Raw genomic sequence first — 55,199 nt, 5'->3', positions numbered from 1 at the left:
GACCCAGGACTTCGAGGCCCACGCCATCACCCCCGGCGCCCGGGCGGCCAGCCTGCTCATGCGGCCAATGTCGGGCATCATCGCCCGGCAGTGCCGGGAGGACCTGCTGGCGATCAAGGCCTCCTTCGAGGACTGAGCACCCGACGGGGACACCCCCCGCACGCGACGAGGGCGGCCCCTGACGGGGCCGCCCTGGTGCTGACTGGCGGTGACGGTGGGATTTGAACCCACGAATGGCGTTGACCATTACTCGCTTTCGAGGCGAGCTCCTTCGGCCGCTCGGACACGTCACCGCGCGGAAGCGTACTAGACCCGACGCTTCACGAAAAACTCACCCAGCGTTCGCCTGCAGTCCTCCTCCCGGACACCTGCCCGGATCTCGGCCCGGTGGAGCGCCGCCGGGTCCCGCAGAACGTCCCACACCGACCCGCAGGCTCCGGCCTTGTCGTCCCACGCCCCGAAGACCACGAGCGGGATCCGTGCCTGGCCGATCGCACCGGCACACATCAGGCAGGGCTCCAGCGTCACCGCCAGCGCGCAGTCCTCCAGGCGCCAGCCACCCCGCACCGCGGCCGCCTCCCGCATCGCCACCACCTCGGCGTGCGCCAGCGGGTCACCGAGCTCCTCCCGCCGGTTCCACCCCCGCCCCAGGAGCTGCCCGTCCGGACCGACGACCACCGCCCCCACCGGCACGTCCCCCGCCGCCAGGGCACGCTCCCCCGCGGCCAGGGCCAGACCGACCCAGGCCTCCTCCTCGTGCCGGTCCGGGTTCAGGGTGGGCGCCATTCGGTAAGTTTCCCCCATGCGCGTCCACGTCGCCGACCACCCGCTCATCGCCCACAAGCTCACCCGGCTGCGCGACGAGTCCACCGACTCCCCCACCTTCCGCCGCCTGGCCGACGAGCTGGTCACCCTGCTCGCCTACGAGGCCACCCGTGAAATCCGCACCGAGCAGTGCGAGGTGCGCACCCCCGTGGCCACCACCACCGGCACCGCCCTGACCACCCCGAAGCCCCTCGTGGTGCCGATCCTCCGTGCCGGTCTGGGCATGCTGGAGGGGATGGTGCGCCTCATGCCCACCGTCGAGGTCGGCTTCCTCGGGATGGTCCGCAACGAGGAGACCCTCGAGGCCCACACCTACGCCAACCGCCTGCCGGACGATCTCGACCGCCGCCAGTGCTACATCGTCGACCCGATGCTGGCCACCGGGGGGACCCTGGTGGACGCCATCCGCTATCTCGTGGACCTGGGCGCCGACGACATCACCGCGATCGTCCTCATCGCCGCCCCGGAGGGCATCGAGCACCTGGAGCGCGAGCTGGGCCACCTGGACATCCCGATCACCCTCGTGACCGGCGCGATCGACGAGCACCTCGACGAGCACGGCTTCATCGTCCCCGGCCTCGGCGACGCAGGGGACCGACTCTACGGCCTGGCCTGAGCGGGCGGGCGTCCTCGATGGCTGCTGAGCCGGAGGTCGACCTCGACCTCATCGGGCGCTATCTCGTCCCCGGTGAGCGCGTGGTCATCGCGGTCCGCCACCACTGGGTGGTCGTCGCCGAGCCGGTGCTCACCGCGATCGTCTCCCTGGCCCTGGTGCTCTGGGTCGGGGCCGTGGTGCCCGGTCACCTCGTCGTGGTGGCCGATGCCCTGTGGTGGGTGTGGTTCGCCGTGCTGGCCCGCACCCTCTTCCACCTCTGGGAGTGGCGGCGGACCTGGTTCATCAGCACCGACCGGCGCGTCCTGCTCAACTACGGCGTGATCATCCGCCGCGTCGCGATGATGCCGCTGGGCAAGGTGACCGACCTCAACTACGGCCGCAGCGTGTGGGGGCGCCTGCTCGGCTACGGCACCTTCACGATGGAGTCCGCCGGGCAGAACCAGGCCCTCAGCCAGGTCGACCACATCCCGAACCCGGACGAGAACTACCGGCGGATGGTCTCGGAGATCTTCCGGGACATGGGTGACGGCGACCCGCAGACCCCCGACCGCGAGGACGAGGGCCCACGCTTCGACGGCGACGAGATCGAGTGGCCGGAGGAGGACGAGGAGCTCGACCCCACCGACCCGCGGGACCCCTTCGGCATCGCCGACCCCGACGAGGAGGGGTGGGGCCACCCTGCCCCGCAGGACGGGCCCCACGAGGACGGCAGCTGGCGCGCCTTCGACGACACCGAGCTCACCGCCCGCGAGCAGGCCGAGCTCGACCGCCGCCAGCGGGACGCCGAGGCCGAACGGGTGCGGCGGGAGGAGGAGCGGGCCGAGCAGCAGCGCCGCCAGCGGGCCCGTCGCCGCCGCCGCTCCGACGACTAGAATCCCGGCAGTCCTCCGCCCCGTGCCGACCGGCGCGCCGCACGCGGAGCCCGCCGACCCGCACCCCGAGGGAGACCCATGGCCGTCCGCCCCATCACCGTCATCGGACACAAGGCGCTGCACCAGCCCACCAGGAAGGTACGGGAGGTGAACGACGAGGTGCGCACCCTCGTGGCCGACATGTTCGAGACCATGGAGGCCGCCGAGGGCGTGGGCCTGGCCGCCAACCAGGTGGGCGTGCGCCTGCGGATCTTCGTCTACGACTGCACCCACGACCCCGAGGCCGGCCCCGACGCCCGCGGCGTCGTCATCAACCCGGTCCTGGAGAAGGAGCACGTCTCCCCGCTGTCCGCCGACCCCGAGGAGGACGGCGAGGGCTGTCTCTCCGTCCCCGGGGAGGCCTTCCCGACCGCCCGCTCCGACTGGGCCCGCGTCACCGGCACCGACCTGGAGGGCCACGAGGTCGTCGTGGAGGGAACCGGCCTGCTCGGCCGGTGCCTGCAGCACGAGACCGACCACCTCGACGGTCACCTCTACGTGGAGCGCCTCTCCCCGGAGGACAAGCGCCGCGCCCGGGACGCCGTCCGCGACCGGGGCTGGGAGGCCCGCCGCGTCACGAAGTGGGACCCGGCCACGCAGAAGGCCGAAGAGGTCTGAGCACCCGACGCGGGTGACGGAGCCCGACCTCAGCGATCCCGGAAGGCCGCCAGCTCCTCGTCGGCGCGCACCATGCTCTGCTGCGCCGCCGGCAGGTCCCCGCTGGCCTGCTGGGAGGCCGCGAGCATTCGCCAGGCCGTGAAGACGTGCGGGTTGCGCTGCACGTGCTCCGTGGCGGCCGCCACGGCGAGATCCGGGCGCCCCGCCGCGAGGAGCACCTGGTGCTGGGCCACCCGGGCCCGGTGACTCTCCGGCCCGAGGTCCACCGCACGGTTCGCGAGGCGCACTGCCTCGACCGGACGCCCGGCCTGCGACAGCGCGATCGCCTGTGACGCCAGGCAGTCCTGGTCACCCCCCAGCCGCGGACAGCTGGCGGAGAGCAGGGTGGCCTGGGGCACCGGGGCCGGGCCGTAGGAGGGATTCCACGGGGTGCGCCCGGCCGCCAGGTCGGTCAGCGCGGTCCCCGTGCGAGCGCCCACGTTGGGATCCCAGGGCGCGAGATCGGCCGCCCGCTGCGCGTGCTGGGCACCGACCACCGGGCTCTGGCTGGCCACCGCGAGGCGAGCCTGCCGGTAGGCCGCCCAGTCCAGCAGCGTGCCGACCACCATCACGGCCACCACGCCGGTCACCACGAGGTGCGCGAGCGGCCGCCACCGGCGGGAGCGCCAGGGCACGGCGGCGTCGCGGGGCGTGGTCCCGCCGGCGGAGGCCGCGTGGGCCGCGGAGAGCCCCCCACCCACGATGAACGCGCCGGGGACGACGAACACCGGCTCGGTGTAGGCGAACATGAGCGCCGCGGCCATGCCCACCCCCACGCAGAGCGCCGCCGGGGACCACGACGACTGGGGACCCAGGCGGGCCCGCCCCTCCCGGTGATCCCCGACCGGCCGCAGGGCGGTGCGCAGGAGGACGTGGGCCACGACGGCCGCCAGCAGGGTCACCGCCGCCAGACCGACCAGGCCGATCGCCACCGCCGTCTGCAGCACGACGTTGTGCACGCCGTCGAGACGGACGCCGGGGGCGGCCACGGCCTCCCACTCCGGCCCGTACCCGCCCGCGGACTCGGCCACCCACCGGGACGGCCCGACGCCCAGGAGCGGGCTCTCGGCGATCATCCGCGCGGTGTGGCGCCACATCATGAGGCGCACCGTGATGTTCGTCCCGGCACCCTCCTGCTCCATGAAGATGCGGTCGCGGGTGATCGGCAGCAGGAGGACCAGGACGGCGCTGCCGAGCACCACCGCCGCCGGGACGCGCGCCCGGCGCACCCCCTCGGTCCGGGCCACGACCACCAGGGCCAGCGCGCCGGCGCAGAAGAGCCCCAACATGGCACCCCGGGAGGCCCCGAGGATCACGAGGAGACCTCCGGCCACCGCACCGGCCAGGGCCACCCAGGAGCGCTCCCGCCAGGCGATCCACCCCAGCCAGGTGGCGAGCATGAGCCCCCAGATGCCCACCGTCGAGGCGTTGCCCAGGGCGGTCACCACCCGGTACGCACCGCCCAGCGCGTCGCGCAGGCCCATCGACACCAGCACCCAGCCGGAGAGGGTCGCGGACCAAACCGCCACCCGGCGCACCATCGGCCGGCGCAGCAGCAGCGCCCCCGCCGGCAGCATGGCCAGGTAGGCGAGGATCATGAGCAGCCCCTCGTCTCGGGGGAAGCGGCCCACGACGGAGAGCCAGGTGGCGTCCGAGGCGGCGGTGGCCGCCACCACGGTCAGGGCCACCACCCCCATCGCCCACCAGACGGCCCGGGGGAGGTGCGGGTCCTCCCGGTCCGCCCACCAGGTGACCACCCCGGCGGCCAGGGCCAGGGCGATGACCACCCGCCGCACGGGTTCCCGGACGTCGAGGGTCTCCGGGGTGGAGACGAGCGGCAGCACGCCGAGGAGGAGCACCACTCCGGCGACGGCCGCCAGGGCCCCGAGCCCGCTGCGCTCCGAGGAGGCGTCGCGGCCGGCGCGGGGCGGGGCGGCGCTGCGACGCGCGGGGGCAGGGTCGAGGGTGTCCACGGTCGTGGACCCTAGCCACCCACGGACCCGGAGCCCGAACCGTCACCCGGGCCGTGAGCGACCTGACAGACTGCCGCCGTGTGGTGGCTGCTGCTGGGAACCCTGGGCTTCGGCGCCCTCTCCGCCCTCGTCCCCGGGGTGCCGATCGAGGCCTGGCTGGGCGGGGTCGGTGCCCTGGTGGACCAGATCGGCATCTGGCCGGTCGCCTTCGCCGCCGCCCTCGGGCACGGGCTGGGCAAGCTCCCCTGGTACGCGCTGGGTCGGTGGAGCCTGGGCTGGCCGTGGATGCGCCGCCAGATGGAGAAGCCCGCGGTCGCCACGCGCTACGAGTCCCTCGTGGACTGGACGGAGCGCCATCCCGGCTGGGGCCAGGCCACGATGCTCGCCTCGAGCGTCGTCGGGCTGCCACCGCTGGCCGTCTTCATCGTGGTGGCCGGCCAGCTGCGGATGTCCCCGCTGGCCTGCCTGGTCTCCATGACGGTGGGCCGAACCCTGCGCTTCGCGGGGATCCTCGGGGCCTTCGTCTGGGCGATCGATCTGTTCCGCAGTTGACCTGTGCACGCCCCCGAAACCGCCAGCACCCGCACGACTTCCACCCGCCGACCCCTGGGATTTGGACCTGCCCCCGGAATGGGTCTATAGTTGCCCCTCGTTCACGGCAAGCCGTGGATGGGCGCCCGTAGCTCAACGGATAGAGCATCTGACTACGGATCAGAAGGTTTGGGGTTCGAATCCCTACGGGCGCGCTCTGTGTTGAGACAGAGGCAAGGGGCCCCGGCCGGCGGAGACGCTGACCGGGGCCCCTTGCGTCGCCCCGGTGGTCCCTGCCCCACGCTGCGCCGGGCAGGGACCACCGGGCGCCGGGCAGGGACCACCGGGCCCACGGCGCGTCAGCCCTCGGCGGCCTGCTGCTTCTCCCAGAAGGCCTCCCACTCCGGCCCCCACTCCGACCAGGAGCCGGCCAGCGCATCGGCGAGCGACCCTGCGAGGGGCCCGGCCTCACGGCCCCCCTCGGGCATGTCCTCCGGGTCGTGAAGGAGGACCTCCACACCGAGCTCGGCCTTCCCCTCCTCGTCACAGAGGTAGGCGTCCGCGGACTCGAAGCTGTCGCCGAGATCCGGGGTCTCGACCACCACACCCTGGTCACCGAAGGGCTCCATGTCCTCGGCGCGCTGCTCGGCCTGGCACTCCGTGAACTCGTGCTCGCCGTCCCAGGCGTGCGAGATCGTCACCTCCGCCGTCCACTCGGAGGTGAGCTCGGCCTCGAACTCGCAGCTGACCTGAGACGCGTTCACGACCCAGGCCGCGGTGGCGTCACGCGGCTCCGGCACCATGTGGGCGACGTGGTCCAGCGCCTCCGGAGGCAGGTCGAGGCAGAACTGGCCCCCCTCGGGGGTCTGGTCCCGCGCAGCCTTCGCCCGCTCCACCCACTCGTCGTCAGCGGCGCCCGCCACCACGGACTCAACGCCACCACTCCCCTCACCCGACCCACCGTCGGTCTTCTCGGGCCCCTCACCCTCCGGTGCGGGGGAGTCGCCCTGAGCGGACTCCCCGGACGAGGCCTGCCCCCCGCCGTCCGCGTCGCCATCCCCGCAGGCGGACAGGGCCAGGGGCGCGGCGAGCGCCAGCACGGCCAGCCGGGAGAGACGGTGGGCCAGGTGACGGGGCATGCGGGCTCCTCCCCGCGCGGGAACGCGGATGTCGTGGGCAGGTCGCACAGGAACCTAACAAGCCGCGGACGCATCGTCCGTCCCCCGACACGCCCAGGGCCCCTCCGGGCGACCTGGGGGCAGGTCGCCCGGAGGGGCCCTGGGCGGAACACGGCGGAGACGGAGGGATTTGAACCCTCGATGGGGCTATAAACCCCAAACCCGCTTAGCAGGCGGGCGCCATAAACCAGACTAGGCGACGTCTCCCCGCACCGATTCGCACCGGATGCGAGGGGACAGGCTACCTCCTCGGCGCACGGGAGTCGAGCCGCACCCTCCGGCCGTGGCTAGACTGCACGCTACGCATCATCCCGGCGAGACGCCTCAGGCCGCCGCCCCACCGGCCCCAGCAGAACAGTCCAGGAGCACCGTGAGCACCTCCATCGAGACCACACCGCACGGCGCGAGCCGCGGCTGGTCGAACGGGCAGCGCCCGCCCAAGACCCTGGGCCGGGCCGTCGGCCTCACCGTGCTCTCCGGCCTCGTGCCCGGTGCCGGGCTGCTCCTCACCCGGGCGTGGCGCCTCGGCGCCCTCGCCCTGGGAGCCCTCCTGCTGGGCGGCCTCGTTCTGCTCTGGCGCCTCCAGGGGTCCGGCCTGCTCAACACGGCCGTGGGCGTGGCCACCAGCCGCACCCAGCTCTGGACCATCGCCATCGGCCTGGTGCTTCTCACCCTGCTGTGGCTGGCACTCATCGCCTTCACGGCCCGCCTCGCGCGCCCCGCGGGCCTCTCCACCCGGGGCTCGGCCGCCCTCACCCTCGTCGCCCTCCTCATGAGCGGGCTGGTCCTCGCCCCGGCAGCCCAGGCGCTCAACCTCGTGGCGGCGCACCGCAAGGCCGTCAGCACCGTCTTCAGCGAGGCGGACACCGACGGGGACGAGGGCGGCCCGGCGGTCGGCCAGGAGGACCCGTGGGCGGACTTCGACCGGGTCAACCTCCTCATGCTGGGCTCGGACGCCGCCGACGACCGCTTCGGGGTCCGCCCCGACGCGCTCATGGTCATGAGCATCGACCCGCGCACCGGTCACTCGGTGCTCATCGGCATCCCCCGCAACCTCATGAATGCCCCCGTCCCGGCCGGGAACCCCCTGCACCAGCTGTGGCCGAGCGGCTACGACTGCGGGAACGAGTGCCTCATCAACGCCCTGTGGACCGAGGCCGCCGCCCACCAGGAGCTCTTCGGCACCCAGGACAACCCCGGCCTGGTGACCACCCGCGACTCCATCGAAGGGGTCGTCGGGCTGCCCATCCACCACGTCGTGACGGTCGACCTCGAGGGCTTCGAGCAGCTGGTCGACGCCATGGGCGGCGTCGAGATCAACGTGCCCGAGCGGCTCCCCATCGGCGGCAAGGTGGAGAACGGCCAGATCGTCCCGGGCTCGATCAAGGGGTGGATCGAGCCCGGCACCCAGCACATGGACGGGTACACGGCCCTCTGGTACTCACGCTCCCGGGCCACCACCTCGGACTACGACCGGATGGACCGCCAGCGCTGCATGGTGGGGGCGCTCGTGGACCAGTCCAGCCCGCTGGACCTGCTCCGTCGCTACCCCGCCATCGCCGGTGCCCTGGAGTCGAACGTGTGGAGCGACATCCCCGAGTCGGACCTCCGGGCCTGGGCCGACCTCTTCCTGCGGATCCAGGACGGCCGCATGAAGAGCCTCTCCCTGACCAACGAGCGCATCGACACCTCCGACCCGGACTTCGCGGCGATCCACCGCATGGTGGACAGGGCGATCAACCCGCCCAAGCCGAAGAAGAAGCCGTCGACCTCGACCTCGAGCTCCGAGAGCCCCTCCGACGAGCCCACCGAGCAGGACGTGACCGAGGCCGAGGACATGGCCACCACCTGCTGAGCGGGATCACCACCGGCCCCGTGCGAGGACGCCGCCCGGCCCCACCGGAGGCGGGGCCGGGCGGCGCACCGGCGGAGGGCGTGGGATTCGAACCCACGATGGGTGTGCACCCATAGCGGTTTTCAAGACCGCCGCACTAGGCCACTATGCGAGCCCTCCCGAGGCCACCCCGCACGGACGATGCGTTGGCCCCGAGGGCTTTCGCGCGGCGCGCGCAGAGGTGGTCCACCAGTCTACGGCGGGAGCTGCCGAGGCGAGTTCCGGACGTGTAATCCGCCTCGTATCGCGCGTTCTGGCTTGCATCCACACCGTGATGGGCCATGATGGATGCAGTGTCGGCACGCGTCGACCGTCAGTCAGGGAGGAGCTCGGCACCGCCGGGTACCGCCCCCGTTGCATGAGAATGCAGGACGAAGGAGTTCCCATGAACCGCACCGAGCTCGCCAGCGCCATCGCCCAGCAGGCCGACGTGTCCGCCAAGGATGCTGCCGCTGTCCTGTCCGCGATGGGCGACGTCATCTGCGAGACCATCGGCAAGGGCGAGAAGGTCTCGCTGCCGGGCCTCATGACCATCGAGCGCGTCGAGCGTTCGGCTCGCACCGGCCGCAACCCGCGCACCGGTGAGACCATGGAGATCCCGGCCTCCTTCGGCGCCAAGCTCTCCGCCGGCTCGGCCCTCAAGGCCGCTGCCAAGGGCTGATCGCCCCTTCGAGACCACCGGGCCAGCTCCCGCTGGCCCCTCCGCAGGAAACGAAGCAGCACCACACTGAGAGGCAGAACCATGAAGAACAAGATGCTCCTCCTCGTCGGTACCGGTATCGGCTACCTGCTGGGCACCCGCGCCGGCCGCGAGAAGTACGACCAGATCGTCGACCAGGCCCAGAAGCTGTGGGGCGACCCCCGCGTCCAGGACGCCGTGACGACCGCTCGCTCCTCCGCGGACTCGGCCTTCGTCCAGGCCCAGGACCAGGTCAAGGGCAAGGTCTCCGAGGCCAAGGCCAAGAACGCCGACGCCGACACCACCGGCACCTCGTCCTTCGGCCAGACCACCGCGCCGTCCACCACCACGGGCACCGCGACCGCGACCGGCAACGCCTCGACCACCGGCCTCAAGGGTGGCTCGACCTCCGGCTTCCAGCCGACCACCAACACCTCCAGCTTCGGCGACAAGTGAGCCCCGCCCGGTGAGCGGGGCGGTCTCCTGACCGGCCCGCCCCGGGGAGCTCACCCAGAGGTGCAGAAGGGCCCCACCCTGTCGGGTGGGGCCCTTCTGCTGCACCCTCCACGCCGCAGCGGCCCGGCAAGGGCGGGGGGTGGCTCGCTCAGATCATCCAGTGGTCGGCCGCCAGCTCCCGGGGCAGCTCGGGCAGCTCGTAGGTGGAGTTGAGCGGCTTCGCGGGGATCCCACCGACCACCTGACCGCTCGGCACCGGCTTGAGCACGACCGCCCCGGCCCCGACGGCGGTCCCGGAGGCCAGCTCGATGTTCCCGAGCACCGTGGAGCCGGCCCCGAGCAGCACGCGGTCCCCCACCGTGGGGTGCCGCTTCACGGTCTGCGAGATCGTCCCGCCGAGGGTGACGCCGTGGTACATCATCACGTCGTCCCCCACCTCCGCGGTCTCCCCGATGACGACGCCCATCCCGTGGTCGATGACGAGCCGGCGCCCGATCGTGGCACCCGGGTGGATCTCCACACCGGTCACCGCACGGGAGAGCGTCCCGAGCACCCGCGCCGGCAGACGCCCCCCGGGCCGGCTCCACAGGGAGTGGGCCACCCGGTGGGCCGCGATGGCGTGGAGCCCGGGGCTGGTGAGGAGCGCCTCGGCGCGACTGGAGGTGGCCGGGTCGCGCTGCACCACGGCGTCGGCGTCCTCGAGGACCTGGCCGACGAGGCGGCGGAACCCGGCGAGCCGCCTCCCCGCCCCGGCCCTCCGGTCACGGTGACCTGCCCCGCTCACGCGCCGAGCCCCTCGAAGAGGACCGTGGAGAGGTAGCGCTCCCCGAAGTCCGGGACGATGACGACGATGGTCCGGCCGGCCATCTCGGGGCGGGCGGCGAGCTCCAGGGCGGCGTGGACGTTCGCCCCGGCCGAGATCCCGGTGAGGATGCCCTCCTGCTTCGCGAGCTCACGCGAGACGCGCAGGGCGTCGTCCAGCTCGACGTCGACGACCTCGTCGTACACCTTGGTGTCGAGGACCTCGGGCACGAAGTTGGCACCCAGCCCCTGGATCTTGTGCGGCCCGGCCTCACCGCCGGTGAGGATCGGCGAGTCGGCGGGCTCCACGGCCACCACGTGCACCTCGGGGTTGCGCTCCTTGAGCACCTGCCCCACGCCGGTCACGGTGCCACCGGTGCCGACGCCGGCCACGAAGGCGTCGACCTTCCCCTCGGTGTCGGCCCAGATCTCCTCGGCCGTGGTGCGGCGGTGCACCTCGGAGTTGGCCTCGTTGGCGAACTGGCTGGCCAGCACCCCGCCGCGCTCGGCGGCGATCTCCTCGGCCCTCGCGACCGCCCCCTTCATGCCCTCCGGGCCGGGGGTGAGCACCAGCTCGGCACCGTAGGCACGCAGCACGGCGCGGCGCTCGGTGCTCATCGTCTCGGGCATGGTGAGGACGCAGCGGTAGCCCCGGGCCGCCGCGACCATGGCCAGCGCGATCCCGGTGTTCCCGGAGGTCCCCTCGACGATCGTCCCGCCGGGCTGCAGCTGGCCGGAGGCGACGGCGGCGTCGATGATGGCCGCGCCGATGCGGTCCTTGACCGAGCTGGCCGGGTTGGCGGCCTCGATCTTGGCGAGGACGGTGGCCCCGAGGCCCTCGGTGACGCGGTTGAGGCGGACCAGCGGGGTGCCGCCGATGGTGGAGGTGATGTCCTGGTGAATCGTCATACCCAGAGCAACATCACGGCATGTTTCCGCATTCCAAATCCCGCCTGATTCGAAGGTGAGGTGTGCCACACCCGGCCCCCGCGCGCGACGGTTCGTAGACTCCCCCCATGCACCCCCTCCAGCTGCTCACCATCCTCGTGTGCCTGGCCATCACGACCGCCGGCATCGCGCTGCTCACGCGCGCCGTGATGCGCATCCTGGCGGTCGTCCGCCAGGGCCAGGCCGCCGTCGGGCGCTTCGACGACCCGGTCCAGCGCACCACCACCATGTTCCGGGAGGTCCTGCTCCACCCGCGCATGCTGCGCAAGAAGTGGGTGGCCATCGCCCACTGGTTCACGATGCTCAGCTTCGGGGTGCTCTTCCTGACCCTGGTCACGGCCTACGGCCAGCTGTTCGACCCGCGCTTCGCACTGCCGCTCCTCGGGCACTTCCCGCCCTTCGAGTGGCTCACCGAGTTCTTCGCCTGGACGGGTCTGGTGGGCATCGTCTTCCTCATCGTCCTGCGGCAGCTCAAGAAGCCCGCCGCGGCCGAGAAGGAGACCGGCAACGCACGCCGCAGCCGGTTCTGGGGGTCCACCTTCTGGCAGGCCTACTACGTCGAGTTCACGATCCTCGGCGTCGTGCTGTGCATCCTGGCCCTGCGTGCCCTGGAGTACGCCCTCGGTCGCGTGGAGGGGGCCGAGCACGCCAGCGCCCTGCACTTCCCGCTGACCGCCTGGATGGGCTCGGCGCTGACCGGGCTCTCCGCCGGCACGCTGGGCGCGCTGATCATCGCCGTGGCGCTGGTCAAGATCCTCATCTCGATGGCGTGGATGATCACCATCGGCCTGCAGCCCACGATGGGTGTGGCCTGGCACCGCTTCCTGGCCTTCTTCAACATCTGGTTCAAGCGTCACGCCGACGGCCGCACCTCGCTGGGTGAGCTGCAGCCGATGATGGTGGGCGGCAAGCCGCTCACGAGCATGGACCAGCTCGAGGAGATCGCCGAGGCCGACGAGGGCGACGACGAGCTGCGCATGGGTGTCGGCTCCATCGAGGACTTCACCTGGAAGGGCCTGCTGGACTTCACCACCTGCACCGAGTGCGGCCGCTGCCAGGAGCAGTGCCCGGCCTGGAACACCGAGAAGCCGCTCTCGCCGAAGATGCTGGTGATGAACCTGCGCGACGCCGCCTACGCCCAGGCGCCGTGGCAGAGCGCGACCCTCACCGCATCGGACCCCGACTCGCAGGTGGCGGCGGGCTCCCCGGAGGACTTCGACATCCGCCAGCTGGTCGGCGCGACCGAGGGTGACCCGACCATCCCGTCCGGCGGCGCCGTCATCGACCCCGACGTGCTGTGGAGCTGCACCAGCTGTGGTGCGTGCGTGGAGCAGTGCCCGGTGGACATCGAGCACGTCGACGCCATCGTGGACATGCGCCGTAACCAGGTGCTCATCGAGTCGGCCTTCCCGAGCGAGCTGGGTGGCCTGTTCAAGAACCTCGAGAGCAAGCAGAACCCCTGGGGCATGGCCAACTCCACCCGCATGGACTGGGCCAAGGGCCTGGACTTCCCCATCAAGCAGGTGGGCTCGGACGTGGAGTCGCTCGACGAGGTCGAGTACCTCTTCTGGGTGGGTTGCGCCGGCGCCTTCGAGGACCGCGCGAAGAAGACCACGCAGGCCGTCGCCGAGCTGCTGGACATCGCCGGGGTCGACTTCGCCGTCCTGGGTGACGGCGAGGCCTGCACCGGTGACTCCGCCCGCCGTGCCGGCAACGAGGTGCTGTACCAAATGCTGGCGCAGCAGAACGTGGAGATGTTGAACGAGGTGGGGGCCACGAAGATCGTGGTGACCTGTGCGCACTGCTTCAACACCATCAAGAACGAGTACCCGCAGAACGGCGGGAAGTACGAGGTCGTGCACCACACGCAGCTGCTGAACCGCCTGGTGCGCGAGAAGAAGCTGCAGCCGGTCGCGGCCTCCGAGGTGGCCACGCCGTCGCCGTTCGCCTCCACCGCCCCGTCGGTGACCTACCACGACCCCTGCTACCTGGGCCGTCACAACAAGGTGTACGAGGCGCCGCGCGAGCTGATCGCCACGCTGCCGGGTGTGGAGTACCGGGAGATGGAGCGCTCCAAGGAGAAGTCCTTCTGCTGTGGCGCCGGTGGTGCCCGCATGTGGATGGAGGAGAAGCTCGGCTCGCGGATCAACGTGAACCGCACCGAGGAGGCCATCGACACGGGTGCCGAGCGCATCGCCATCGGTTGCCCCTTCTGCCGCGTGATGATGAGCGACGGCCTGACCGCAGCCCAGGAAGAGGGCCGCGGCAAGGACGTCGAGGTCGTCGACGTGGCGCAGATGCTGCTCGCCGGCGTGCGCCGCGGCCAGGAGGAGGACGCCGCGGCCGGTGTGGTCACCGACGAGCTCGTGGACGGCACCACCACTGACGGTGCGGCCAGCGACGCCGAGACGCAGCGGATCCAGATCCCCGACGACATCTCCGAGCTCACCAAGGCGGGCTCCAGTGCCGCCGCCGGGGCAGCCCTTGCATCGGGCTCGGGCTCGGATGACGGTTCCGAGGGTGACGAGGCTGCCTCCCGTGTCTCGGCCGAGGAGCCGCGCGAGTCCGATGGTGACGACGCGGAGGGCCCCGTGGGTTCCCGCGTCGACGAGGACGACCGCTCCCCCGAGGGCGAGACCACCGTGGACGAGCAGGGCGCCGTCGGGCAGGTCGAGGAGGACCGGGCTGCGGGTGAGGAGCCTGCGGACGCCGTGGACGAGCCGGCAGCGGCCGGCGCGCCCTCGGACGACACGACGAATGCCACCGGTACCGCCGGTACGACGACTGGTGACGCTGCTGGTGCTGCCACCGCCGCCGGTGGCACGGCCCCACAGGCCTTCACCGGAGACCGAATCGGCGCCGACACGCCCACCCGCTTCGGCTGGGCCTCGCAGGACGGCGCCCCCGCGGGCGGCACCGCCGCGTCCGCGTCCCAGACCGCCCCCGCGGCGGCCGCTGCCTCGGATGCCGACTCCGACAACACCGCCGCCGCCGAGACCGCGACCGCTGCAGCCACCGTAGATACCGCCGACGGCACCACCCCGGAGGCCGAGGCACCTGCACCGGCGGGACCGAGCGCTGGCACCGCCCCCGCGGCCTTCACCGGTCAGCGCATCGGGGCCGACACCCCCACCCGCTTCGGGTGGGCCACCGATCAGGCCACTGGCGCGCCGTCGACGGGCCAGGCAGGAGCACCTGCCACCGAGGCCACCGACGCCGCCCCCGCGGCCGAGGCAGCTTCCAGTGCCGAGCCCCCCCAGCGGGAGGCGGCCAGCACCCAGGGAGCCGGATCGGTGGATGCTGAGGCGTCCGCAACCGAGGCCACCGTTTCCCCGGGTGCCGCAGGCGTCACGGGCACGGGCAGCGCACCGGCGGGGCACGGCGGCGACCGGATCGGCGGGGAGTCGCCGCGCCGCTTCGGCTGGGCCACCGGTACCGGCGGAGAGCAGGCCGAGGGCGCGGCGCCCGCCGCTGCGGCCCAGCCCGAGCCCACGGTCACGGCGGCCACACAGGCCTCCCCGGAACCCGCGACGGAGCAGCACTCCGAGAGCGCGGTGACGGAACAGACCTCGACGACCGTGACGACGAGCCAGGCCACCCCGGCCGGCCCCGCCACCCCGGACGATGACGCCGCCCCGGCGGCGAGCGGGCCCATCGGCACGGCCCCGGCCGGCCACTCCGGTGACCGGATCGGCCTCGACTCCCCGCAGCGGTTCGGCTGGGCGACCGGCCGCGGCAGCGACCAGGACGCGACCGAGGGCGAAGCGTCGACGTCCCAGGCGGCCGTGACCGAGGCGACGGGACCGAGCACCTCGACCGAGGAGCCCACCCCCACCGTCTCCGTGCCGGCCGACAGCTCCGATCAGCGGACTGCGGCCACCGCACCGCAGGGCCACACCAGCACGACGATCGGAGCTGACTCCGCATCGCGATTCGGGTGGGCCCAGGGTGGCGCGCAGGCCGCAGAGGCAGAGGTCGAGAGGGCTGACACGCCGCCGATCGATGAGTCCCACGCCCCGGTCACGTCCACGGGCGTGATGCAGGGCGATCGGATGGATGACATCGGCCAGGAGCAGCAGCCGCAGGAGGCCGCCGACCGCCAGCCGCAGGAGGTCGTGGACCCAGGGACCACGAGCACCCCGGCTGTGGTCTCGGGCACTCAGATCGTGGAGGACGACGCCTCGGTCAACCAGGGTTCGACCGAGCCGACGGCCACGGGGTCCGCCGCTCCTGAGGCCGACGCTTCTGAGGCCCCGCCGACGGGCGGCGCTCCGGTCGAGGTGCCGAACGTGGGCGAGCGAGCATCCCGCATCGGGGCTCACTCGCCAGCGCTGCGCCTGGGTGCCTGGAAGGGCTGAGCCGGGTCGGTCCGGTACGGGAGTCCGCTGCAGGGTGATCCTGCGGCGGGCTCCCGTCGTTGTGGGGGCAGGGGTGCCCGCGTGCGTGGCGGAGCCGGTGATGGGATGGCTCCCTTCGGCGTCGGTGGCCGACGCCACCGCCGTGCTGGACACCTTTCACGTGGTCAAGCTCGGCACCCAGGCCGTCGATGAGGTCCTTCGCCGCGTCCAGCAAGAGACCCCACCGACGTTCGAAGAGAGGGACGACCTACCATACGTATGGTAGGTTAGCCGAGTGGCAACGAAACCTGACATCCTCGATGCGGCTCTCGACGTCCTTCGCGCCGGTGACCCGCTGACGATCGACGCCGTCGCACGTGTCGCCGGCCTCACCAAACCGGGTGTGGTCCATCACTTCTCCACGAAGGAGGGCCTCGCGCTGGCGGTGTTGGACCACCTGCTCGAGCAGTGGGAGGCCGAGCTGACCGCACGCGCTGGTGCCGACGCGGATTCGACGGCTCGCCTTCGGGCCTACGTTGAGTACGCACTCCTGGGGGACATGGATCCAGCCGACCTCGCACTGCTGGCAGACCCACGTCTTCGCGACAAGCTGTCGGCCCGGTGGGCCGATCGGATGGCCGTCTGGTTCGGCGAGTCCACCGAGCCTCACGTCGCAGCCGTCCGACTCATCGCGGACGGCGCCTGGATCGATCGCTGTCTCGGCATGCTTCGCCTTGACGAACCGCAGCGCACTGCCGTCGTCGACGTGGCCCTCTCCCTCGTCGCAAAGGACTCATAGTCATGAAGAAATGGGTGTTTCTCGCTCTCGCGATCGGCCTCGAAGTCACCGGTTCCCTTTCGCTGAAAGCCGCCCTCGACGCACCCGGCTTCTACGCCCTCGTCATCGCCGGCTACGTCGGATCCTTCCTCGCCCTGTTCATCGCGCTGCGCAACGGGATGAGCCTCGGCGCCGGGTACGGGATCTGGGGGGCCAGCGGCGTTGCCCTGACGGCGATCATGTCTTTCGTTCTCTTCAGCGAGCCCATCACCTTCGTCATGGCCATTGGGATCGCCCTCATCATGGCCGGCGTACTGCTGGTCGAACTCGGCTCGCAAGCCGCCCACAAGAAGACGGAGGCAACGTCATGACTGTCCTCGCCCTCATCTGCCTCACGGCCGCGATCATCGCCGAGGTCACCGCGACAGTCTCGCTGCGCATGGCGAGCACCGGAAAGAAGCTGTGGTGGATCGGCGTCGGCGCCGGCTACGTCTTCGCCTTCACGATGCTCTCCGTCGTGCTCGCAGAAGGTGTCGCAATCGGCGTGGCCTACGGGATCTGGGCCGCCGCGGGCGTGGCGATCACCGCGATCCTCAGCCGCATCTTCTTCAAAGAACCTCTCACCTGGGTGATGAGCCTCGGACTGATCCTGATCGTCGGAGGAGTCCTCCTCATCGAACTCGGCGCCGCACACTGACGCGCTGAACAGCCTGAGTAAACACCTGAGCTGGCAAGTGCCACGGCGGCTGGCGGCTCGCTGGACATTCGGTGGGGATCAGGTCTGGAGGCCGGCACCGACCCGCCGCGCCCACCCCACACGCTCGAACCCCGCCCCGCACCCCCCGGGCGGAGCAGCCACGCCCTCAGCCCGTCAAGACCTCCCACGGGAACACCGGCGGCGTCTCGCCCCTGGTTCGTCCTCGATGCGTCAGGGTGCGAGCGCGGGTGCGCTCCTCGATGCGGGGTGCGTCAGTCGTCGGACAAGGCGCCCCGGAGGCGCCGGGCGACCTCCGCCGGCGTCGGCTGGTTGTCGCCGTAGGCGGCGTCCACCACCCCGGTCGTCCGGATCTGCGTCGCCAGGTCCGGCAGCCCGGGCTGCAGCTTCTCCAGCTCGGGCGAGAGGAGCTCGAACAGCCCGGTCATCCCGCGCGCCCCGCCCATCGACGAGGCCCGCAACGGCCCCAGCGCCGCCCACCGTGGCCCGAGGGAGGTGCGCACGACCTCGTCGATCTCCTCCGGCGTGGCCACCCCCTGCTCCACCAGGTGCAGCGCCTCGGCCAGCAGGACGAACTGCAACCGGTTGCCGATGAAGCCCTGCACCTCCGCGCCGACCACCACCGGGTGCTTGCCCACGGCACGGTAGGTCTCCACGGCCGCCTCCACCGTCTCCGGGCGCGTGTCCTGCCCGCTGACGACCTCCACCAACGGGAGCACCAGCACCGGGTTGAAGGGGTGGCCCACCAGCATCCGCCCCTGCTGGAGGTTGTCGCGGGAGATCTCGCTGGAGGTGATGAAAGAGCTAGAGGTCGCCAGCACCGTTCCCGGCCCCGTGGCCGCCTCGAGCTGCGCGAAGGTGCGCCGCTTCCACTCCAACTCCTCCGGCCCGGACTCCTGCACGTGCTCCGCACCCTCGGCCGCCTCCTCCAACGATCCCGCCACCGCGAGCCGCTCACGCACCTGCTGGATGCTCACCTCACGCCCCGCAGCCGTCAGCGCCCCGGCCGCGTCGGCCGCCGCGTCGTCGAGCGCCGCGTCCAGGCCGTCGCGCGGGTCGAACACGGCCACGTCCCAGCCGTGGCCGGCGAAGATCCCGGCCCAGCCCAGACCGATCGTCCCGGCCCCGATGACGGCCGCCCGCCGCGCGCTCACAGGTTCTCCTCCACCCACGCGCTGGCGACCTCCTCCGGCGTCTTGCCGTCGGTGACGTCGATCTGCATCTGCGCGAGGTCCTCCGCGGTCAGTTCCGAGGAGACCTTGTTCAGCGACTCACTGACCGTGTCGTCCGCCACCTCCGAGGAGAGCAGCGGCACCACGTTCTGCGCGCTGAACAGGTCCTTGTCGTCCTCGAGGATCACGAAGTCCTTCTGCACGATCGACGGATCGGTGGTGAAGATGTTCGCAGCGTCGATCTGGCCGTTCTCCAGCGCCTGGGCCGTCACGTTGCCGCCAGCGCTCAGCTCGCGGAACTTCGCGAACTCCAGCCCGTAGACCTTCTTCAACCCGGGCACCCCCTGCGCGCGCTCCTTCCACTCCGGGGGGCCGCCGAGGGTCATGTCCCCGGCCTTGCCCTCCAGGTCGGAGATCTTCTCCAGTCCCTGATCGTCGGCCGTGGCGCGGGTGACGACGACGTTGTCGGCGTTCTCGGCCTCGGAGTACTCGAGCACCTCCAGCCCCTCGGGCAGGCTCTTCTCGAGGGCCGCGTAGACCTCGTCGGCGTCGGTGACCGCCAGCTCCTTGTCGAAATAGGTCGCCAAGGTGCCGATGTACTCCGGGATGAGGTCGATCGAGCCGTCCTGCAGGGCCGGCAGGTAGGTCTCGCGGCTGCCGATCTCCAGCTTCTTCTCCACCTCGACGCCGTCGTCCTGCAGTGCCTTGGCGTAGACCTCGGCCAGGATCGTGCTCTCGGTGAAGTTCCCGCTGCCGATGGTCACCTTGCTCGCGTCACCCTCCTCGGTGGCGCTGGGGTCCTGCGTGGGGTCGCCACCGCAGGCGGCGAGCGTGAGGGCGCTGACCGTCGCGAGCGCGGCGAGGGAACGGGTGGGACGCATGGTCACTCCTGGGAGATCGAGGGGGTGGATGGGGGTCGGTAGGTAGTCGTGCGGGATCAGCAGGTGCAGCGGTCGGGAGCGCGGTCGTCATCGTGCCTCCTGGTCGGCCAGGCCGGGGCTCACGACGAGCTTCTGCACCAGGGTGAAGACCAGCTCCATCAGCAACGCCAGGCCCGCCACGAGCAGCGCCCCGCCGGCCATCTGCGTGTAGTCGCGCGCCGCGAGCCCGTCGATGAGGTAGCGCCCCAGCCCGCCGAGGGAGACGTAGGCGGCGATGGTGGCCGTCGCGATGATCTGCAGCAGCCCCGACCGCACGCCGGAGAGGATCAACGGCAGCGCCACGGGGATCTCCACCCGCCGCAGCACTTGCATGCCGGTCATCCCCATGCCCTTCGCCGCGTCCCGCGCGGCCGGGTCCACCTCCGCGATGCCGGAGTACACCCCCGAGAGCACCGGGGGGATCGCCAGCACGGCCAGCACGATGAGGCTCGGTACCACGAACGCAGCATCACCGGGCAGGTGCGGCGCGAGGAGCACCCACCCCAGCAGCAGCAGACCCAGCGAGGGCAGCGCACGCAGCGCCCCGGCCAGGTTCACCACCACCACCGAGCCCTTACCCGTGTGCCCGATCCACAGGCCCAGCGGGACCGCCACCAGGCAGGCCAGGGCGAGCGCCGCGAACGAGTACGCCAGGTGCCGCAGCACCTGCATCCAGATGCCGTCCTCCCCCTGCCAGCTGGCGGGGTCGGTCAGCCAGGCCACGATCTCGCCGACGATCATGCGCGCACCTCACGCAGCCACGGGGTGAGCAGCCGGCGGAGCAGCAGGATCACCGCATCGAAGAGCAGGGCGAGCAGCACGCACCCGGCCATGCCCACGGCGATCATGCCCAGGTCATCCCGGTTGAAGCCGCGTGTGAAGAGGATCCCGAGCTGCGGGATGCCCACCAGCGCGGCCACGCTCACGATGCTGACATTGCTCACGGCCGCCACCCGCAGGCCCGCGGCGATGACGGGGACCGCCAGCGGCAGCTCGACGCGCGTCAGCCGCCGCCAGCGCCCGAGGCCCATCGCGGTGGCGGCCTGCCGCACGTGCTCCGGCACCGCCCCCAAGCCGTCGGCCACGTTCCGCACCAACAACGCCACGGTGTACAACGACATCGCGATCAGCACGTTCACCGGGTCGAGGATCTGCGTGCCGATGATGCCCGGCAGCAAGATGAACAGCGCCAGCGAGGGGATCGTGTAGAGCAGCGCACTGCCGGAGACCAGGGCCGTCCGGAGTCGCGGAACCCGCGCGGCCACCCACCCCAGCGGCAGGGCGAGCGCCAGCCCGATCAGCAGGGGCAGGCCCGCCAGGTAGACGTGCGCGAGTCCGAGCTCCCAGAGCTCGGACCATTCGACATTGCCGATCTCGCTCACGGCGCACTCCCCACGGCGGCGTCAGCATCCTCCCGCCCCGGGCGCTCGGGACGGGGCTCGTCCTCGTGGCGCGAGGCCGGGTCGGCGCGGTCGGTCTCCGTGATGACGTCGAGCACGTCGTGCGGACGCACCGTCCCCAGCAGCCGCCCGTCATCGTCCACCACCACGCCGCGCTGGCTCGGGGAGGACAGCGCCGCGTCGAGCAGGGCCCGCAACGACCCGTCGCGGCGGGCGAGCGTGCCCCCCAGGCGCAGCTCACCCTCCCGGGCCGTGCCGCCCGCATCGGCCCGCAGCCACCCCAGCGGATGGGACTCGTCGTCCACCGCGAGCACCCAGTCGGCCCCGCGCGGCAGCGGCTCGCCGATGCGGACCGCGTCCTCCCGCTGCAGCGTCACCTCCCCGGTGTGGAAGGCCAGGGAGCGGTACCCGCGGTCGCGCCCCACGAAGTCGGCCACGAAGTCGTCAGCGGGACGGGCCATCACGCGCGCCGGGGAGTCGACCTGCGCCAGGTGGCCGCCCTCCCGCAGGATCGCGACCTGGTCCCCCAGCCGCATGGCCTCGTCGATGTCGTGGGTGACCAGCACGATGGTGGTGCCGATCTCGTCCTGGAGGCGCAGGAACTCCTCCTGCAGCCGCTCGCGCACGATGGGGTCGACCGCGCTGAACGGCTCGTCCATGAGCATCACCGGCGGGTCGGCGGCCAGGGCCCGGGCCACCCCGACGCGCTGCTGCTGCCCACCGGAGAGCTGGGCGGGGTAGCGCTGGGCGAGGTCCGGGTCGAGCCCCACCCGCTCAAGCAGCTCCCGCGCCCGGGTGCGGGCCTTCTGCTTGCTCCAGCCGACCAGTAGGGGCACCGTCATGACGTTGCGCAGCACCGTCTGGTGCGGGAAGAGCCCGCCGTGCTGGATGACGTAGCCGATGGTGCGGCGCAGCTCGTTCGCGTCGAGGTCCGTGTTCGGGCGCCCATCGATGAGGATCAGACCCTCCGAGGGCTCGACCATGCGGTTGATCATCCGCAGGCTCGTCGTCTTGCCGCAGCCCGACGGCCCGACCAGCACTGTGATCTGCCCTGTGGGGCACTCCAGGGTCAGGTCGTCCACGGCCACGGTCCCGTTGCCGAAACGCTTGCTCACGCCCTCGAAGCGGATCATGCGCACGACCCTACGCGGGGCCACCGACAACCGCATCGGGACCAGCACCGGGCACCCGGGCGACGCTCACCCCGTCGGGGAGGGCCGCCTCAGAGCTCGGTGCGGTGGAAGTTCGCCCAGCTGCGGGAGGCGGTGGGGCCGCGCTGCCCCTGGTAGTGCGAGCCGTACTTCGCCGAGCCGTAGGGGTGCTCCGCGGGCGAGGAGAGCTGGAAGAAGCAGAGCTGGCCGATCTTCATGCCCGGGTGGAGCACGATCGGCAGGGTGGCCACGTTGCTCAGCTCGAGGGTGACGTGGCCGGAGAAGCCGGGGTCGACGAAACCGGCGGTGGCGTGGGTGAGCAGGCCGAGGCGCCCCAGCGAGCTCTTGCCCTCCACGCGGGCGGCGACGTCGACCGGGAGGGTGATCTGCTCGTAGGTGCTGGCCAGCGCGAACTCACCGGGGTGCAGGACGAAGGGCTCCTCCGGGTCGACCTCCACGAGACGCGTCAGGTCGGGCTGCTCCTGCGCCGGGTCGATGACCGGGTACTTGTGGTTGTCGAAGAGCCGGAAGTAGCGGTCGAGACGCACGTCGACGCTGCTCGGCTGGAGCATCACGGGGTCCCACGGGTCGAGGCGGACGTCACCGGCATCGATACGAGCGCGGATGTCGCGATCCGAGAGCAGCATGTGGTGAGGCTATCGCTCCCGCCAGCAGCCGAGTCACCGAGCCGCTCGCCTCCCCGGCCGAGTCGTCCACAGCCCACCGAGCACCCCACCCCCGGGAGCGTGTACACTCTGACGTCACACCCGCGGGTGTAGTTCAATGGTAGAACATCAGCTTCCCAAGCTGAATACGCGAGTTCGATTCTCGTCACCCGCTCCACCGGCCCCACTCGGCAGCCCCGAGTGGGGCCTTCTCGTTCACGGGCCCGCCCCGCAGGCGCTGGCACGCCTCCGGGGGAGCCCGCCGGCCCCCTCCGGCGATGCCCGTTTGCGGCTGACTGGGCCGATCCCGCCCCGACAGGAGGGCGAGTGGTCGCCAAGCACCCCCGACCCGTGTAGTGTTGGGCTCGTTGTTGAAGTTGGTAGAGCGAAGCACGACAGCGACCTCCAGTCGTTGGCAAGTCTGAATCTCTGGCATCACGCAATGGCACCCCCCGGGGTGACCGACAAGCGGTCCCCCACCTGTGAAAGAAGAGAGACAGACATGGCTACTGGCACCGTGAAGTGGTTCAACGCTGAGAAGGGCTTCGGCTTCATCGCTCCCGACGACGGCACCGCCGACGTGTTCGCGCACTTCTCCGCGATCAACTCCTCCGGCTACCGCACCCTCGAGGAGGGCGCCAAGGTCGAGTTCGAGACCCAGCAGGGCCCGAAGGGCCTGCAGGCCGCCAACATCACGCCGATCGGCTGATCGAAGCACCTGCTTCAGAAGCGCCCCGCACCTTCTTGGTGCGGGGCGCTTCTGCGTGTCCGTGCGGCGCCCTGGCCGTCCCGAACCCACCCTGTGCGACAAACCGGCCACCCGGGGCCCGCCTGTGCGACGAATTGGTCGCCCTAGCAGCCAAACCGCCACACGGGAACCGGGCCGAGCGGCCGAAGCGTCACACGGCCAGGCGCGGAACGGACTCGACGAGACGTCGCGTGTAGTCGCTCCCCGGGGCGGCCCACAGCTGCTCGGTCGGCGCCACCTCGACCAGCTCGCCGTGGCGCAGCACGGCCACCCGGTCGCACACGTGCCGCACCACCGAGAGGTCGTGGCTCACGAACACCAGGGTGAGCCCCATCTCGTCCACCAGCTCGCCGAGCAGATCGAGCACCTGGCCCCGCACCGACACATCGAGCGCGGAGACCGGCTCGTCGGCCAGCAGGATCCGCGGGGAGGGCGCCAGCGCACGGGCGATGCTGATGCGCTGCCGCTGCCCGCCGCTGAACTGGTGCGGGTGGCGCCGCATCATCGCGGCCTCCAGCCCGACCCGCTCCAGCAGCTCGGCCACGCGCTCGTCCACCTCCACGCGGGGCGCTCCCTGCACCAGCAGTGGCTCACCGACCACGTCGCGGACGGTCATGCGGGGGTCGAGGGAGTCGCGGGGGTCCTGGAAGACCATCTGCACCGTCTGCCGCAGCCAGCCGAGCTGCCGCTCGGGCACGCCGGAGACGGCCCGCCCCGTCACCTCCACGGAGCCCTCGGTGGGGCTCTCCAACCCGGCGAGGAGACGGAGCAGGGTGGACTTCCCGGAGCCCGACTCCCCCACGATGCCGAAGCGCTCCCCCTCGGCGATCTCGAGGCTCACGTCGTCGAGCGCCACCACCTCGGACGGGCGGCTGAACAGGCTGCGTCGGGGGCGGGTGTAGACCTGCCGCACGTCGCGGACGGCCACCGCGGGCTCAGCCCCCGGCGCGGCGGACGGGACCCCGGAGCGCGTCCCGAGCCGGGAGGCGGCCACGAGCTGCTGCGTGTACGGGTGCTGCGGGTCGGTGAACACCTCGGCCACGGTGCCCCGCTCCACGACCTGACCGTCCTTGAGCACCACCACCCGCTCGCACACCTGCGAGACCAGGGCGAGGTCGTGGGTGATGAAGAGCAGGGCCGCGTCGTGGGCGGCGGCGCCTTCGAGGATCTGCTGCACCACGGTCGCCTGCACGGTGACGTCGAGCGCGGTGGTCGGCTCGTCGCAGATGAGCACGTCGGGGTCGTTGGCCAGGGCGATGGCGATGACGACGCGCTGCCGCTGCCCGCCGGAGAGCTGGTGGGGGTGGCTGCGCGCCACGGCCTCGGCGTCGACCACCCCGACGGACTCGAGGAGCTCCACCGCCCGGCGCTGGGCGGCGTCGCCGCGCGCGGTGCCGTGGATCTCCATGACCTCGGCCACCTGGTCGCCGACGCGCATGGTGGGGTTCAGGGCGCTCATCGGCTCCTGGAAGACCATCGAGAGGTCGCGGCCGCGCAGGCGGGACATGGCGGCGTCCGAGGCGCCGACGACCTGCGTGGTGCCGCCTCCGTCCTCCGGGGTGAGCTCGATGGAACCCGTGGCGTGGAGGTTGTCCGGGAGCAGGCCCATGATCGCCAGCGCCGTGAGGGACTTGCCGGAGCCGGACTCGCCGATGAGACCGACCCGGTCACCGGCCTCCAGGGTCAGGTCGAGGCCCTCCACGAGAGTGCGGCGCCGGGTGTGGACGCCCAGATCACGCACCTCGATCCGGGGACGTCCAGGGGCGTACCGGTGCGCATCTCGACGGTCGACGTGCGGACCGGTGCCCATCTCGCCGCCGGTGTCCAAGGCCGTGCTCACGGTCGTGCCCCGACCCGCTCCTGCCGCATGCGCCGGGTGTGCACCACGGCCATCACCGTCAGGAGGAGCACGGTGGCCAGGAAGAAACGCCCACCCGTGGCCTCGGCCGCGAGATAGGCCACGAGCCCCAGGGCCACACCCCACGGGTAGTGGTCGCTCCCGGTCGTGTGCTGCACCCAGGCCATGACCAGACCGAAGGACAGGACCGGGAGCAGCGCCAACCAGGGGGCGGAGGTGGTCAGGATCATCCCGACCGCCAGCACACCGAGGGCCACCACGGTGCCGAGCCATGCCTTCATGCGTCATCCTCCGAGGTCGCCAGGAACAGGGCCGTGCTCACTGGTCCACCACCTGCATCTGGGGGTCGTAGCGGTCGCGCAGGCCGTCACCGAGCAGGTTGAAGCCGAGCACGGCCAGGGCGATGGCCAGCCCCGGCACGATCGCCAGCCGGGGCTCGGTGGCCAGCATCGACTGGCTCTCCTGCAGCATCCTGCCCCAGCTGGGGGTGTCGGGGGGCGTGCCGAAGCCGAGGAAGCTCAGGCCCGCCTCGGCGAGGATGGCCAGCGCGAAGCTCACCGAGGCCTGCACGATGACCAGCCCGAGCACGTTGGGCAGCACGTGCCGCCACCCGATGCCGGCCGGCCGCCGCCCCGCCACCCGGGCGGCGGTGATGAACTCCCGCGGCAGGATGCCCAGCGCCCCGGCCCGGGTGACACGGGCGAAGGAGGGGACGCTCGCCAGGCCGATCGCCAGCATCGCCGAGGTGGTGGAGGCCCCGAAGACGGCCGCGAACATGATCGCCAGCAGCAGCGCCGGGAAGGCCAGCCCGATGTCGGCGGCGCGCATGATGAGCGCGTCCAGCCAACGCGGGCCCATCGCCGAGAGAATCCCCAGCGGGACCCCCAGCACAGCCGCCACCCCCACGGCGATGAAGCCGACGTAGAGCGTGGTGCGGGCCCCGACGAGGATCTGGCTCAGGGTGTCGCGGCCGAACTTGTCCGTGCCCAGCCAGTGCTCCGCGCTCGGGCCCTGGAGCCGGGCGGAGGGGACCACCCGCATCGGGTCGTAGGGGGTCCACACGAAGGAGACCAGCGCCATGAGCACCATGACGGCCACGAGGGTGCCGCCCACCAGCAGGTAGGTGCGGCCGGCCCGGCTCGGCGGACGGTCGGTGCTCATGCGCGCCCCCCGATCCGCGGGTCGATGAGGACGTAGAGCACGTCCACCAGGAAGTTCACGACCAGCACCAGGGCCACCAGCACCATCACCACGTCCTGCACGAGGACCAGGTCGCGCTGGGCGACCGCGTCCACCAGCAACGAACCGACGCCGGGGATGACGAAGACACGCTCGATGACGACCGCCCCCACCAGCATCGACGTGAGCGAGAGCCCCAGCACGGTGACCACCGGGACGGCGGCGTTTCGCCACCCGTGCCGGACCAGGGCCTTCCAACGGGGCAGCCCCTTGGCGCGTGCGGTGCGGATGAAGTCGGTGTCCATGACCTCCAGCACTGCGTTGCGCACGTAGCGCGCCAGGATGGCGGCCTGCACCAGGGCCAGGGAGATCGCCGGCAGGGCGAGCTTGCGGAGGAAGCCCACCGGGTCCTCCGCCGGCACCGACCAGCCGCCCGAGGGCAGCCAGCCGAGGCGCACCGCGAAGACAGCGATGAGCAGCATCCCGGCGAGGAAGGCCGGCACGGCCATGCCCAGCTGGCTCACCGCCGAGAGCACCACCCCCACCGAGGAGCGGTGCCGCAGCGCCATGAGGGCCCCCACCGGCACGGCCAGCAGGAGGGCCAGCAGCATCGCCGTCCCCACCAGCCACAGGGTCACGGAGAAGCGGTCGACGAGCTGCGGGGCGATCTCCGCCTGCGAGACGTACCCACGCCCCAGGTCGAGCGTGAACCACCCGGCCAGCCAGTCCAGGTAGCGCACCGGCCAGGGCCGGTCGAGCCCGAACTCGGACCGCAGCCGGGCGACGGACTCCTCCGAGGCGTTCATCCCCAGCGCCACCCGGGCCGGGTCACCCGGCACCACCTGCATCACCGCGAAGACGATGAGGCTCGCCGCGAGCAGGCTGAGCACCAGCACCGCAGTGCGGGAGGCGAGGCGGAGGATCATGGGCCGCAGCCTACGGCCGCCACGACTAGATCGAGACCTTCAGCGGTGCTCGTCCGGTTCGAAACACCCACACCACCGACCCGATGACCCAGCACAGGGCGCTGAGAACCACAGAGGCCCCTGAAGGCGCTGTGGAAAGACTCACCACAGGCCAGGGCACCCACGTCGGGGCTCCTATCACCTGACCGGCGATGATGAACGCACAAGCGAGACCAGCACCCAGAGCACCCCAAAAGGGCTTGGCAATCCCCACGATGGTCAGTGCCGCCCCACTCGCGACCAGGCCAGCACACGTCACCTGCGTGAGAACGCCCGGATAGATAACAGCACTCACTGGAACCCCCTGTACCTGCGATGTGGCGTCCCGAATCTGGCTCGGCCACCACTGCGCGACTCGAAGCCCCGCCACGGGGAGCATCATGCAGGCGAGTCCCACTATGAGGCATGGGAGAACTGCCCAGATCCGCAATCGTGAAGCACCTGCTGTCTCCCAACTCGGCATACGCGGCGAGAACATGCACACGATGGCGATGGCAGCGACCACCAGCACGACCTCCCAGAGGCGCAGCGAGCGATCGGAAGGGCCCCCGAGCTGCACTGACTGCCCCCAAGTCAAACTTAAGACCACGATGTTGAGAAGCCCCACCGCCACCGCACCCCACAGGTGGCGGCCTGCGACCCACAGTCTGGCTCCGGTCATGGGATGTCACTGGCCTTCAACGTGCAACGTTCGACGGCGGTCCGATTCTGCGCAAACCACTCACTCAGTTCCGAGCGCCCGACTCCTCGGAATGCTCCCGTAGCACTACCTCCTCGCCCAATACTCTCCAACGAGGCCGCTAGGTCGCTCGCAAGGTCCACAGCAGTCGAGCTTGAACCGTTTGGGTCGGCACATTGGCTGGCTCCGCTCATCGAATAGGCCAGTTCACGACGAGTCTGATCGACATAGGCCTGCTCATCAACACCAGCACCCGTGCGAAGCACAATGTCCGCAGTCACATTCCGGGATGCTCCAGGAGTCGACACCGTTGCCCCACTCACTCCTGCTACTTGGAGAATGCTGTCCACCTGTGGCCCCCACTGCTTGACGAGGTCAGCCTCCTCCGGTGCAGAACAGATGCTGGTGCGACCGACCTGTTGGCACTCTGCCTCACCATGTGGGATCACCAGGGTTGGGCGCAGCACGATCGATAGAGCACCAGCAGCGACTGTGACACCGCCTAGGAGGACAGCCTCCCGCGGCATCAGACGTGACCGCCTCGGGGTGCTCAGGAGCCACATGGACCACATGAGAAGAGAAGCGGTCCCCAGCGACAAGATCGTAAAGCGCGACAGGACGGCCGGCCACGAGAGAGACCACCCAGGGGATGGAAAACTGTTCCCCCACCACGGGCTCACACTTGCCAGTGGAGTCCCCTGGACCTGAGCCGGCACAAATATCAGAAGGAGCACTCCAACCGGCGCCAGAACCATTGCCCAGCGACCCCACAAGAGGCCTAAGAGGTAACCCAGAGGCACCCAGGTCGCCATCAGCACGACACCAAAGCCCGCCCCTAGAAGATCACCGAAAGTGGGTGCCCCGGGCGCCCCACGGACCAGGTGCACCACATAGGGCGCAACGCCCAGCAGCGTTCCCGCCCAGACGGCCCCGGCGAGTGGCAGCAACTCTCCTGTGACCAACGAGGGTGCAGAACGACCCGCTGCACGCCCGGGGACAAGGCTCTCGACCCGGTGACGACCCCCCGTCACAGCTCCCCACAGACTGGCAGCCAGGGCACCCCATGGCGCATAATCGCGAATCACCAGGGGAAGACGACCCCAACCCACAGGAGGCCAGGCCGTCGGGATCTGTGTGAAGAAGCCGAGCGCGACGCATAACAGCAACAGAATCAGGGACGCCGGGTGATGAACTGCCTGCAGTCTGCTCACGCGGCGATCGATCCATCCGCAAGAATGGCGCGATACCCCGCTTCAAGTGGAGAAACCTCTCCGGGGCTTCCGTGAAGCGCCAACTCGTTTACTGCCCCGTCGAAGATCAACGCCCCCTCATTCATCACGAGGACCCTCTCGGCAATATGCGCCAGATCCTCTACTATGTGAGTCGAAATGAGGACGACTCGCGACTGGCCGATCAACGCCAGCGAATCCCTCAGACCCTGCCTCTGGACAGGGTCCAGCGCAGCTGTCGGTTCATCGAGCAGCACCACCTTGGGATCGTGGGCAAGGGCGCACGCGATACCTAGCCGCTGTCGCATACCCCCCGACAAGGATCGAGCTCGACTACGGGCTCGATCCGTAAGCTGAACGGCATCGAGAGCACGATCCGCCGCCGAGGCCACCTCCCCGGAAGGCACCCCTTGCGACCACGCCGCGACCTCTACGTTGCGCTTGACCGAGGACCACCCCATAACCTCAAAGCGCTGGGGAAGATACCCGAGATCCCGACGCACCGCATCCAGGCCTGAACCTGGACGGCCATTCTCAAAGGCAGTCCGCCCCAGGGCCATCACCGACCCTTCAGCGGGTGTCACATGCGTAGCCAGAATGGATAGAAGACTGCTCTTTCCGGCACCATTCGGCCCCAACAGACCCATGACCCCGGGACCCGCAGAGAAGGACACCCGATCCACTGCCACCCGACGCCCAAATCGCTGGCTCACCGTGGTGACCTCTAAAGAAGGCCTCATTCGCCCCTCCGCTCCGACCTCAGTGATCAGTAGGTGAAGGAATTAGATGCGACGGATTCACCCTTCACCCCATAGATCTTGGTGAAATAGACATCGCCACTGCTTCCACCACCGCTGAGCCATCGCCGCCCAGTGGTCATGCGCTGCTGAAACGAAGAGACCACATAATCAGGCCCCCACTTGGCATGGATCAACTTCCCCGTCACCTCGCCAGGTGCGCACCCCGTCCCCCCACGTGAAACCTTACCCACCACAGCCCCCTGATTTCCATAATAGGGTGTGTCAGCATAGATGCGACAGTTTGCCCCGTCAGAAATGTTGGCAGCCTGCGCAACCATGGGCAGCATAGCCAGGGTAGTCGCGATCAAAACCCCACGAGTCACTGCCTTCATTGTCTTTTCCCTCCATGATGCGGGGCGGCCCACCCCCTGCTGGAGAGACTAGCCCCCCCCGGACTCTAGGAGCAAGCTGCGACTCAGCGCTTCTCGCCGTGCGCGGCACGAACGGCCGGCATGTCCATGCCCTCGCCCCACATGGTCACGTTGCGGGCCTGCGGCAGTTCCGACCGGCGGAAGGTCGGCTCGTCGCCCCGGCTCAGCTGGCGGTCGTAGTTCTTGAGCAGCGCGATCGCCAGGCCACCCAGCGGCAGGATGGCGATGAGGTTGATGGTGGCCATGAAGCCCATCACCAGGTCGGCGAGATTCCACACCAGGGCCACCGAGCCCAGCGCGCCCAGCGCCACGCAGACGACGACCAGGAGGCGGAAGACCAGGATGACCGGCTCCGCCCGCCGCCCCGCGAGGAAGCGGATGTTCGCCTCGCCGTAGTACGAGTTCCCGAGGATCGAGGACCACGCCAGGAAGAAGATCACGACCGAGAGGAAGGGGCCCGCCCACTGGCCCACCTGACCCTGCAGCGCCGACTGGGTGAGGGTGATGCCCTGCGGGTCCTCCAGGCCGTACTGCGGGTTGGAGAGCAGGATGACGAAGGCGGTGGCCGAGCAGACCACGATCGTGTCGAAGTAGACGCCGAGCGCCTGCACAAGGCCCTGCTTGGCCGGGTGGCTCACCGAGGCGGTGGCCGCGGCGTTCGGCACCGAACCCATCCCGGCCTCGTTGGAGAACAGCCCGCGGCGCATGCCCTGCATGAGCGCCGCACCGATCCCGGCGCCGGCAATCTCCTCGAAGCCCAGCGCGTGGCCCACGATGTGCCGGAACATGGCCGGGACCTCGGTGATGTTCAGCGCCACCACCACCAGGGCGAGGATCATGTAGAGCGTGGCCATGACCGGGACGACGACCTCGGTGACCGCCGAGAGGCGCTTGATGCCGCCGAAGATGACCATGGCCGTCAGGCCGGCCAGGACGAGCCCGACCACCAGGGCGACGTTGTCGCCGTCCAGGTTGCCCTGCACCGACCCGGCGATCGAGTTCGACTGCACCGCGTTGAAGACGAAGCCGTAGGTGAAGGTGATGATCACCGCGAAGAGCGCCGCCACCGGCTTCCAGCCCAGGCCGTCCCGGATGTAGTACGCCGGGCCACCGACGTACCCGTCACCGCCCTTGACCTTGTACAGCTGGGCGAGGGTGGACTCGATGAAGGCCGTGGCCCCGCCGAGGATCGCCAGACACCACATCCAGAACACGGCGCCCGGGCCACCCAACGAGATGGCCACGGCCACACCCGCCACGTTGCCCGTGCCCACGCGCGAGGCCGCGGAGACGGTGAACGCCCGGAAGGCCGAGATGCCGTCGTCGGAGTCCGCCCCCGGCTTCTGCAGGATGGTGCGGACCATCTCTGGCAGGCGGCGCAGCTGCACCACCCCCGTCCGGGCGGTGAACCAGGCTCCGGCGGTGACGAGCAGGACGATCACCAGATACCAGTAGTACCCGTTGATCGTCGCGATGTCCTTGGCGAGGGCGTCCATGGGGCGAAGGGTACGGCGCGCCGGGCCTCAGCGACGAAGCGACGAGAGGTCGATCCCTTCGCTCACGGAGTTCTCCGGGATGCCCCGTAGGTCCGCGTCGGCCACCACCAGATTGGGCAGGAGGAAGAGGAAGTCCGCGGCGGCCTCCTCGCTCACCCGGCGGGCGGCCTCCTGCATGGCCTTCTTCTGCTCCGCCTCGCTGCCCGCGTCGGCCTCCTCGAGGAGCTGCTGCACCTCGGGATCGTCGAAGCGCAGGTAGTACTCCGGGTCGCCGAAGAGCACGCCGAGGTCGCGCGGCTCCACGTGCGCCACGATCGAGAGGTCGTAGTCGGCGCCGCTGTGGACCTGCTCCAGCCAGCCAGCGGGAAACTCGAGCTGGTCGAGCCTCACCTCCAGCCCGGCCTCCTCCAGCTGGGACTTCACCACCTGCCCGCACTCCGTGGCGTAGGGCAGGGTCGGCACCCGCAGTCGCAGCGGCTCGTCGACCCCGGCCTCCTCGACCAGCTGCCGGGCCTTCTCCAGGTCGTACGGGTAGTCGCCGGTGCGGTCCTCGTACCAGGGGTCGGTGGGCGGCACCATCGAGCCGATCAGCTCACCCTTGCCGGCCCAGCAGGTGTCCACCAGCCCCTGGTGGTCGATCGCGTGGCGGATCGCCTGGCGCAGCGGCTGGGACTGCATCGGGGTGCTGGAGTGGTTGAAGGACAGGACGACCTCGCCGTTGGTGGTGCCCTCGATGACCTGCAGGTCATCGCGCCCCTCGAACTGGGAGAGGGACTCCGGGGCCTGCACGGTGGTCTCGAGGTCGATGTCCCCGGTGAGCATCGCGTTGTTCAGGGCGGTGCCGTCCTTGAAGTAGCGGAAGACCGCCGTCTTGAAGTAGGGCACCTCACCGCCGAAGTCGTCGCGGCGCTCCAGCGTGATGCGGTCGCCCCGCTTCCAGGACTTCAGCTCGTACGGCCCGGAGCCGACCGTCTCCTTGGCCAGCTTCGCCTGCGTGTCGCTGGGGAAGATCGCCCCGACCCGGGTGGTCATGTTGTACAGCCAGGCGTTGCTCGGGCGCTCCAGCGTCACCTTGACGGTGCGGTCGTCAACGGCCTCCGCCGACTTCACGACATCCATCGTGGACTTCAGCGAGCTCGTCCAGGCGTCGGACTGCACGGCCTCGATGCTGGCCACCACGTCCTCGGCGGTGAGCTCGCTGCCGTCGGAGAAGGTGCGCCCCTCCGGGAGGGTGAAGGTGTAGGTGGTGCGGTCCTCGGAGATCTCGTGGGACTCGGCCAGGGCGTCGACGATCTCGCCGGACTCCGGGTCGACCGTCACGAGGGTCTCGTAGACGTTCCCCAGGAGGAGCTGCGGGATGGCCGCCCCGTCGGCGGTGCGGAAGTCCAGGCTGGCCGGCTCGGCCACCAGGCCGAGGGTGAGCACCTCGTCGGACGGCTCGGCGCTCTCCTCGCCCGACCCCTCGCCCCCACCGGTGGACTCCTTCCCCGACGCGCCGGCCCCCTCCCCGCCGGCGGAGGAGGCACCACCGCCCGCGGACCCACCGGTGCTGCTCCCGGCGCTGCACCCGGCGAGGGCCAGCGTGGTGGCGAGGACGGCGGTCGAGACACGACCGAGATGACGCATGACTGCTCCTTGCTAACCCGTGCAGCCCCGTTGCCGCGCGGTGACGCGCACAGTATGGGCCACCCCCACGGAATCCCCGTGGGTGGTGCGAGCGTTCCCCGAGGAGTCCGCCGTGCAGGAACCCGCCCCACCCACCCGACCACCGGAGGAACCGTGCCCCGCACCGTCCAGCTGTTCGAGCCCCTGACCGTCGGCGAGCTCGAGGTCCGCCACCGGGCCTGGGTGGCCGCCATGTGCCAGTACTCCTGCGACCCGCTCACCGCACCGGGCGTGCCGAACGACTGGCACCTGGTGCACCTGGGCGCCTTCGCGACCGGCGGCGCCTCAATGATCGTCACCGAGGCCGCCGCCGTCACCCCGGAGGGGCGGATCTCGCCCCACGACGCCGGCCTGTGGAACGACGAGCAGGTGGCCGGGTGGCGGCGCGTCAACGACTTCGTCCACGGGCTGGGCACCGGTGTGACGACCGCCGTCCAGCTCGCCCACGCCGGGCGGAAGGCCTCCACCTGGCGGCCCTTCGACACCGACGGGCGCAGCGGCTCCGTGGCGCCGGGGGCCGACGCCGATGGACGGGCGACCTCCCCGGAGACCTCCGGGTGGCAGACACTCGCCCCCACCGACGAGGCCTTCGGCGAGCTCGCCGCCCCGCGGGCCATGACCGAGGAGGAGATCCGCGCCACCGTCACCGCCTTCGGGGACGCCGCCGAGCGCGCGGTGGAGGCCGGCTTCGACGCGGTGCAGGTGCACGGCGCGCACGGCTACCTGATCCACCAGTTCACCTCGCCGCTGGTCAACACCCGCACCGACGCGTGGGGTGGCTCCGAGGAGGGGCGTTTCCGCTTCGGGCTGGAGGTGGTGCGCGAGGTGCGCCGCCGCGTCCCGGCCTCGATGCCGGTGCTGCTGCGCATCTCCGCGACCGACTGGGAGGAGGTCGAGGGCGACCTGGCGATGATGTCCCGCTTCGCCGTCGCGGCCGCCGACCTCGGCGTGGACATGGTCGACGTCTCGGCCGGCGGCAACCTGCCGCGCCCGACCATCCCCACCGGGCCGGGCTACCAGGTGCGGCTGGCCACGGAGATCCGCGCGGCGCTGCGCGAGGCCGGGCACGAGATCCCGGTCGGCGCGGTGGGTGAGATCAGCTCGCCGCACCAGGCCGAGACGATCGTCGGCCAGGAGCAGGCGGACCTGGTGCTGCTGGCCCGCGCCGCCCTGGCCGACCCGCACTGGTGGATGCGGGCCGCCCACGAGCTCGGGGCCCAGCCGCTCACGATCGGGCAGTACGAGCGCGCGCGACTGGACCGATTGGCCTGAGGCTCAGGCCTTGTCGCGCACGTAGGCGGCGGCGTCCTCGTCGGAGAGGACCGATCCCTCCCCGAGCAGGGAGACGATGAGCCCGTCCACCCGGGCCTTGATCTCGTCGCGCGCGGCGCGGACCGCGTCGACCTCCTGCCCGATGAGGCGGACCGGCCAGTCCTCGCGACGGCGGGCCAGGAAGTCCTCACCGAGGTCGGGATCGGCCATGGTGACCACCACGTCCGCGGCCCGGAGCACGTCCTGCTCCACCGGCTGCGGGTACATGTGGGTGGTGTCGATGCCGCGCTCCTGCATCACCTGCACCACGGCCGGGTCGATCTCCTCGTGCGGGTCGATGCCAGCGCTCATCACGTGGATCCGGCCGCCGGAGTACTTGTCGGTGAGGGTGGCCGCCATCTGCGTGGCGCCGGCGTTGTGCGGGCTCACGAAGATCACGACCGGGATGCGCGTGTTCGCCGCACCGCGCTGCTGGGCGAGGGCCTTGAGGCGGTCCTTGGCCTGCCGCTCGGCCAGGACCGGGACGAAGTCCTTGATCTTGGCGTTCGCCTCCCGCTCCGCACGGGCCCGCCGGAGGGCCTCGGAGACCTCCTCGCGACTGAAGACGGCGTCGAACTCGTGGAGGAGCCGCTCGGTCGCACTCTCGTACTGCTTCTCGATGCCGGGCTGGGCGGTCATGTCGTGCCTCCTTGCGCCGACCCCGGGGCCGGCCTCGGTCGTGCGCTAATGCGCCCTGTCCGCACGACGCTAGTGGCAGAGGTCACGTCTGAACAGGGGGTGAACCATGCCCGCTCAGGCGAAGAACGCGCCGATCCGCCGCCAGGCGTCGTCGTCGAGCGCATACCAGCTCCAGGAGCCGCGCCGCTCGCGGGTGAGCAGCCCGGCGTCGACGAGCACCTTGAGGTGGTGGCTGACCGTCGGCTGGGCCAGGTCGACGACCGGCTGCAGGTCGCAGACGCAGACCTCGCCCGCCTTCGCGGCCCGGACGGCCGCGACGATGCGGACCCGGGCCGGGTGACCCAGGGCCTTGAGCACGGTGGCCGCCTCCTCGTCGGGCACCCGGTGGAGGGCCACCCCGCAGTCCTCTGCCCCCGTCAGCTCGCCCGGGGGCGTCTCCGGTGCGGACACGCTCCACCTCCCTCGCGTTGACTTCGGTCGCTCCATCTTGCCAGAATCGACATATCGATATCCATCGATATGTCGATTCAGATCGACCCGGTGGATGGGCTGATCCCCCTCCGGCCCATCCACCTCCCTCCTCCGGCCCAGCACCCTGCCCCCCTCCCCTCGAGAGCGTGATGAACTCAGCACCCAGCGCGTCCCCCGCCGCCCCGCCGATGGACCCCACCGCCCGCCTGTCCACCCTGGACCGCTTCCTGCCCGTCTGGATCGGCGCGGCCATGGCCGCCGGACTCCTCCTCGGCCGCCTCGTGCCCGGGCTGGACTCGGCCCTCGACTCGGTGAAGGTCGCCGGCGTCTCGCTGCCGATCGCCATCGGCCTGCTGGTCATGATGTACCCGGTCCTGGCCAAGGTCCGCTACGACCGGCTCGATGAGGTCACCGCCGACCGCCGCATGCTCGGCTCCTCCCTGCTCCTCAACTGGATCCTCGGCCCGGCGCTCATGTTCGCCCTGGCCTGGCTCCTCGTGCCCGACCTCCCGGAGTACCGGACCGGCCTGATCATCGTCGGCCTGGCCCGCTGCATCGCCATGGTCATCATCTGGAACGACATGGCCTGTGGTGACCGTGAGGCCGCCGCCGTGCTCGTGGCGATCAACTCGGTCTTCCAGGTGCTCATGTTCGGCGTGCTGGGGTGGTTCTACCTGTCCGTGCTGCCGGGTTGGCTGGGCCTGGACACCACCGGCCTGGACGTCTCGATGTGGGAGATCGCCCGCAGCGTGCTGATCTTCCTGGGCATCCCGCTGGTGGCCGGCTTCCTCACCCGCCGCTTCGGCGAGCAGGCGATGGGCCGCGCGCGCTACGAGGACCGCTTCCTGCCGGCCATCGACCCGTGGGCTCTCTACGGCCTGCTGTTCACCATCGTGGTGCTCTTCGCCCTGCAGGGCGAGCAGGTCACCTCCCACCCCGGGGACGTGGCCCGGATCGCCCTGCCGCTGCTGGCCTACTTCGTCCTCATGTGGGGCGGCTCCTACGCCCTCGGACGCGCGGTGGGCCTGGGCTACGAGCGCACCACGACGCTGGCCTTCACCGCCGCCGGCAACAACTTCGAGCTGGCCATCGCCGTGGCCATCGCCACCTTCGGCCTGAGCTCCGGCGAAGCCCTGGCCGGGGTCGTCGGGCCGCTCATCGAGGTCCCGGTGCTGGTCGGCCTGGTCTACGTGTCACTCTGGCTGCGTCCGCGCCTCTTCCCCGCCTCGCCCCCCGCAGGAGCCCGCTGATGACCAGTCGCCCCGCCGTGATGTACGTCTGCGTCCACAACGCCGGCCGCTCGCAGATGGCCGCCGCCTGGACCCGGACCCTGGGCGGGGACCGGGTGGAGGTTCGCTCCTCCGGCTCGCAGCCGGCCGACGCCGTGAACCCGGCGGCCGTGGAGGCGATGGCGGAGGTCGGCATCGACCTCGGCGCCGTGACCCCACGGGTCCTGACCCGGGAGGACATGGAGGCCTCCGAAGTCGTGGTGACGATGGGCTGCGGCGACGAGTGCCCCTACGTCCCCGGTGTGCGCCGCGAGGACTGGGAGCTGGAGGACCCGGCCGGACGCCCCGTCGAGGAGGTCCGCCCGGTCCGTGACGAGATCCGGCGCCGCGTGGAGGAGATGCTCCGCTCGCTCGGGGTGGAGCCGCTGCCCTGGCCGCGCCCCGCCGAGCGCATCGTGACCTTCGTGTGCAACTCCAACCGGGGCAAGTCGCAGATGGGCGCCGGGCTCATGCGACGCCTGGCCGTGCCCGGCGTGCAGGTGCTGAGCGCCGGGGTGGCCGCCGCGCCGCGCGAGAAGGGCGTGAACGACGAGTCCGCCGAGAGCCTCGAGGCCGTGGGGGCGACCCTGGCCGGGGAGCACCCCAAGCAGCTCACCCCCCAGCTGGCCGCAGCGACCGACGTGCTCGTGGTCATCGGCGGCGCGCAGCCCGGGCCGGAGCTCGAGGGGCACCTCCCGGCGGACGTGCGCCGCTGGACCGTCGACGAGCCGAGCGAGCGCGGCATCGAGGGAGCGGAGCGGATGGCGCTGATCCGCGACGAGATCGACACACAGGTGGCGGCGCTGGCCGAGGAGCTGCGCGACTGAGGGGCAGCGCTGGACACCGGGGACCGAACAGGAAGGGCCAGCCCATGAGGAGGGCGCAGGAGGTGGACGTCGCCGTCGTCGGTGGCGGGCAGGCGGGACTGGCGACGAGCTACTGGCTGCGCCGGGCCGGCATCGAGCACGTGGTCCTCGACGCGGCCGACGGGCCGGGCGGTGCGTGGGGCCGGATGTGGCCGAGCCTGCACGCCTTCTCCCCGCCGCAGTTCTCCTCGCTGCCGGGCTGGATGATGCCGCCCTGGCGCGGCGAGGGCTCGTTCCCCTCGCGCGAGCACGTGGAGGATTACCTGACGGCCTACGAGGAGCGCTACGAGGTGCCGGTCGAGCGGCCGGTGCGGGTGGAGGCCGTGCGGGACGGCGGTGATCGGCTGCTCGTCGAGGGTGTGCGGGGCGGGGAGGCCGTGACCTGGGCGTCCCGGGCCGTAGTGAGCGCGACCGGCACCTGGTCACGGCCCTTCTGGCCGGCCGTGGCGGGGATGCGGGAGTTCCGGGGCGCGCAGCTCCACTCGGCGCAGTACCGCGGGCCGGAGTCGCTGCCAGCCGGGCGGGTGCTCGTGGTGGGTGGGGGCAACACCGGGGCGCAGCTGGCGGCCGAGCTCACCGCATCGCACGAGGTGGTGTGGGCGACGCAGCGCCCGCCGCGGTTCATGCCGCCGGAGGTGGACGGCCGGGTGCTCTTCGACGTGGCCACGGCCCGGCGGGCGGCGCTCGACGCGGGGCGCCCGGACGACGGCGGCGTGGCGGCGCTGGGCGACATCGTGCAGGTCCCGGAGGTGCGAGCGGCCCTGCAGGAGGGGCGGCTGGGGGCGGTGCCGATGGTGGAGCGGCTGACCACGGCAGGGGCGGCGTGGGGGCCTGTGGGCCATTCCACACAGGCTGTGGACAACCGTGTGGACGCCGGTGTGGACGAGGGCGCCGAGGATGGTTCCACGTGGAACGAGCCGCCCGTGCCGCCCGGCGAGGTGCTGCCCCTGACGGCGGTGCTGTGGTGCACCGGCTACCGTCCCGCGCTGGGACACCTGCGCCCGCTGGGGCTCCGCGGCGAGCGGGGGCGGGTCGCTGTGGCGGAGGGATCGATGACGCGGGCGGCGGGCGATCCGCGCCTGCACCTCATGGGCTATGGCGACTGGACCGGGCCTGCCTCGGCGACGCTCATCGGGGTGGGGCGGCCGGCCCGGGCGGCGGTGCGGGAGATCGGTGAACTCTTGGGGGCGGGGCGCGGCGGTTCTTGACACCCCCCCCGGGGCGGTTCAGATTGCCTGAGCACGCCCCCGTGGGGGACCTGGTCGTGCATCCACCGAGGCAAGGACGCCATGGACCTGACCGTTGACCACCTGGCCTTCCGTTACCGCCGGCGGGAGGTCTTCACCGACCTCTCGTGGGCGGTGCCCGAGGGCTCCCGCACGCTGCTGCTGGGCCCGAACGGCGCCGGCAAGAGCACACTCATGAAGCTGTGCGCCGGCATCCTGCGCCCTCGTGGCGGCTCCGTCACCCTGGACGAGAATCCAGCGAGCCACCGCCAGCTGCAGGAGGCCGTCGCCCTCATGCCCCAGCACGCCACCCCGGTGCCCCGGCTGACCTGCCGCGAGCAGGTCTCCTACGCAGGCTGGCTCGCCGGGCTCGACGGCCCCACCTCCCGCCAGCGCAGCGTGAGCGCCCTGGAGTCGGCCGGGCTGGCCGACCGCTCCGACGTCCGCGCCACCGAGCTCTCCGGCGGGCAGCTCCGCCGCCTCGGGCTCGCCGAGGCGCTCGTCCGGCGGACCGGCCTCCTCTTCCTGGACGAGCCCACGGCCGGCCTCGACCCGGCCCACCGGGCGCGCTTCCGCCGAACCCTCGCGGCCCTGCCCCGGGAGACCAGCATCGTGGTGAGCACGCACGAGACCCACGACGCCGGCGACCTCTTCGACCGCGTCTGCATCCTGGACGAAGGGCGCTTCCGTTACGACGGATCCCTCGAGGGCCTGCTGGCGCACACCGGCACCCCGACCATCGAGGCCGCCTACGAGTCCGTCCTGGAGCATGCATGAAAGCGCTGACCGCCCTCCGCTGGACCCGGGCGCCATTCGTGGCGCTGGGGCTGCTGGCCGCCGGGGCGTACATCGCCTCCGGCATCAGAACCGACCTTCCCCACCCCCCGGACACCGTCGCCAACACGGACCACGCCCTCCGCATCCTGGCCCCGCTGACGCTGGGCACGGCGGCAGTCCTAGCAGCGAGCCTGTCCCGGTACGTCCGCGACCACGCGGTGGGGCGCTCGTGGTGGGCCGGCATGGCACGCCTCCTCTGGCCCGTCCCCGTGATCGCGGTGGGCGCCTACCTCGTCCTCCAGGGCTGGGCCTTCGCCACCGGGCCGGCGCCCTTCCCCACCGGGCTCAGCCTCTGGATGCTGGGCCTGGGCTGCCTCGCCCTCGTCACCTGGTCCGCGGTGGGCACCGTCATCGGCAGTGGTGGCCAGTTGTGGCCGGTTCCGGTGGCCGCCGCTGCGCTCTTCCTCTTCTACAGCTACCTCCCGGCCATCGAACCGCCTTGGCTGCGCCAGCTCCCCGGCACGCAGGTGGGCTGTTGCGGCATCGACCTCAACCCTGCCCCCGAGACCCTCCTGGTGAGCACCGTCGTTCTCGGCGGGCTGCTGGTCGTCGCCCTCGGGGCAGGCCTCGTGCACCGGGGGCGGGCCGCGATCCTGACCCTCGGGATCCTCGCCGTCCTGGGCGTCGGGAGTCTGCTGGCAGCCACCGGCAGCCACCGGGACAGCTACGCGCTGGCCGAGCCGCGGCCCGACGAGACGGTGTGCACCGGTTCCTCCCCCGAGGTGTGCCTGTGGCCGGAGTGGGAGCACGAGGCACCCCGTGCCGCCGAGGCCCTCCACCGGGCGCAGGCGAACCTGAAGGCTGCCGGCGCGCCGCTGCTGGCCGACCCGATGAGCGACTACACCACGGACCCGCAGATTCCCGGCCTCGGGTACATGACGGGGGCCGGCGACCACCAGATCGTCGCCAACGCGGCGTACACCACCCTGGCCCAGAGGGCTGGGACCGCGTACTGCCAGAACCACGACCTGACGGGCGCCTCCATGGTGCTGGCCCGCCTGGCCGGGGTGCCCCGATCGACGCTCGGCAGCGGCACCCCGCTGCCACCGGAGGTGAGCAAGGTCCTCCGTGCGTCGACCACGGAACAGGTGGCATTCATCGAGCGTGAGGTCGCCGCGGTGAAGGAGTGCGCTCGATGAACGAGTGGTGGCGTGCGCGTGGCGGGACGCTCGTGGCGATCTGCTGCGGGATCGGCATCCCCGGGCTGCTGGTGGCGGCACTCGCCCTCGGGCGGATCGACCTGTGGCAGGTCCTCACGGTCGCCCTTCCGGCCGTGCTTGCCTGGTCGCTGACCGGGCGGGACGACTCCCGGGAGAGGTACGCCGTGAGGCCGGTGCGCTACGCGGACGCCCTGCTCGTCGCGGGAGCGACCGTCCTCTCCGCGGGCGCGCTTGCCGCGGCACTGTTCGCCTGGGGCGGGACCGGCAGGCTGACCTTCGGCGCCTTCCTGGTGTGGCAGCTGCCCTTCTCCGCCGGTGTGGCGGCGCTTGCGATGCGCTGGGTGAGCCCGGGCGCGGCGGCGGCCGTGGCGGCGGCCGTGTCGGTGGGGCTCTGGCTGACGCGCTACCTGTTCGGCCCCACCGCCGCGCTGATCCACCAGGAGTCACCGGTGTGGCTGGCGGTGGGCGTCTCGGGGCTGGTCTTCGCGGCTGGGCTCGTGAGCCTGGTGGTGCCGCGCAGCCGGTAGGAGGGCAGCCGGGTGGAACGCGACACCCGCGCATCTGCTCGTCCACATGTTCCAGGCCACCCCTTGCCCTTGTAGATCACCTGTACTACTCTGGCTGCAGGTGGTCGAACAGGGGGTTCGGCCGGTGAACCGCCATCGAGGGGGTGGTGTGGGTGTCCGTGATCGCTGCGGAGCAGGCAGGTGTCCGCTCCTGCCCCGAGTGGGTGGAGCTCGAGGCCGCCCTCACCGAGGCCGGGGCGGCCATGGCCCGCGTCATGCAGGCCATGGCCGCCGCCGGAGCCGCCGACCTCCCGGTCGGGACGCCGGAGCTCACCTGGCTGACGCAGACCGCAACCCGGCTGGCCCGGCAGGGTGAACGTGTCCGGGTCCGGTCCCACGGGGTCCTCACCGCCGCCCAGCACGCATCGGGCGTGACCCATGACGACGCCGCGCAGTTCGCCGCCCGGAAGAACGCTGCGGACGCCGGCAGCACCCGGCGCGACGCCCACCTGGCCGAGGCACTGGGCAACCTGGCGCCGGGACCCTCCCCGGCGCCAGCGGGTGAGGAGCCGGCTCGCACCGGCCCGGTGCAGCGGCCCCTGGCCACCGCGATGGACGCCGGCCTCGTGGACTCCGTCCACGCCCGGATCGCCCTGCAGGAGCTGGACGCGCTGCCGGAGGAGCTCCCCGAGGCTCAGCGATGGAGGGCCGAGCAGGTCCTCGTGGAGAAGGCGCAGAAGCTCTCGCCCCGGCGGTTCCGGGTGGCGGCCCGCCGCGTCCTGGCCGAGCTCGGCTACGCAGTCGATGCCGTGGACGCCCACCAGAACGACCAGGTGGCCCAGCAGGAGCAGCGGGCCCGGGACCAGGCCTCGTTCTGGATGACCGACAACGGCGACGGGACCGTGCACGGGCGCTTCACCCTGCCGGTGCTGCAGGGGCGCATGCTCGCCAAGGTGCTCTCGGCGATGACCGCCCCGCGGCGGCTCGCCCGGAAGCGCGACCAGCACGAGAGTGCCCTGCCGTGGGCCGACCAGCAGATCGACTGGGCCCACGAGAAGGGCCTCGCGTTCGCCGAGCTCATCGACCACCTGCCCACCGACCACCTGTCGACGAAGACCAACGCAATCGTCATCGTCACGACCGACTACGAGACGCTGCGCGGCCAGACCGACCGCGTGGGCCTCACGGACCACGGCGACGAGGTCTCCGCAGCCCAGGTACGACGGCTGGCGGCCACCGCCGGGCTGATCCCCGCGGTGATGGGTTCGCAGAGCCAGATGCTGGACCTGGGGCGCCAGACCCGGACGTTCACCGAGGTGCAGCGGACCGCGCTCTCCCTGAGGTACACCGAGTGCGCCGCGGAGTACTGCGACCGGCCGCTGGACTGGTGCGAGATCCACCACGACCAACCCTGGGCGCCACGGCGTGGGGCACCACCCCGGGACGGGACATCACCACTCGGGGCGTCACCGGAGTCCGCAGCGCCACCGGGGAGCGGGAGCCCACCGACAGGGGCTGCCGGCGGGCGGACCGACCTGGCGAACGCGATCCCGCTCTGCTCACGGCACCACCACCAGCTCGACGACGCACGGTGGTCGCACACGACCACCCGCGACGACACCGGCCTGGCCACCGTGCACTTCACCAGGGTGCGACGATGACTGCCCGGGGCAGCGACACGGGGGCGCACGGTGTGTCCGGTCAGCTCGTGATCTCACCGTGCCGTGAGCAGCGGGCGGTCCAGCCCCCCGGGGTCACCTGCACCACCATGCGCCGTCGACAGTGGGCGCAGTACCGCGGTGGCTCGAGCGCCAGGAATCGCTTGCAGGTGGGGTGGCCGCCGGGGCTCTCCCCGCCGCACCGACCGCAGTACTGCGGGGCGTCCTGCTCGACCGCGCCAGGGTTCGCGTCGGGGCCCGGGCGGCCGCGATCCGACTCCGTCACCTCAGATGGTCTTGCTGAGCGCCTGGATGGGCATCTTCAGCTCGGCGAGCAGGTCCAGGTCCTCCTGCGGGTCCCGGCCCAGCGTGGTCAGGTAGTTGCCCACGATGATCGCGTTGATGCCCCCGGTCAGCCCCTGCCGGGTGCCGAGCTCGCCCAGGGCGATCTCCCGACCACCGGCGAAGCGCAGGATCGTGCGCGGCAGAGCCAGCCGGAAGGCGGCGATGGTGCGCAGCGCGTCCTGGGAACCCATCGGCTCGAGCTCGCCGAAGGGCGTGCCGGGGCGGGGGTTGAGGAAGTTCAGCGGCACCTCGTGCGGCTCCAGGGCGCCCAGCTCGGCCGCCAGCTCGGCCCGCTGCCGCACCGACTCACCCATGCCCACCAGGGCGCCGCAGCACAGCTCCATGCCGGACTCGATGACCATCGAGCAGGTGTCCAGGCGCTCCTCGTAGGTGTGCGTGGTCACCACCTGGTCGAAGTACGAACGGGCCGTCTCGAGGTTGTGGTTGTACCGGTGCACCCCCATGTCGACCATCTCGTCGACCTGCTCCTGCGTGAGCATGCCCACCGAGACGGCGATCTCGATGTCCACCTCGGCCTTGATCGCCGCGATGGCCTCCCGCAGCTGCCTCATGAGCCGCTCGTCCGGGCCCCGGACGGCCGCCACGATGCAGAACTCGCTGGCCCCCGTCTCCTTGGTCTCCTGCGCCGCCTTGATGAGCTCCTGGATGTTCAGCCACACCGCACGCACCGGGGAGGTGAACTGACCCGACTGGCTGCAGAAGTGGCAGTCCTCCGGGCATCCACCGGTCTTCAGGGAGACGATCCCCTCCACCTCGACCCCCTCCCCGTTGTGCCGCACCCGCACCTCGTGGGCCAGGGCCAGCAGCTCCTCGACCCGCTCGTCCGGGAGGTTGAGGACCTGCTCCACCTGGTCGGCGTCCAGGCCGATCCCCTGCTCGAGGACCTGCTCGCGGGCGACCGCGAGGATGTCGGTGTCGAGGTGGTTGTCGGCGTCGGTCGCCGAGCTGTTCACAGCGGTGTCAGTCATGCCGCGGAGCATGACGCACCGCTCCCGCGTGTCGATATCCGGTCCGAGGCGCCCCACGTACCGACACCCACGGCATGTCGTGCCCTCGGCGGGAGGAGCGCTGCGCCCAGGGGGAGCCTCGGGGGTCCGGGTGACGGCTTGGGTGGAGAATCTGAGGGGGCGGGACCTGAGAGCGGGACCTGGGGGCGGGGCCCGGGGTGGGGGGCCCGGGGGTGGGGTCGGCACTCCCCCACCCCCTTTCCTTTCAGACCAAGGGGGGATCGCCGCGCACGCAACCCCGGCCTACCGTGCGGAGGACAGTCCACTCAGAGGGGAAGAGACCATGCGCAGCACCCGCACCACCCGCACCATCGCCCTGCTCACCTCCGGCCTCGTGGCCGTGGGCACCCTGACCGCCTGCGGCGGCGCCGACCCGCTCACGGAGGAGGACGCCAAGGAGGCGCTCCTCTCCGAGGAGGACTTCCCGCTGGACGGCTTCAAGCGCGGCACCGTCGAGGGTGGCGTGGCCGACGACGAGACCATGGACACCTCAGAGCTCAAGTCCGCCCTGCAGATGTTCGGCGAGGTCGACGGCGACTGCGAGAAGGCCCTGGACGAGATGGCCGAGTTCAAGGCCAGCGACATCCTCCAGGAGGGCGCCTCGGCCGAGTACACGAAGGACGACACCGCCGCCAATCTCGTCATCGGGAGCGCCGAGGACGGCGACAAGCTCGTCGACATGATGACCAAGCTGGGCAAGAGCTGCGACAGCATGGAGACCAGCGAGGGCGGCATGACGCTCAAGCTGGACTTCGAGGAGATCGACGAGAACGACTTCCGAGGCACCCTCATGTCCATGGATGCCATGGGGCAGAAGTTCGACGTCACCATGGGCGCCCGCGAGGTCGGCGACAACGTCGTCGCGGTGGTCGGCAACGGCGTCTCCAAGGAGGACGTCACGAAGGTGGCCGAGGAGCAGGCCAAGAAGATCGAGGACCGCTGATCCACCGGCTGACGGAACCTCCGGAGCCGCCGCTCGGCGCCCACCCACCGCAGACCTCCGGCCCCGGCCGGGGTCTGCGAGACTCGGGGTCATGCGCACCTCCCGACTCGCGGCCGTCGCCGCTGCCCTGACGATGACCACCACCCTCGCCGCCTGCGGTGGCGGGCCCGAGGCCCTCGACGAGAAGGCCGCCGAGGAGGCCATCCTCACGGAGGAGGAGCTGCCCCTCGACGGCTTCACCCGCCAGGACGTCCAGACCGGCCTGGAGCCCACCGAGGACTTCGACCCCGCCTCCCTCCCGGACACCGACAAGGGCTGCAAGAAGGCTCTCGAGGAGTTCGCCTCGGTGAAGTACGAGGACTACCTGACCGGTCAGGCCACCGGTGTCTTCACCACGGAGGACAAGAACGTCTCCGTCCAGGTCGGCGGCGCCAAGAAGGAGCCCGCCCACCTCGCCGAGCTCACCAAGAAGGTCGGTGAGGAGTGCGACGAGATCACCCAGGACGCCGGCGGCACCGAGATGACGATCTCCTTCGAGGAGTTCACCACGGGTGAGGTCGAGGGCATGGTCATGACCAGCGAGCTCGGTGGCCAGAAGAACGAGATCCGCATGGGCGGCCAGGCCGTGGGCGAGAACCTCGTCTACGTCGTCGGCAACATCTCCGAGGACGAGCTCGGCGAGGTCGTCGAGAAGCAGGCCGAGAAGGTCGAGGACGCCGGCTGACCGAGCCGCCTCCCGGGCGAACCCGCCCCACGCCCCCGACGAGCCGTCACGCCACCCCAGGTGTGACGGCTCGCCTCATCCCCCTCTCACGCCCGCCGAGGCACGACGGCTCGCCTCACCACCGCCGCGAGGCCAGCACCGGGAACTTCTCGCGCTGGCGGGCGGTGTGCTCGGGGTCGAGGCTCACCCGGAGCACCTCCTGGTCGGGCCCGGCCTCGGCCAGCACGTCCCCGTTGGCGTCGAGGACCAGGCTCCCGCCGCCCATCTCGTGCCGCTTGGCGTGGGTCCCGGCGGTGTTGCAGCCGATCAACGGGTACTGGTTCTCGATCGCGCGGGCCCGCAGCAGCGTCCGCCAGTGCTCCACCCGCGGCAGCGGCCAGGCGGCGGGCAGGACGAGCAGGTCCGCCCCCGCATCGAGGCCGGAGCGGAAGAGCTCCGGGAAGCGCAGGTCGAAGCAGGTCGTGAGGTGCGCGGTGAACGGGCCCAACGGCGTGGTCACCAGCTCCGACCCGGCCTCGATCGTGCGGGCCTCCCCGGAGTCGAAGCCGAAGCGGTGGATCTTGCGATAGACCGCCTGGACGTCCCCGGTGGGCGCGAGCACCACCGAGGTGTTCCACAGGTCCTTGCCCTCGGGCCCCGGCTCGGCGGTGCGCTCCACGGTGGACCCGGCGTGCAGGGTCACCCCCGCCTCCCGGGCGGCGGCGGACATCGCCTCGACCCAGCGCCGCTCCGGCAGCCCGGTCGCCTCCACGGGTCCCGGCCCGGGGATCTCCTGGGCGCGCTCCTCCCAGTGCGCCACGTCGAACCCGCCGACCGGCCACAGCTCGGGCAGCACGACGAGATCACGGCCCGCCTCGGCGCGGACCAGCCCGGCCACCCGCTCGATGCGGTCGGCCATCGCCTCCTCGTCGCCGTAGGAGACCTGAATGACACTGACGGTGAACTCGGCCATGCCGTGAGGCTACCGACTCAGCGTGCCTCGGCCTCCTGGCCGGTGCCCCGCCGGGACTCACCCGCGGCCTCCGGCGCGACCTGCGGCGTGCTCTCCTGCCCCGCGTCGGCAGCCCCCATGGCCGCCAGCCGCTCGTTGTACGCGGAGAGCTCGGCGTCGTGGTCGCGGACGGCCTTCCGGTCGTAGCGGCGGCTCTCCCGCTCGTCGGTGTTGGCCCACTCCAGCCCCACGAGGATCGCCAGGATGACCGTCGGCAGCTCGCCGATGCCCCACGCGATCCCGCCACCCAGCTGCTGGTCAGCCACCAGGTCGGTGACCCACGGGAGGTTGAGGGAGGTGAAGAAGTCCGGCGCCAGCAGGTAGGTGCCCATCATCATCGCCACCCCGAAGAAGGCGTGGCCGGCCAGCGTGGCGATGAGCACGAGCAGCCGGAGCGGGGCCGGCCAGTCCACGCCACCGGGGTCCGGGCCCACGAGCGACCAGACGAACAGGTACCCGACCCCCAGGAAGTGCACGACCATGAGCACGTGCCCGCCGTGGGTGGTGAGCGCCAGCTCCAGCAGCGGCGACCAGTAGAAGATCACCAGCGAGAAGAAGAAGAGCAGCCCGGCGATGACGGGGTGGCCGATGGTCTGCGCGTACTTGGAGTGCACCAGCCCCAGGATCCACTCGCGGGGACCGATGGTGCGGTCCTTGCGCGCCGGCAGGGTGCGCAGCGCCAGCGTGATCGGCGCGGCCGGGACGAGCAGCAGCGGGATCGCCATCATGAGCGACATGTGCATGACCATGTGGGCCGAGAACATCACCCGGCCGTACACGGTGGGGGCACCGTCGACGATGTAGAGGAAGACCGCCCAGCCGAGGATCCACAGCGGGAGGCGCTGCCACGGCCAGCTGTCACCGCGGCGCTTCAGCCGCCACCAGCCGACCGCGTAGAGGGCCACGGCCACCACGGCCACGGTGGTGAACAGCCACTCGATCTCCCAGGCGGTCACCCAGCGCATCCAGGTGAGCTCGGTCGGCGTCGGGTAGCCGGTCAGGGCCACCGCCGGGTCGCCGATGGCCTCACCGCTGATCTCCGGCACCGGCGTGGGGGTGCGGGCCAGGGCCGAGCCCAGTCCAGCGGCCAGCGCCATGATCGCCAGCTCGACACCGGCCAGCCGGGTGAAGGACGTGCGGGCCCCCGGGTCCTGCCGCAGGCGCTCGACGACGCTGCGCCGGTGCGCCACACCGAACCCGCCCAGGACCATCAGGAGCAGCGTCTTGGCCACCAGCAGCTGGCCGTAGGAGGTGCCCAGCAGGTCACCCATCTCGACCCGGAGGCTGGCGTTGAGCACACCGCTCAGGCCGGCCACCACGTAGGCCCACAGGGCCACCGTGGAGTAACGGGCCACCGCGACGGCCCGGTCCTCCCCCAGCCCTCGCCACAGCAGGGTGAGGCCGACCAGCCCACCGGTCCACACGCTCACGGCGATGAGGTGCGCGCCGTAGCCGTTCACCGCGGCACTGTGGTCCAGCGTGCCGCCGGAGTGCCCGGTGAAGGCCAGCGGCAGGGTCGCGATCACCGCGATCCAGAAGGCCCAGTGCAGGCCGGAGCGCTCCCGGCTCCGGGCCACGACCACCGCCACGACGGCGGCGACCAGGCCGGCGAGCTGGATCTGCGCCAGCAGGTCGAGCTCCCACCAGAAGGCGAAGTACTGCGTCCAGAAGTCGGGGGCCGTGAGGCTGGTGCCCAGCACCTCGGAGAAGGTGAGGATGGACAGCGCCCAGGCCATGACCGCCCACACCACGGCGGCCCCGAGGGCCACCCGGCGCAGCAGGGGCAGCCGAGCGGTGTTCCGCCGCTCGGGCACCACGAAGGCCGCCGTGCCCAGGGCGCCCAGCGTGACCGCCGTGCTCGCCACGAGGAGACCGCGCACCACCGGCAGGGCCCAGCGCACGACGGGGCCCGCGTCGACGAGGAGCAGCTGGCGCGTCGCCCCGCTCAGGTAGGCGGCCACCACCGCCACCAGCGCCGTGCCGAGGGCCCAGAGCACCACCAGCGGCCAGGACGACGACCCGGGGGCCGGCTCGGGGCGCGGCGGGTCACCCGGGGTGGACCTCGTCGGGGGCTGGGGGGCGGACGTGCTGCTGCTCATGGTCACCGACACAGGGTAGTAGTTGGGGGATGCGAGGCGTCCGGGCCCCGGACGACGAAGGGCCCGACCCCCGGGGGAGTCGAGCCCTTCGTGACGGTGGAGCGGGTCAGGCCTGGACGACCTGGAGCTTCAGCTCGGCCAGCACCTCGGGGTGCAGGCGCACCGTGGCGGCGTGGTCGCCGAGGGTCTTGATGGCACCCGCGGTCTCGACACGACGCTTGTCGACCTCCGGACCGCCGGCGGCCACGATGGCCTCGACGATCTCGGTGGAGCTCACGGCACCGAACAGGCGACCGTCGGCGGTGGTGTTCGCCTTGACCTTGATCGCACGACCCTCGAGCTGGGCCTTCTGCTCCTGGGCCTCCTCGAGGGACTTGACCGCGCGGTTCTCGCGAGCGGCGCGGATGGACTCGACCTGCTTCTCGCCGCCCTTGGTCCACGGCGTGGCCAGCTTGCGGGGCAGCAGGTAGTTGCGGGCGTAGCCGTCCCGGACGTCGACGACGTCACCGGGCTCGCCGAGCTTGCTCACCTCGTGGGTCAGGATGATCTTCATGGCTGTTCCTCCTCTGGGCTCTGGGGACTGGTGGTCAGCGGCCGGAGCCGGAGTACGGCAGGAGGGCCATCTCGCGGGCGTTCTTCACGGCCTTCGCGATGAGGCGCTGCTCCTGGACGGAGACGCCGGTGACGCGACGGGCGCGGATCTTGCCGCGGTCCGAGATGAACTTCCGCAGCAGGGCGGTGTCCTTGTAGTCGATCTTCTCGACCTTGGCGGCCTTGAGCGGGTTCGCCTTCTTCTTGACGGGCTTGGTGTTGCGCACAACGGACTTGGCCATCGTGGTGCTCTCCTTCGAAAGGGGTGGTGACCTCGCGGGGTCACCGGTGATTGAGAGCCCGAGCGAGCGGCGGGGCCGACCGCTCGGGATGGGTGCGACTGAGGATCAGGTGCTGTCGACCCGGCGGTACCGGATCAGAACGGGGGCTCGTCGTAGCTGGGGCCTGCGTCCCAGCCACCACCCTGCGGCGCGGCCTGACCGCCCTGCGGGGCTGCCTGGCCACCCTGCGGGCCACCGGTGGCCCACGGGTCGACGCTCTGGCCGCCAGCGGGCTGGGAGTCCCAGCCGCCCTGCTGGCCACCGTTGAAGCCGCCGGCGTTCCCGCCCGCAGCCCCAGCAGCACCGCCGCCGAAGTTGCCGCCGCCACCGGACCGCTGGGTCTTGGTGACGCTGGCCGTGGCGTAGCGGAGGGAGGGACCGATCTCGTCGATGTCCATCTCCACCACCGTGCGGCGCTGGCCGTCCTGCTCGAACGAGCGCTGCTTCAGGCGGCCCTGGGCCACCACGCGCATGCCCTTCTTGAGCGACTCGGCCACGTTCTCCGCGGCCTCGCGCCAGATGGAGCAGCGCATGAAGAGGGTCTCGCCGTCCTTCCACTCGCCGGCCTGACGGTCGAACGTGCGGGGGGTGGAGGCGATGGTCAGGTTGGCCACGGCCGCCCCGCTGGGCGTGAAGCGCAGCTCGGGGTCGGCAGTGAGGTTTCCGATGATGGTGATGACGGTCTCGCCGGCCATGACCGGCCTCCTTCGGGATCAGACGGTGTTTCTCGAGCGGTGATCTTCAGTCGTGATCTCCTGCAGCGGGATCCACGAGGACTCGGCTGCAGGGGTGATCGGCTGTCCTGCGGCCCGGGCGGGCCGGGAGGGGATCAGACGGTCGGACGCTGGATCTTGAAGCGCATCACGGACTCGTTGAGTCCGAGCTGGCGGTCGAGCTCCTTGCTGGTGTCCGTGTCCATGGTCAGGGTGTTGACCACGTAGAGGCCCTCGGACTTCTTGTTGATGTCGTAGGCCAGGCGACGACGGCCCCAGATGTCGGTCCCGTCGACGGAACCACCCTGGGCGGGGACGACGGCGAGGAGCTTCTCCACCAGCGCGGGCAGCGTGCGCTCGTCGGTCTCCGGGTCGATGATCATCATCAGCTCGTACTGACGCATGCGTGAACCCACCTCCTTCGGTCTCAGCGGCCACGGTCTCTCCGTGGCAGGAGGGTCACTTCGTCGCTGCGCGCCCTCCCTGACGGAGCGATCCCCATCATGGGTGCGTCCCCACCACCCTCGTCCACCCCACGGGTGGGGGCGGTGGAGGAGCAGAGATCCGCACGTGGGCGCACGGCAACTTGTGGAGTCTACCGGAGTCCGCGCCGCTCGGTGGCCCGGTGGACGAGCAGCAGCACGAGCAGCACCCACACCGCCAGCCGCACCGCCACCACGGCCGCGTACCCGTCGGGCGGCATCCCCATCCGGTCGTTCGAGGCCTCCCCCAGCCGCATCCAGACGCACAGGAAGTGGAAGGTCTCGAAGACCGCCCAGGTGAGGTGCACCCACCAGCGCAGTCCCGCCATCGCGAGGAAGGGCACGGCCAGCAGACCCCATTCGGTGGGCAGCTCCGGCTGACAGGCCGCCGCCACGAGGAGCCCCGCCCCCAGCGCCGCGGCGAGCTGCCGGCCGCCCGCGGCCCGCCGGGCCAGGACCACCCCGAGGACCACCCCCGCCAGCACGCCGCCCAGGCTGAGCGCGGTGACCGCCCACTGCGGCTGCCCCAGCTCCGCCCCGGCCAGCACGCTCCACAGGCCACCCTGCCCCGGGGCGGCGTTCCACACGTCGAGGCCGTCCAGGCTCCGCGGGTCGACCACCACCCAGGGCAGGACCAGGACCAGGGTGGCCACCAGCGCCCCGGCCAGCACCGGCCCCCGGGGCCGGGCCACCAGGCAGACCACGGGCAGCAGGACGAGTACCGGCACCGCCAGCACGGCCACCCCCCACAGCACCCCCGCCAGGGCACCCGCGACCGGCCCCTCCCGCCGCCACAGCACGCACCCCCAGAGAGCCAGCGCGAGCCAGAGGTAGAGATCGGAGACGAAGAAGAGCGGCACGAGGAGCGGGGAGAGCGCCAGGTGCGCGGCCGCCCACGGGTCCCCGTCGTCCAGTTCCGCCCACTCCACGACCGCAGCCACGGCGGCGGCCAGTGCCAGCACGAGCACGACCGCCCAGAGCGCGAAGTAGGCCTGCCCCTCCACGGTCGGCCCCAGCGGCGCGACCGGCAGGCCGAGCAGCCACAGCAGGGTGCCGCGGGCGATCGGGACGTCCATCGGTGCACCCGCACCGCCCCAGGGCACCTGTCCGGCCGAGAGGCCGCTGCTGGTCCACCGGACCACCGTGTCCGAGTAGCACATCCGCCAGATGAGCTCCGGGCTGCGCCACCCGTGGGTCAGGCAGTTGTTCTTCTGGAGGACGCCCAGCACGAGGGGGAGGGCGGCGGCCACCATGAGCACGGCGGCGGGGAAGAAGCGGCCCCGGGGGCGGGGGCGGGCGTGGTCACCGGGGACACCCCCGACGAGGCCGAGCGCCAGGCGGGCGACCGGGTCCTCGCGCCAGGCCGGCCCGGCCTCCCAGCCCCCGGTGGCACTGCGCCGGACCGGCCGCACCCTGCCGGCGCCACCGACCGGGCCCTTTGCCGTGCGTCGCACCCTCGTCATCGGAACTCCCGTCCAGCCGCCTCGGTCTCGCGCGTCCTCGCCCGCCGACAGGGTAGAGGCCACCCGAGACCTAGAATCGACCGACGCGTGGAACATCCTGCCCACCCCAGACGTTGCCACGTTCGTTCCACGACCCAAGGAGAACCATGTCCACCGTGCGTGTCGCCATCGCTGGCGTCGGAAACTGCGCCACCTCGCTCATCGAGGGCGTCGAGTACTACCAGGACGTTCCCGCGGACAGCACCGTCCCCGGGCTCATGCACGTCGAGCTCGGCGGCTACCACGTCGGTGACGTCGAGTTCGTCGCCGCCTTCGACGTCGACGCCGACAAGGTGGGCAAGGACCTCTCCGAGGCCACGCGCTCCAGCCAGAACAACACCATCAAGATCACCGACCTGCCCCCCTCGGGCGTGGAGGTGCAGCGCGGTCCCACCCTCGACGGCCTGGGCAAGTACTACCGCGAGACGATCGAGGAGTCCTCGGCCGAGCCGGTGGACGTGGTGCAGGTGCTCAAGGACACGCAGGCCGACGTGCTCGTGTCCTACCTGCCGGTGGGCTCCGAGGAGGCGGACAAGTTCTACGCCCAGTGCGCGATCGACGCCGGCGTGGCCTTCGTCAACGCCCTTCCGGTCTTCATCGCCAGCGACCCGGAGTGGGCCCAGAAGTTCACCGAGGCCGGCGTGCCGATCGTCGGGGACGACATCAAGTCCCAGGTGGGCGCCACCATCACCCACCGCGTGATGGCGAAGCTCTTCGAGGACCGCGGCGTGGAGCTGGACCGCACCTACCAGCTGAACGTCGGCGGCAACATGGACTTCAAGAACATGCTCGAGCGTGAGCGCCTGGAGTCCAAGAAGATCTCCAAGACCCAGGCCGTCACGTCGAACGTCGAGCACCAGTTCGAGGACCGCGACGTGCACATCGGCCCGTCCGACTACGTGCAGTGGCTCGACGACCGGAAGTGGGCCTACGTGCGCCTCGAGGGCCGCGCCTTCGGTGACGCCCCGATGAACCTGGAGTACAAGCTGGAGGTCTGGGACTCCCCGAACTCGGCCGGCATCATCATCGACGCCATCCGCGCCGCGAAGATCGCCAAGGACCGCGGCGTCGGCGGCCCGATCCTCTCCGCCAGCGCCTACCTCATGAAGTCCCCGCCCGTGCAGATGCACGACGAGGTCGGCCGCGCCGAGCTCGAGGCCTTCATCGCGGGCGAGCAGCGCCCGGCTGCCGGCACCGACGTCTGAGACGCGCCCAGCGACCGGCCGCCCACCTGACGGGCTGACCGGCTCCACGCCGATGCGGCGCCTCGCCCCTGGGGGTGGGGCGCCGCTCGGCTTGCGGGTGTGGGCCCCCCACCGCAGACTCGGGCACTGCCCCCCCTCCCCCCTCGACCCCCAGCCTCCTGAAGGGAGCCACGTGCCGCCCGCCCACCCCGGCCACCCGCCGCTGCGCGTCCTCCTGGTGGGCCACTGCCGCTTCCCGCTGCGTCCGCCCTTCACCGGGGGGCTGGAGTCGATCACCTGGAACCTCGCCACCCGCCTGGCCGACCGCGGCCACGAGGTGACCGTCTTCGCCGCCGAGGGCACGGACTGCGGCCCGCGCGTCACCGTCGTGACGCCGGAGGACCTCGGCTGCCACATCCGGCGCGACGCGACCTGGGAGGAGGCGCGCCCGGACATCAGTGCCACCTTCGAGGCCCTCGCCGCGTGGATCCGCCGCTCCGACGTGCAGGTGGTCCACAACAACAGCCTCAACCCGACGCTGCCCCGGCTCGCCCGGACCCTCGGCCGCCCGCTGCTCACCACCCTCCACACCCCGCTCCTGGAGCCGATGGAGGAGGCCTGGCGCGAGACGCCGCCCCGCCCCGGCGAGGTGGTGGCCGTGAGCGGCGCCACCGCCGCCGACTGGGCCGAGGTCGTCGACGCGGACGTGGTGCTCAACGGCATCGACACCGACCACTGGGAGCAGGGACCCGGCGGTCAGGGACTGGTCTGGTTCGG

Annotated in this window: 55 protein-coding genes, 5 tRNA genes and 1 pseudogene (2 of these 61 only partly in view); 28 read left to right on the top strand and 33 right to left on the bottom strand. The window is 71.4% G+C overall.

All coding sequences use genetic code 11. From position 1 onward, the window contains the following. On the top strand, nt 1–136 hold the 3' end of the coding sequence (locus CFT82_RS06875; RefSeq protein ID WP_088818225.1) for an SRPBCC family protein. Its footprint begins 320 nt before the window's first position; 136 of the gene's 456 nt are visible here — the last part of the coding sequence; its start codon lies off the left edge, out of view; its stop codon occupies nt 134–136. Nucleotides 137–203: 67 nt separating this feature from the next. On the opposite strand, the gene CFT82_RS06870 is transcribed toward CFT82_RS06875, so the two are convergent. Both CFT82_RS06870 and CFT82_RS06865 read right to left on the bottom strand, forming a co-directional pair. Further along, nucleotides 204–293, bottom strand: a tRNA-Ser gene (locus CFT82_RS06870). A gap of 13 nt (nt 294–306) precedes the next feature. Further along, nucleotides 307–786, bottom strand: a complete 480-nt coding sequence (locus CFT82_RS06865; RefSeq protein ID WP_088818224.1) for a nucleoside deaminase — start codon at nt 784–786, stop codon at nt 307–309. Nucleotides 787–802: 16 nt separating this feature from the next. Between CFT82_RS06865 and upp the strand changes: the two genes are divergently transcribed. The 3 genes from upp (at nt 803) to def (ending at nt 2,970) form a co-directional block, all read left to right on the top strand. Further along, nucleotides 803–1,441: a uracil phosphoribosyltransferase gene (gene upp, locus CFT82_RS06860; protein ID WP_088818223.1), complete on the top strand. Its 639-nt coding sequence runs from the start codon at nt 803–805 to the stop codon at nt 1,439–1,441. Between the two features lie 17 nt (nt 1,442–1,458). Beyond that, nucleotides 1,459–2,313, top strand: a complete 855-nt coding sequence (locus CFT82_RS06855; RefSeq protein WP_088818222.1) for a PH domain-containing protein — start codon at nt 1,459–1,461, stop codon at nt 2,311–2,313. Nucleotides 2,314–2,391: 78 nt separating this feature from the next. Next, nucleotides 2,392–2,970 carry a peptide deformylase gene (gene def / locus CFT82_RS06850; protein ID WP_088818221.1) on the top strand — a complete coding sequence of 193 codons (579 nt, stop codon included), beginning with the start codon at nt 2,392–2,394 and terminating at the stop codon, nt 2,968–2,970. Nucleotides 2,971–2,999: 29 nt separating this feature from the next. Here the strand turns inward: def and CFT82_RS06845 are convergent, their stop codons facing one another. Further along, a complete protein-coding gene (locus CFT82_RS06845) occupies nt 3,000–4,982 on the bottom strand; it encodes an O-antigen ligase family protein (RefSeq protein WP_088818220.1) in 1,983 nt (660 codons plus the stop codon). A gap of 78 nt (nt 4,983–5,060) precedes the next feature. Here CFT82_RS06845 and CFT82_RS06840 point away from each other — a divergent pair, with 78 nt between their 5' ends. Together CFT82_RS06840 and CFT82_RS06835 are read left to right on the top strand one after the other, a co-directional pair. After that, nucleotides 5,061–5,534 carry a VTT domain-containing protein gene (locus tag CFT82_RS06840; protein WP_088818219.1) on the top strand — a complete coding sequence of 158 codons (474 nt, stop codon included), beginning with the start codon at nt 5,061–5,063 and terminating at the stop codon, nt 5,532–5,534. Nucleotides 5,535–5,655: 121 nt separating this feature from the next. Continuing rightward, nucleotides 5,656–5,728 (top strand) — tRNA-Arg (locus CFT82_RS06835). Nucleotides 5,729–5,872: 144 nt separating this feature from the next. On the opposite strand, the gene CFT82_RS06830 is transcribed toward CFT82_RS06835, so the two are convergent. Together CFT82_RS06830 and CFT82_RS06825 are read right to left on the bottom strand one after the other, a co-directional pair. Next, nucleotides 5,873–6,652, bottom strand: a complete 780-nt coding sequence (locus CFT82_RS06830; protein ID WP_088818218.1) for a hypothetical protein — start codon at nt 6,650–6,652, stop codon at nt 5,873–5,875. A gap of 154 nt (nt 6,653–6,806) precedes the next feature. After that, nucleotides 6,807–6,898 (bottom strand) — tRNA-Ser (locus CFT82_RS06825). 163 nt (nt 6,899–7,061) lie between these two features. Here CFT82_RS06825 and CFT82_RS06820 point away from each other — a divergent pair. Beyond that, on the top strand, nt 7,062–8,546 hold the full coding sequence (locus CFT82_RS06820) for an LCP family protein (RefSeq protein ID WP_143469519.1): 1,485 nt from the start codon (nt 7,062–7,064) through the stop codon (nt 8,544–8,546). A gap of 72 nt (nt 8,547–8,618) precedes the next feature. Here CFT82_RS06820 and CFT82_RS06815 read toward each other — a convergent pair. Beyond that, nucleotides 8,619–8,705 (bottom strand) — tRNA-Ser (locus CFT82_RS06815). A gap of 265 nt (nt 8,706–8,970) precedes the next feature. Between CFT82_RS06815 and CFT82_RS06810 the strand changes: the two genes are divergently transcribed. Then, nucleotides 8,971–9,246: an HU family DNA-binding protein gene (locus CFT82_RS06810; RefSeq protein ID WP_088818216.1), complete on the top strand. Its 276-nt coding sequence runs from the start codon at nt 8,971–8,973 to the stop codon at nt 9,244–9,246. Between the two features lie 81 nt (nt 9,247–9,327). Then, a complete protein-coding gene (locus CFT82_RS06805) occupies nt 9,328–9,720 on the top strand; it encodes a YtxH domain-containing protein (protein WP_088818215.1) in 393 nt (130 codons plus the stop codon). Nucleotides 9,721–9,868: 148 nt separating this feature from the next. On the opposite strand, the gene epsC is transcribed toward CFT82_RS06805, so the two are convergent. Together epsC and cysK are read right to left on the bottom strand one after the other, a co-directional pair. Then, complete coding sequence (gene epsC, locus CFT82_RS06800) at nt 9,869–10,504, bottom strand: serine O-acetyltransferase EpsC (RefSeq protein WP_088818214.1); 636 nt, start codon at nt 10,502–10,504, stop codon at nt 9,869–9,871. Further along, on the bottom strand, nt 10,501–11,430 hold the full coding sequence (gene cysK / locus CFT82_RS06795; protein ID WP_088818213.1) for a cysteine synthase A: 930 nt from the start codon (nt 11,428–11,430) through the stop codon (nt 10,501–10,503). The genes epsC and cysK overlap by 4 nt, the downstream gene beginning before the upstream one ends. Before the next feature lie 107 nt (nt 11,431–11,537). Between cysK and CFT82_RS06790 the strand changes: the two genes are divergently transcribed. From CFT82_RS06790 to CFT82_RS06770, 5 genes and pseudogenes are all read left to right on the top strand, one after another. After that, nucleotides 11,538–15,827, top strand: a complete 4,290-nt coding sequence (locus CFT82_RS06790; protein ID WP_088818212.1) for a heterodisulfide reductase-related iron-sulfur binding cluster — start codon at nt 11,538–11,540, stop codon at nt 15,825–15,827. A gap of 124 nt (nt 15,828–15,951) precedes the next feature. Then, nucleotides 15,952–16,047 (top strand): annotated as a pseudogene (locus tag CFT82_RS11540) (transposase); the annotation flags it as partial. 54 nt (nt 16,048–16,101) lie between these two features. After that, nucleotides 16,102–16,605, top strand: a complete 504-nt coding sequence (locus CFT82_RS06780; RefSeq protein ID WP_088818210.1) for a TetR/AcrR family transcriptional regulator — start codon at nt 16,102–16,104, stop codon at nt 16,603–16,605. A gap of 2 nt (nt 16,606–16,607) precedes the next feature. After that, nucleotides 16,608–16,955 carry a DMT family transporter gene (locus CFT82_RS06775; RefSeq protein ID WP_088818209.1) on the top strand — a complete coding sequence of 116 codons (348 nt, stop codon included), beginning with the start codon at nt 16,608–16,610 and terminating at the stop codon, nt 16,953–16,955. Next, on the top strand, nt 16,952–17,281 hold the full coding sequence (locus tag CFT82_RS06770; RefSeq protein ID WP_088818208.1) for a DMT family transporter: 330 nt from the start codon (nt 16,952–16,954) through the stop codon (nt 17,279–17,281). Before CFT82_RS06775 ends, CFT82_RS06770 begins: the two co-directional genes overlap by 4 nt. 272 nt (nt 17,282–17,553) lie before the next feature. On the opposite strand, the gene CFT82_RS06765 is transcribed toward CFT82_RS06770, so the two are convergent. From CFT82_RS06765 to dcd, 6 genes are all read right to left on the bottom strand, one after another. Next, entirely contained in the window at nt 17,554–18,453 is a 900-nt protein-coding gene (locus CFT82_RS06765) for a 3-hydroxyacyl-CoA dehydrogenase NAD-binding domain-containing protein (protein WP_159461881.1), read from the bottom strand. Next, on the bottom strand, nt 18,450–19,352 hold the full coding sequence (locus tag CFT82_RS06760; protein WP_088818206.1) for an ABC transporter substrate-binding protein: 903 nt from the start codon (nt 19,350–19,352) through the stop codon (nt 18,450–18,452). The genes CFT82_RS06765 and CFT82_RS06760 overlap by 4 nt, the downstream gene beginning before the upstream one ends. An 87-nt stretch (nt 19,353–19,439) precedes the next feature. Beyond that, on the bottom strand, nt 19,440–20,132 hold the full coding sequence (locus CFT82_RS06755) for an ABC transporter permease (protein ID WP_088818205.1): 693 nt from the start codon (nt 20,130–20,132) through the stop codon (nt 19,440–19,442). Further along, nucleotides 20,129–20,773, bottom strand: coding sequence for an ABC transporter permease (locus CFT82_RS06750; RefSeq protein ID WP_088818204.1), 645 nt, complete (start codon nt 20,771–20,773; stop codon nt 20,129–20,131). Before CFT82_RS06750 ends, CFT82_RS06755 begins: the two co-directional genes overlap by 4 nt. Beyond that, nucleotides 20,770–21,924 carry an ABC transporter ATP-binding protein gene (locus tag CFT82_RS06745; protein WP_088818203.1) on the bottom strand — a complete coding sequence of 385 codons (1,155 nt, stop codon included), beginning with the start codon at nt 21,922–21,924 and terminating at the stop codon, nt 20,770–20,772. The genes CFT82_RS06750 and CFT82_RS06745 overlap by 4 nt, the downstream gene beginning before the upstream one ends. 89 nt (nt 21,925–22,013) lie before the next feature. Then, entirely contained in the window at nt 22,014–22,589 is a 576-nt protein-coding gene (gene dcd / locus CFT82_RS06740) for a dCTP deaminase (RefSeq protein ID WP_088818202.1), read from the bottom strand. Between the two features lie 122 nt (nt 22,590–22,711). On the opposite strand from dcd, the gene CFT82_RS06735 reads away from it, so the two are divergent. Further along, a tRNA-Gly gene (locus CFT82_RS06735) sits at nt 22,712–22,785 on the top strand. Nucleotides 22,786–23,109: 324 nt separating this feature from the next. Continuing rightward, complete coding sequence (locus CFT82_RS06730) at nt 23,110–23,316, top strand: cold-shock protein (RefSeq protein WP_159461880.1); 207 nt, start codon at nt 23,110–23,112, stop codon at nt 23,314–23,316. 190 nt (nt 23,317–23,506) lie between these two features. Here CFT82_RS06730 and CFT82_RS06725 read toward each other — a convergent pair whose 3' ends face one another. The 8 genes from CFT82_RS06725 to CFT82_RS06695 all read right to left on the bottom strand — a co-directional run bounded on the left by CFT82_RS06725 (nt 23,507) and on the right by CFT82_RS06695 (nt 33,558). Further along, nucleotides 23,507–25,195, bottom strand: a complete 1,689-nt coding sequence (locus CFT82_RS06725; protein WP_234994304.1) for a dipeptide ABC transporter ATP-binding protein — start codon at nt 25,193–25,195, stop codon at nt 23,507–23,509. Then, nucleotides 25,192–25,494 (bottom strand): hypothetical protein, encoded by a 303-nt coding sequence (locus tag CFT82_RS06720; RefSeq protein ID WP_088818200.1) that lies wholly within the window; start codon nt 25,492–25,494, stop codon nt 25,192–25,194. The genes CFT82_RS06725 and CFT82_RS06720 overlap by 4 nt, the downstream gene beginning before the upstream one ends. Before the next feature lie 37 nt (nt 25,495–25,531). Beyond that, nucleotides 25,532–26,374: an ABC transporter permease gene (locus CFT82_RS06715; protein WP_088818199.1), complete on the bottom strand. Its 843-nt coding sequence runs from the start codon at nt 26,372–26,374 to the stop codon at nt 25,532–25,534. Beyond that, a complete protein-coding gene (locus CFT82_RS06710; RefSeq protein ID WP_088818198.1) occupies nt 26,371–27,318 on the bottom strand; it encodes an ABC transporter permease in 948 nt (315 codons plus the stop codon). Before CFT82_RS06710 ends, CFT82_RS06715 begins: the two co-directional genes overlap by 4 nt. Nucleotides 27,319–29,243: 1,925 nt before the next feature. Then, complete coding sequence (locus tag CFT82_RS12200; RefSeq protein ID WP_088818197.1) at nt 29,244–30,005, bottom strand: ABC transporter ATP-binding protein; 762 nt, start codon at nt 30,003–30,005, stop codon at nt 29,244–29,246. 26 nt (nt 30,006–30,031) lie between these two features. Further along, complete coding sequence (locus CFT82_RS11535; protein WP_143469517.1) at nt 30,032–30,352, bottom strand: hypothetical protein; 321 nt, start codon at nt 30,350–30,352, stop codon at nt 30,032–30,034. 128 nt (nt 30,353–30,480) lie between these two features. Next, entirely contained in the window at nt 30,481–31,932 is a 1,452-nt protein-coding gene (locus CFT82_RS06700; protein WP_088818196.1) for an alanine/glycine:cation symporter family protein, read from the bottom strand. Between the two features lie 27 nt (nt 31,933–31,959). After that, on the bottom strand, nt 31,960–33,558 hold the full coding sequence (locus CFT82_RS06695; RefSeq protein ID WP_088818195.1) for an ABC transporter substrate-binding protein: 1,599 nt from the start codon (nt 33,556–33,558) through the stop codon (nt 31,960–31,962). 153 nt (nt 33,559–33,711) lie between these two features. On the opposite strand from CFT82_RS06695, the gene CFT82_RS06690 reads away from it, so the two are divergent. Further along, nucleotides 33,712–34,869 (top strand): oxidoreductase, encoded by a 1,158-nt coding sequence (locus CFT82_RS06690; protein ID WP_088818194.1) that lies wholly within the window; start codon nt 33,712–33,714, stop codon nt 34,867–34,869. A 3-nt stretch (nt 34,870–34,872) separates the two neighbouring features. Here the strand turns inward: CFT82_RS06690 and CFT82_RS06685 are convergent, their stop codons facing one another. Both CFT82_RS06685 and CFT82_RS06680 read right to left on the bottom strand, forming a co-directional pair. Beyond that, nucleotides 34,873–35,547, bottom strand: a complete 675-nt coding sequence (locus CFT82_RS06685) for an arsenate-mycothiol transferase ArsC (protein WP_088818193.1) — start codon at nt 35,545–35,547, stop codon at nt 34,873–34,875. A gap of 114 nt (nt 35,548–35,661) precedes the next feature. Next, a complete protein-coding gene (locus CFT82_RS06680; protein ID WP_234994302.1) occupies nt 35,662–35,997 on the bottom strand; it encodes an ArsR/SmtB family transcription factor in 336 nt (111 codons plus the stop codon). Nucleotides 35,998–36,167: 170 nt separating this feature from the next. Between CFT82_RS06680 and arsB the strand changes: the two genes are divergently transcribed. The 7 genes from arsB to CFT82_RS06645 all read left to right on the top strand — a co-directional run bounded on the left by arsB (nt 36,168) and on the right by CFT82_RS06645 (nt 43,542). After that, nucleotides 36,168–37,268, top strand: coding sequence for an ACR3 family arsenite efflux transporter (gene arsB, locus CFT82_RS06675; RefSeq protein WP_234994301.1), 1,101 nt, complete (start codon nt 36,168–36,170; stop codon nt 37,266–37,268). After that, nucleotides 37,268–38,113: an arsenate reductase/protein-tyrosine-phosphatase family protein gene (locus CFT82_RS12390; RefSeq protein WP_088818190.1), complete on the top strand. Its 846-nt coding sequence runs from the start codon at nt 37,268–37,270 to the stop codon at nt 38,111–38,113. The genes arsB and CFT82_RS12390 overlap by 1 nt, the downstream gene beginning before the upstream one ends. Nucleotides 38,114–38,157: 44 nt before the next feature. Next, a complete protein-coding gene (locus tag CFT82_RS06665) occupies nt 38,158–39,360 on the top strand; it encodes an FAD-dependent oxidoreductase (protein ID WP_088818189.1) in 1,203 nt (400 codons plus the stop codon). 81 nt (nt 39,361–39,441) lie between these two features. Then, nucleotides 39,442–40,155: an ABC transporter ATP-binding protein gene (locus tag CFT82_RS06660; protein WP_088818188.1), complete on the top strand. Its 714-nt coding sequence runs from the start codon at nt 39,442–39,444 to the stop codon at nt 40,153–40,155. Continuing rightward, a complete protein-coding gene (locus CFT82_RS11740) occupies nt 40,152–41,354 on the top strand; it encodes a DUF7224 domain-containing protein (RefSeq protein ID WP_088818187.1) in 1,203 nt (400 codons plus the stop codon). Before CFT82_RS06660 ends, CFT82_RS11740 begins: the two co-directional genes overlap by 4 nt. Next, a complete protein-coding gene (locus CFT82_RS06650; RefSeq protein ID WP_088818186.1) occupies nt 41,351–41,902 on the top strand; it encodes a hypothetical protein in 552 nt (183 codons plus the stop codon). Before CFT82_RS11740 ends, CFT82_RS06650 begins: the two co-directional genes overlap by 4 nt. Nucleotides 41,903–42,054: 152 nt before the next feature. Then, nucleotides 42,055–43,542, top strand: a complete 1,488-nt coding sequence (locus tag CFT82_RS06645) for a DUF222 domain-containing protein (RefSeq protein ID WP_234994300.1) — start codon at nt 42,055–42,057, stop codon at nt 43,540–43,542. Nucleotides 43,543–43,582: 40 nt separating this feature from the next. Here the strand turns inward: CFT82_RS06645 and bsaP are convergent, their stop codons facing one another. Both bsaP and bioB read right to left on the bottom strand, forming a co-directional pair. After that, the gene (bsaP, locus tag CFT82_RS12385; protein WP_088818185.1) at nt 43,583–43,825 is read right to left on the bottom strand and encodes a biotin synthase auxiliary protein BsaP; all 243 of its coding nucleotides are present in this window, start codon (nt 43,823–43,825) and stop codon (nt 43,583–43,585) included. A 1-nt stretch (nt 43,826) separates the two neighbouring features. Next, a complete protein-coding gene (bioB, locus tag CFT82_RS06635) occupies nt 43,827–44,873 on the bottom strand; it encodes a biotin synthase BioB (protein ID WP_088818376.1) in 1,047 nt (348 codons plus the stop codon). 322 nt (nt 44,874–45,195) lie between these two features. On the opposite strand from bioB, the gene CFT82_RS06630 reads away from it, so the two are divergent. Continuing rightward, nucleotides 45,196–45,855, top strand: coding sequence for a hypothetical protein (locus CFT82_RS06630; protein WP_088818184.1), 660 nt, complete (start codon nt 45,196–45,198; stop codon nt 45,853–45,855). Nucleotides 45,856–45,946: 91 nt separating this feature from the next. Then, a complete protein-coding gene (locus CFT82_RS06625; protein ID WP_088818183.1) occupies nt 45,947–46,579 on the top strand; it encodes a hypothetical protein in 633 nt (210 codons plus the stop codon). Between the two features lie 115 nt (nt 46,580–46,694). Here the strand turns inward: CFT82_RS06625 and CFT82_RS06620 are convergent, their stop codons facing one another. From CFT82_RS06620 to CFT82_RS06590, 7 genes are all read right to left on the bottom strand, one after another. Then, nucleotides 46,695–47,531, bottom strand: a complete 837-nt coding sequence (locus CFT82_RS06620) for a carbon-nitrogen family hydrolase (RefSeq protein WP_088818182.1) — start codon at nt 47,529–47,531, stop codon at nt 46,695–46,697. A 17-nt stretch (nt 47,532–47,548) separates the two neighbouring features. Next, nucleotides 47,549–49,669 carry a cytochrome c oxidase assembly protein gene (locus CFT82_RS06615; RefSeq protein ID WP_143469515.1) on the bottom strand — a complete coding sequence of 707 codons (2,121 nt, stop codon included), beginning with the start codon at nt 49,667–49,669 and terminating at the stop codon, nt 47,549–47,551. Between the two features lie 106 nt (nt 49,670–49,775). Beyond that, nucleotides 49,776–50,222, bottom strand: coding sequence for a 50S ribosomal protein L9 (gene rplI, locus CFT82_RS06610; protein WP_088818180.1), 447 nt, complete (start codon nt 50,220–50,222; stop codon nt 49,776–49,778). 34 nt (nt 50,223–50,256) lie between these two features. Then, nucleotides 50,257–50,502, bottom strand: a complete 246-nt coding sequence (gene rpsR, locus CFT82_RS06605) for a 30S ribosomal protein S18 (RefSeq protein ID WP_088818179.1) — start codon at nt 50,500–50,502, stop codon at nt 50,257–50,259. Nucleotides 50,503–50,636: 134 nt separating this feature from the next. After that, on the bottom strand, nt 50,637–51,236 hold the full coding sequence (locus CFT82_RS06600) for a single-stranded DNA-binding protein (RefSeq protein ID WP_088818178.1): 600 nt from the start codon (nt 51,234–51,236) through the stop codon (nt 50,637–50,639). 134 nt (nt 51,237–51,370) lie between these two features. Beyond that, a complete protein-coding gene (rpsF, locus tag CFT82_RS06595; RefSeq protein ID WP_088818177.1) occupies nt 51,371–51,658 on the bottom strand; it encodes a 30S ribosomal protein S6 in 288 nt (95 codons plus the stop codon). Nucleotides 51,659–51,849: 191 nt separating this feature from the next. Beyond that, nucleotides 51,850–53,199, bottom strand: coding sequence for a glycosyltransferase 87 family protein (locus CFT82_RS06590; RefSeq protein WP_159461878.1), 1,350 nt, complete (start codon nt 53,197–53,199; stop codon nt 51,850–51,852). Between the two features lie 146 nt (nt 53,200–53,345). On the opposite strand from CFT82_RS06590, the gene CFT82_RS06585 reads away from it, so the two are divergent. Together CFT82_RS06585 and CFT82_RS06580 are read left to right on the top strand one after the other, a co-directional pair. Next, on the top strand, nt 53,346–54,443 hold the full coding sequence (locus CFT82_RS06585) for an inositol-3-phosphate synthase (RefSeq protein ID WP_088818175.1): 1,098 nt from the start codon (nt 53,346–53,348) through the stop codon (nt 54,441–54,443). 172 nt (nt 54,444–54,615) lie between these two features. Then, a protein-coding gene (locus CFT82_RS06580; RefSeq protein ID WP_159461877.1) for a glycosyltransferase crosses the window boundary here: on the top strand, nt 54,616–55,199 show its 5' portion. Its footprint extends 529 nt past the window's final position; 584 of the gene's 1,113 nt are visible here — the first part of the coding sequence; its start codon is at nt 54,616–54,618; its stop codon lies beyond the right edge, outside the window.

This window comes from Kytococcus aerolatus (genome assembly GCF_900187395.1).
Classification (GTDB): Bacteria; Actinomycetota; Actinomycetes; order Actinomycetales; family Dermatophilaceae; genus Kytococcus; species Kytococcus aerolatus.
This window is presented reverse-complemented; position numbering and strand designations above follow the sequence as displayed.

Bases quoted from the DNA above. Each gene is read 5' to 3' on its own strand.
- upp (WP_088818223.1), top strand. From the start codon at position 803: ATGCGCGTCCACGTCGCCGACCACCCGCTCATCGCCCACAAGCTCACC.
- CFT82_RS06720 (WP_088818200.1), bottom strand. From the start codon at position 25,494: ATGAAGGCATGGCTCGGCACCGTGGTGGCCCTCGGTGTGCTGGCGGTC.
- arsB (WP_234994301.1), top strand. From the start codon at position 36,168: ATGAACTCAGCACCCAGCGCGTCCCCCGCCGCCCCGCCGATGGACCCC.
- CFT82_RS06695 (WP_088818195.1), bottom strand. From the start codon at position 33,558: ATGCGTCATCTCGGTCGTGTCTCGACCGCCGTCCTCGCCACCACGCTG.
- CFT82_RS06775 (WP_088818209.1), top strand. From the start codon at position 16,608: ATGAAGAAATGGGTGTTTCTCGCTCTCGCGATCGGCCTCGAAGTCACC.
- CFT82_RS06625 (WP_088818183.1), top strand. From the start codon at position 45,947: ATGCGCACCTCCCGACTCGCGGCCGTCGCCGCTGCCCTGACGATGACC.
- CFT82_RS11535 (WP_143469517.1), bottom strand. From the start codon at position 30,352: ATGCTGCCCATGGTTGCGCAGGCTGCCAACATTTCTGACGGGGCAAAC.
- CFT82_RS06665 (WP_088818189.1), top strand. From the start codon at position 38,158: ATGAGGAGGGCGCAGGAGGTGGACGTCGCCGTCGTCGGTGGCGGGCAG.
- dcd (WP_088818202.1), bottom strand. From the start codon at position 22,589: ATGCTGCTCTCGGATCGCGACATCCGCGCTCGTATCGATGCCGGTGAC.
- CFT82_RS06700 (WP_088818196.1), bottom strand. From the start codon at position 31,932: ATGGACGCCCTCGCCAAGGACATCGCGACGATCAACGGGTACTACTGG.
- CFT82_RS06660 (WP_088818188.1), top strand. From the start codon at position 39,442: ATGGACCTGACCGTTGACCACCTGGCCTTCCGTTACCGCCGGCGGGAG.
- cysK (WP_088818213.1), bottom strand. From the start codon at position 11,430: ATGACGATTCACCAGGACATCACCTCCACCATCGGCGGCACCCCGCTG.
- CFT82_RS12200 (WP_088818197.1), bottom strand. From the start codon at position 30,005: ATGAGGCCTTCTTTAGAGGTCACCACGGTGAGCCAGCGATTTGGGCGT.
- CFT82_RS06760 (WP_088818206.1), bottom strand. From the start codon at position 19,352: ATGCGTCCCACCCGTTCCCTCGCCGCGCTCGCGACGGTCAGCGCCCTC.
- CFT82_RS06710 (WP_088818198.1), bottom strand. From the start codon at position 27,318: ATGATCCTCCGCCTCGCCTCCCGCACTGCGGTGCTGGTGCTCAGCCTG.
- bioB (WP_088818376.1), bottom strand. From the start codon at position 44,873: ATGACTGACACCGCTGTGAACAGCTCGGCGACCGACGCCGACAACCAC.
- CFT82_RS06650 (WP_088818186.1), top strand. From the start codon at position 41,351: ATGAACGAGTGGTGGCGTGCGCGTGGCGGGACGCTCGTGGCGATCTGC.
- def (WP_088818221.1), top strand. From the start codon at position 2,392: ATGGCCGTCCGCCCCATCACCGTCATCGGACACAAGGCGCTGCACCAG.
- CFT82_RS06600 (WP_088818178.1), bottom strand. From the start codon at position 51,236: ATGGCCGGCGAGACCGTCATCACCATCATCGGAAACCTCACTGCCGAC.
- CFT82_RS06805 (WP_088818215.1), top strand. From the start codon at position 9,328: ATGAAGAACAAGATGCTCCTCCTCGTCGGTACCGGTATCGGCTACCTG.
- CFT82_RS06715 (WP_088818199.1), bottom strand. From the start codon at position 26,374: ATGAGCACCGACCGTCCGCCGAGCCGGGCCGGCCGCACCTACCTGCTG.
- rplI (WP_088818180.1), bottom strand. From the start codon at position 50,222: ATGAAGATCATCCTGACCCACGAGGTGAGCAAGCTCGGCGAGCCCGGT.
- CFT82_RS06590 (WP_159461878.1), bottom strand. From the start codon at position 53,199: ATGACGAGGGTGCGACGCACGGCAAAGGGCCCGGTCGGTGGCGCCGGC.
- CFT82_RS06790 (WP_088818212.1), top strand. From the start codon at position 11,538: ATGCACCCCCTCCAGCTGCTCACCATCCTCGTGTGCCTGGCCATCACG.
- CFT82_RS06615 (WP_143469515.1), bottom strand. From the start codon at position 49,669: ATGAGCAGCAGCACGTCCGCCCCCCAGCCCCCGACGAGGTCCACCCCG.
- CFT82_RS12390 (WP_088818190.1), top strand. From the start codon at position 37,268: ATGACCAGTCGCCCCGCCGTGATGTACGTCTGCGTCCACAACGCCGGC.
- CFT82_RS11740 (WP_088818187.1), top strand. From the start codon at position 40,152: ATGAAAGCGCTGACCGCCCTCCGCTGGACCCGGGCGCCATTCGTGGCG.
- CFT82_RS06745 (WP_088818203.1), bottom strand. From the start codon at position 21,924: ATGATCCGCTTCGAGGGCGTGAGCAAGCGTTTCGGCAACGGGACCGTG.
- CFT82_RS06770 (WP_088818208.1), top strand. From the start codon at position 16,952: ATGACTGTCCTCGCCCTCATCTGCCTCACGGCCGCGATCATCGCCGAG.
- CFT82_RS06730 (WP_159461880.1), top strand. From the start codon at position 23,110: ATGGCTACTGGCACCGTGAAGTGGTTCAACGCTGAGAAGGGCTTCGGC.
- CFT82_RS06810 (WP_088818216.1), top strand. From the start codon at position 8,971: ATGAACCGCACCGAGCTCGCCAGCGCCATCGCCCAGCAGGCCGACGTG.
- CFT82_RS06685 (WP_088818193.1), bottom strand. From the start codon at position 35,547: ATGACCGCCCAGCCCGGCATCGAGAAGCAGTACGAGAGTGCGACCGAG.
- CFT82_RS06585 (WP_088818175.1), top strand. From the start codon at position 53,346: ATGTCCACCGTGCGTGTCGCCATCGCTGGCGTCGGAAACTGCGCCACC.
- CFT82_RS06755 (WP_088818205.1), bottom strand. From the start codon at position 20,132: ATGATCGTCGGCGAGATCGTGGCCTGGCTGACCGACCCCGCCAGCTGG.
- CFT82_RS06865 (WP_088818224.1), bottom strand. From the start codon at position 786: ATGGCGCCCACCCTGAACCCGGACCGGCACGAGGAGGAGGCCTGGGTC.
- CFT82_RS06855 (WP_088818222.1), top strand. From the start codon at position 1,459: ATGGCTGCTGAGCCGGAGGTCGACCTCGACCTCATCGGGCGCTATCTC.
- rpsR (WP_088818179.1), bottom strand. From the start codon at position 50,502: ATGGCCAAGTCCGTTGTGCGCAACACCAAGCCCGTCAAGAAGAAGGCG.
- CFT82_RS06630 (WP_088818184.1), top strand. From the start codon at position 45,196: ATGCGCAGCACCCGCACCACCCGCACCATCGCCCTGCTCACCTCCGGC.
- rpsF (WP_088818177.1), bottom strand. From the start codon at position 51,658: ATGCGTCAGTACGAGCTGATGATGATCATCGACCCGGAGACCGACGAG.
- CFT82_RS06620 (WP_088818182.1), bottom strand. From the start codon at position 47,531: ATGGCCGAGTTCACCGTCAGTGTCATTCAGGTCTCCTACGGCGACGAG.
- CFT82_RS06830 (WP_088818218.1), bottom strand. From the start codon at position 6,652: ATGCCCCGTCACCTGGCCCACCGTCTCTCCCGGCTGGCCGTGCTGGCG.